Source organism: Chitinophaga sp. YIM B06452 (assembly GCF_039655965.1).
Lineage (GTDB): Bacteria > Bacteroidota > Bacteroidia > Chitinophagales > Chitinophagaceae > Chitinophaga.
Map to the genome: position 1 here is coordinate 230,687 of NZ_JAWLKY010000004.1, position 57,671 is coordinate 288,357.

The following is a 57,671-nucleotide window of genomic DNA, read 5'->3' on the forward strand; positions in this document are numbered from 1 at the left end:
GCAGTCATCACATGTGTAACCGTATCCACTGCCAACGCACAGCAAAAATTATTACGTTTCGGTATTAAAGGTGGCGCCAACCTTGGTAAAATAGACGGGACCGGTTATGACGATGCATTTAAACTGGGCTATCACTTAGGCGCATTTGCCCAGATCAACCTGATGAAAGGTTTCGGCATACAACCTGAATTGATCTTTTCATCTACCAAAACAGAAGTGACCTCCGATTTTGATGATGTTTATGACATCGACCAGCTGAAGGAAGACAAACCGAAACTCAACTACCTCAGCATTCCCGTTCTCGCGAATATAGACCTGGGCTCTCCCCGTTTCAAATTACAGGTGGGCCCGCAGTTCGGCATTATGACCAGCAAAAAGACGAGCGTGTTCGAAGAAGGGAAATCCGCCTTCAAATCCGGTGAGTTTTCCGCGGTAGGCGGCCTGTGGCTGCAATTGCCGATAGTGAACATCAGCGCCCGTTACGTGATCGGTATTTCCGACGTGAACGACGTTACTTTCGAAAACACCACTTCCCCCGAAAAATGGAGGAACCAATCTATTCAATTGGGCGTAGGTATTACATTATAAAAAGTATACCTACAACTGATAAAGACCGCACCCGCAAGGGGCGGTCTTTTTTGTTATCTTCATCATGGCACCAAAGTTGACTATATAGGTATACTCTTTAATTGGGGGCATTTTGGGGAGTTAGACTGACAATATGTCCCGGTACTTAAAACTGACAGATGAACACATTCTTTTTAGGCAATACAGAAGAGGAAATGGAGTTTATGCCCATTATTCCTTTGAATGAAGACGGCGAAGGGCAGGAGGAGGACAGGATCCCGGAAGAACTGGCGCTGCTGCCCCTGCGCAATACCGTGCTGTTCCCGGGCGTGGTGCTGCCCATTACCGTGGGGAGAGACAAGAGCATCAAGGCGGTAAATGATGCGTACAAGACTGACAAAATGATTGGCGTGGTAGCGCAAAAAGACAGTAATATCGAAGAACCCGGCATTACCGATCTTTCCGACGTGGGTACCGTGGCCAAGATCGTGAAGCTGATCAAAATGCCGGACGGCGGCACTACCATCATCATCCAGGGGCGCAAGCGCTTTAAAATAAAAAGCATCCTCACCGAAGACCCCTATTTCAAAGCCAGCTACGAGCTGATGCCCGACGAAGTAGAGGAAAACGATTCCGAATTCGATGCGTATGTGTCTTCCATCAAAGACCTTGCGGCGCAGATCATACAGCTGTCGCCCAACATTCCTTCGGAAGCCAGCATTATTCTCAAGAACATTGAGAACGCGCCTTTCCTGATCCACTTCGTGAGCAGCAACCTGAACAGCGATGTGAAGGACAAACAGCAATTGCTGGAGATCAATAACCTGCGTGTGCGCGCGGAATTGCTGATGAAGCTGTTGCAGGTGGAATTACAGCTCGCGGAACTAAAGAACAAGATCAACAACAAGACCAAGGCCGACCTCGATAAACAGCAACGGGAATACTTCCTGCAGCAGCAGATGAAAAGCATCAAGGAAGAGCTGGGCGGCGACTCCAACGACCGCGAGGTGAAGGAAATGCAGCGCAAGGCCGAGCTGAAACAATGGCCCGATGCGGCGAAAGAGCTTTTCAACAAAGGCATCGAAAAGCTGGAGCGCATGCATCCCAGCACCCCGGATTATTCCGTGGTATACAACCACCTGGACCTGATGCTGGACCTGCCCTGGAACGAATTCACCAAAGACAGCTACGACCTGAAAAAGGCTAAGAAAGTGCTGGACAATGACCATTACGGCATGGACCGCATCAAAGAGCGCATCCTCGAATACCTGGCCGTGCTGAAGCTGAAAGGCGATATGAAATCGCCTATCCTGTGTTTTGTTGGTCCCCCGGGTATCGGTAAAACCTCGCTGGGCCGCTCCATCGCCAACGCGATCGGCAGGAAATACGCCAGGCTGAGCCTCGGCGGGCTGCACGACGAAAGCGAGATCCGCGGTCACCGTAAAACATACATCGGCGCCATGGCCGGCCGCATCCTGCAAACCATCCGCAAGGTGAAATCCGGCAACCCCGTGATGATCCTGGACGAGATAGACAAGATCGGCAACGACTTCCGCGGAGACCCCGCCAGCGCCCTGCTGGAAGTGCTGGATCCTGAACAGAACAGCACCTTCTACGACAACTACCTGGAGCTGGAATATGACCTCAGCAAAGTGCTGTTCATTGCCACGGCTAACAATATCAACGCTATTCCCATCGCGCTGCGCGACAGGCTGGAGATCATCGACCTGAGCGGTTATTCCATCGAAGAAAAAGTGGAGATCGCCAAAAGGCACCTGATACCCAAACAAAAAAGCGCGCACGGGCTGGAAGAATACAAATTCACTTTTGCTAACAAAGTGATCGAAAAAGTGATCGCTGATTACACGCGCGAAAGCGGCGTGCGGGAGCTGGACAGGCAATTCGCCGCCATCATGCGTTCCCTGGCCAAAGACGTAGCGCTGGGCACTAAACTGAAAGACGCCATTTCCGAAGAAAGGGTGATCAAAGCGCTGGGCAAACAGAAATACAGCAACGAAATATACAAGACCGGCAACCCCAGCGGCGTAGCCGTGGGCCTCGCATGGACGTACGTAGGGGGCGACATCCTCTTCATCGAATCCAGCCTCAGCGAAGGCAAGGGAGAGCTGAAGCTCACCGGCAACCTGGGCAATGTGATGAAAGAATCAGCCGTGACCGCGCTCAGCTATTTACAGGCGAATGCGGCTGCGTATAAGATCGATCCGAAAATGTTCCGCGACAAGACCATCCACGTGCACGTGCCGGAAGGCGCTGTGCCGAAAGACGGTCCCAGCGCGGGCGTTACCATGCTCACGGCGCTCACTTCAGCCTACACCGGCCGCCGCGTGAAACCTTACCTGGCCATGACCGGGGAGATCACCCTGCGCGGGCAGGTGCTGCCCGTGGGCGGCATCAAAGAAAAGATACTGGCCGCCAAACGCGCCGGTATCAAGGAAGTGGTGCTGTGCTGGCAGAATGAAAAAGACATACAGGACATCAATCCCGATTACATCAAAGGGCTGAAGTTCCATTATGTGAAAGAAATGAACCAAGTGCTGGAAACTGCGTTATTAAAGAGATAGGAAGCAGGGCACGGCCACTCCTGGCCTGCCATGCAACCCAAAAGTTCACTTTCAGTGCAAAGTGAGCGCATGTTGATTGTTTAAGGGTTTGAATAAAGCCGTCCATCCGGGCGGCTTTATTCTTTTTGATACTGTTTTCACCGCCCTTTTTACCCATTAGCCTCAGGCCATCATTATGCTTCGCATATCCGATAAAATAGCATGCATTTGTCGTACCTTACCGTTCGCAAAACAGAACCTTGAGGTACCGCTACGTTTTCATACTGCTGTTATTATCCGCCTATGCCAGGGCCCAGGTGCTGGGAGGGAGGAAAACCTTCGCTTTCCTGGACCTGCCGCCGTCTCCGCAGATCACGGCGCTGGGTGGCATGACCGTCAGCCAGCAGGGAAAAGACCTGAGCCTTGGGCTGATGAACCCCGCGCTGCTGCGCCCCGCCACACATACGCAACTGCAGGCGGATTATTCAGGTTACGTGGGCGGGGTGAAATATTCCAATTTTGCGTTTGCGTACCATGTGCCTTCCATTGCCACTACTTTCGCCACCAGCATCCAGTATACCGGTTATGGTGAAATAACGCATACGGACGCGGCCGGGAATGTGCTCGGCAGTTTCAGGCCGGTGGATTTCTACTGGCAACTGAGCGCATCCCGCAGGTACCTGGAAAAATGGTATTACGGCATCAGCATCAAATACATCCGTTCCCGCTACCTGGATTTCAGGGCCACCGGCATCGGCACCGACGTGGGCATTGCCTTCAGGGACACGGTCAGCGGCTGGCAGGCCGGGCTGCTGGCGAAGAATATGGGCACGCAGTTTACGAAGTATACCACAGGCGAACGCGAAGGTCTTCCCTTCGACCTGCAGGCGGGTGTGAGCAAACGACTGAAACATGTGCCGCTGCAACTGTCCGCCACCCTTCACCACATTTACCAGTTCGACGTGCGGTATGCCGACCCGGCTGATGAAGAGAACATCATCATCGAAAACGGCGATACCATTCGCAGGAACGGCGGCACAATGGACAACATCTTCCGGCATTTTGTGCTGGCCGCGCAGTTCGAGATCGGGAAGTACGTGGAAGTAACGGCCGGCTACAACCACCTGCGCAGGCGGGAGCTTGCATTGCCCAACCAGGGCGGGTTGAGCGGTTTTTCCTTCGGCCTCGGCGTGATCGTGCAGAAAATACAGCTGCGGTACGCCCGCAGCTGGTACCAGCGTTCCATCGCATTTAATCACATCGGCCTCAGCATACCGCTCAATCAATGGACGGGATTCGGTAAATTCGGGGATCGCATCGGCTGGAAGCCCGGTGAGGCCTATACTTTATAACAACGGAAAACATCAGATATGCAGCCTATTATTTCAATCAGGAATCTCAGGAAACACTACGGCGAAAAAGAAGTGCTGAAAGGCATCAATCTCGAGATATTTCCCGGCCAGATCATCGGGTACATCGGCCCCAACGGCGCCGGCAAATCCACCACGGTGAAAGTGCTCATCGGCCTCCTCAGCGATTTTGAAGGAGATGTGAGCATCCTGGGCAAAGACCTCCGGCAGGATACCATGAGTATCAAAAGTCTCATCGGCTACGTGCCTGAGAATGCAGAGATCTACGAAGTGCTCACGCCGATGGAGTACCTTTCTTTCGTGGGCAAACTCTACGGGCTGGAAGATGAAGTGATCGAAGAGCGCGCTGCGCGCATGCTCCAGGCCTTTGGCCTGCTGGAAAACAAAGACCAGCGGATGGACACTTTTTCCAAAGGCATGCGCCAGAAAGTGCTCATTACTTCCGGCCTGCTGCACAACCCGCAGATCGTGATCCTGGACGAGCCGCTGTCTGGCCTGGACGCCAACGCGGTGATCATCGTGAAAGAGATCATGACCCTGCTGAAAAAAGAGAACAAGACCATTTTTTACTGCTCGCATATGATGGACGTGGTGGAAAAAGTATCGGATAGGATCGTGCTGATAGACGAAGGCAGCATTGTGGCTGACGGGACTTTCAGCTCCCTCAAATCGTCTGACGACGAAACGCTGGAGCGGATCTTTGCGCGCCTCACCGGCAAGCAGCAGCTTAGCACCAATGCCGACGCTTTCATCAACGCCCTTGGCCAATAAACAGACACGACGATGAACAAATTTTTCCTCGCCATCATTTCCCTTTTCAACCCGCTTTGGAAAAGGATAGGCGTAAACGTTGCGCAGCTGCGCGCCATATTGGACGTAAAGCTGAAGATGGACGACCGCCGGCCCAATGCCTACACCGGTATGCGCCAGCAGCAGCAGAACAAGCCCCGCAAGAACGGTTCCTGGGCCATTGTGCTGGTATCGCTGCTGATGGGGTTCTTCTACCTTTTTATTTTTATGCTTGGCACCAACCTGTTGCTGCAGTTCTTTTTGTGGTTCAGCATTTTTATGGTGATGATGAGCATCACGCTGATCTCGGATTTTACCAGCGTGCTGATAGACGTAAAAGATAATTACGTGATACTGCCCCGGCCTGTGAATGATAAGACTGTGGTGGTAAGCAGGCTGCTGCACATCATGATCCATATTTCGAAGATCGTGGGCCCGCTGGCCGCGCCGGCTTTCGTGTATGTAACGATCCGTTACGGCATCGGTGCAGGTTGCTGGTTTGGCGTGCTGGTATTGCTGCTGAGCGTTTTCTGCATCTTCCTGATCAACGCGGTATACCTGGTGGCGCTGAAACTAACCACCCCGCAGCGTTTCAAGGAAATGCTCAATTACCTGCAGATCGCGTTTTCCATCATCGTATTTGCTACTTATTACCTGGCGCCGCGGCTGGTGAAAAGCACAGACCTGGCGCAGCTGAACCTGGCGGATTATCCCTGGGTGAACATTGTGCCTACATACTGGTTTGCCCGCGCGCACCTGGGCGTTTCCGGCCTGGACTTCAGCGGGTGGAACCTGTTATACACCGCATTGGCCATTTTAGTGCCTTTCCTGAGCCTCTGGCTGGTGGTGAAGGTATTTGCCCCGAGCTTCAACCGCAAGCTGGCTATGCTCAGCGGAAGCGAGCCTGAGCCGGTTAAAAAAGAAGTGAAGGTGAGCACTGGCAAAAGACCGCTGTATAAAACGCTCGCCCGCCTGGCAAGCAAAAACCGGCTGGAGCGCCTTTCTTTCGAGCTGGTATGGATGATCACCGGCCGCAGCCGGGAGTTCAAATTGAAGGTATATCCTTCCCTCGCTTATGTGATCGTGTATTTCGTGTATTTCCTTTTCAGCGGCAAGCAGGGAACACCCGGACAGGCGTGGGCCAGCCTCCCGGAAACGAATATGTTCATTTTACTGATCTATATCAGCAGCTTCGTATTCATCACCGCCATCAGCAATATCGTGTACTCGGATAAATTCAAAGCCGCATGGGTGTATTACGCCGCGCCGGTGGAAAGGCCGGGAGAACTGCTGATGGGCGCTTTCAAAGCCACGCTGGTCAAGTTTTTCCTGCCGTTCTATATTTTCATCGCTTTGTTTTCGCTGGGTGTGTGGGGATTGAGGATACTGCCAGACCTGTTGCTGGGTTTTGTGAACGTGGTGCTGATCAATCTCCTGTTTGCGTCGATCTTCCTGCGCAAGCTGCCTTTTTCTTCCGAGCTGAATATAAAACAGGGAGCGGGCACTTTCCTGAGAGGCCTGCTGATCCTGGCCATTCCCGGCCTGATCGGGTTTGCGCATTACGGTCTCCGGTTTGTAGGGAAGGATATCAGCTGGGCTTATTTAGTGATGGTGATCATTTTCGGATTGATCTCTTCGGCAGTGCTGTACCTGATGTATATGCGGTATAAAGAAACGGCCTGGGAGAAGCTGGAAGTTTCGTGAAAAACCCGTCATTGCGAGAAGCAGCAGAGCCAATGTGGGAGGGGCGACGAAGCAATCTCAAACGTTGAATTGGCGTACTTCAAGCTAAGGAAGAGATTGCTTCGTCGCGGCTCCTGCACAGCCCCCCACTGCTTCTCGCAATGACGGGTTTTTCTCGCGATGACGGGTCTTTTCCCGCAAAGACGTTTTCTAATCCTGCAACTGCCTTTTATACAGCTGGATGGTATTTTCCAGCCCGAAATAGATAGCGTCGCACACGAGGGCGTGGCCGATGGATACTTCTTTGAGCTGGGGGATGTGCAGCTTGAAGAACCGGAGATTATCCAGGTTCAGGTCATGCCCTGCGTTCAGTTCCAGGCCAATGGCGGAGGCTTCTTTGGCGGTGTTCTTATAATCGTTGAACAGCCTGAAGTTCTGCGGCTGGGTGCGCGCTTTCGTATATTCTTCAGCGTAAGGGCCGGTGTAAAGCTCAATGCGGTCTGCACCGGCTGATTTTGCGCCTGCCACTTTATCTACTTCAGGGTTGAGGAAGATAGACACGCGGATGCCGGCGGCTTTAAGGGTGGAGATGATATCTTTCAGGAAAGACTGGTAATGCACGGTATCCCAGCCGTTGTTGGACGTGAGCACGCCCGGGGGATCAGGTACCAGGGTGGCCTGGTGGGGTTTCACGTCCAATACCAGGTCCATAAAATCTTTGGAAGGATAACCTTCGATGTTGAACTCCGTGGTAACGACCGGTTTCAGGTCCCGCACGTCCTGGTAACGGATATGCCGTTCGTCTGGCCGGGGGTGTACCGTAATGCCGTCTGCCCCGAAGCGTTCACAGTCTTTCGCTACCTGTATGATGTCTGGCAGGTTGCCGCCGCGGGCATTCCTCAGCGTGGCAAACTTGTTGATATTTACACTCAGCTTGGTCATGCCGCAAAATTACAATTATTGCAGCAGGAACATCACAACGGAGCCGATAAAAATAGAGGTGGAGAAGCTCATGAGCGTGCCGATGAGCACATATTCCGTTTCGCGCCGGTTGTCGCTTTCCTTGAGGTCGTTGAAGCGGAGGATGGATTTGGCCGCGATCAGGAAACCGATGCCTTCGTAATGGTTGGTAATGATGAAAGTAAGCACCAGCGCCCTTTCGAATATCCCGATCCATTTGCCGGCTTCGCTGAGGGAGCCTTTGCCATTGCTCAGGCGTGCATCCGTCACCTGGTCGCGCCAGCGTTTGGTGGCGAAGCCGAGCAGGAAAGCGGCGGGCCATATTACGGCGGCATAACCGAGGGCTACGGCCCAGAAGGTCGTATTCTGCCAGAGGCCGCGCAGCCAGGGAGTTACGTCGTTCCAGCCATGGGTTACCTGCAGCCAGAGCAGGAGCAATACGAGCAGGTGCAGGCCCTGGTCTATAAGAAAATTCTTCGCATTGTCTTTCCTGTACAGTTTCCAGAGATCAATGAAAAAGTGGGTAACGGCAATGGCTACCGGCGCCAGCCACTGCGTCCATGCGGCGGTAAAAAGATAGATGAGCAGGCCATGGATGAGGCAATGCAGGTAAAGATACCCGGAACCGGCTTTGCGGCGGCGTTTGTGCTGGACGATGCGGTTGGTCTGCAATGCAAAATCTCCCAGGAGATGGGCGCACAGCCATTTGATGAGCAATAACATAAGATATGGTTTAAACAGGCATTGCGCCTGTTGTTTTGGTTAACGGCATAGTTATAATAGCGACAACGCCTGCTGTTCGAACCGCCGGAGTATCAGGCTGATGGTTTGCCACCCGGCGCCCTGCAGCCGTTGCTGAACGGCGGGCTGGCGGATGTTCAGTTTTTCGGCGGTCTGCACCTGGGTGAGGCCGTTCAGCTGTTCCAGCACTGCTTCCGCCTGGAGGGCGCTCCACCGTTCGATGATGAAGGAAAGCGTCTGGCAGTGGATCTCCCATTCCTGGTTGACGTCTGCGGAGGGAGTGACCACGGAAATGAGCCCGTTCTTTTTCTTCAGTTCATCCAGGTACGGACCTGAATTGCGGAAGGCCTCCCCGTCTGAAATAACTATTTTTTTCGCATTAAAGGAAATCTCACCGGTGCCGATGGCCAGCCGTACCTTAAAATCTTCCTTCCACAACATGGCCAGCAGTACCAGGCTGCTGTGCAGGGCCGTTTCGGGGTGTTTGGCGATAACGGCCTGGAAGCTGTCTCCCCGGTATTGCTCCGCCCTGAAGCTCTTCTCTTTTTTCCTGACAGCCGCAAACGCGTTATCCAACGCCTTTTGTAGGCGCACGCGCGCCTGGGGGGCGAGCTGGGAGGACTGGATAACATCCCCGGTTATGACGGCTGCATTCGTTTTCATGATGTACGTACTGCAAATATAAGGCTATAGCCTTATAATACCTAATTATAAGCCTGTAGACTTATAATGACCCAATATAAGGCTGTAGCCTTATAAAACAAAAAAAGGCAGCGACCATAGCGGGCGCTGCCTTCCGGTATGATTTACCGCCGGATTAGTAACGGTAGTATTCGGGTTTGAAGGGACCTTCCACGGGAATACCGAGGTAGGAAGACTGTGCAGGAGTGAGTGTATCCAGCTCCACGCCGATCTTCTTCAGGTGCAGGCGGGCAACTTTTTCGTCCAGGTGCTTGGGCAGCACATATACCTTGTTCTCGTAGCTGGCGGAGTTGGTCCACAGTTCAAGCTGGGCAAGGGTCTGGTTGGTGAAAGAGTTACTCATTACAAATGAAGGGTGGCCGGTAGCGCAGCCCAGGTTCACGAGGCGGCCTTCAGCCAGCAGGATGATATCTTTCCCGTCGATGGTGTATTTGTCCACCTGGGGTTTGATCTCCACTTTGCTATGACCGTAGTTGGTGTTCAGCCAGGCCACGTCGATCTCGATATCAAAGTGACCGATGTTGCACACGATCGCTTTGTCTTTCATGGTCTTGAAGTGTTCGCCGGTGATGATGTCGCGGCAACCGGTGGTGGTCACGATGATGTCCGCTTCTTTTACGGCATCGGCCATCTTTTTCACTTCGTAACCTTCCATAGCAGCCTGCAGGGCGCAGATCGGGTCGATCTCGGTAACGATCACGCGGGCGCCTGCGCCGGCGAGAGACTCAGCGGAACCTTTGCCCACATCGCCAAAACCAGCTACTACCGCTACTTTACCGGCGATCATTACGTCGGTTGCGCGGCGGATAGCGTCCACACAGGATTCGCGGCAGCCGTATTTGTTATCGAATTTGGATTTGGTAACGGAGTCGTTGATATTGATGGCGGGCATCGGGAGGGTGCCGTTCTTCATTCTTTCGTACAGGCGGTGAACACCGGTAGTGGTTTCTTCGCTGAGGCCTTTGATATGCTGGATCAGCTCAGGGTATACGTCAAACACCATGTTGGTGAGGTCGCCACCGTCGTCCAGGATCATGTTCAGCGGGCGGTCTGTGCTGCCAAAGAAAAGCGTCTGTTCGATGCACCAGTTGAATTCTTCCTCGTTCAGGCCTTTCCAGGCATATACCGGGATGCCGGCAGCAGCGATAGCGGCAGCGGCATGGTCCTGCGTGGAGAAGATGTTGCAGGAGCTCCATTGTACTTCGGCGCCGAGGGCAACCAGGGTTTCTATCAGTACGGCAGTCTGGATGGTCATGTGCAGGCAGCCGGCAATGCGGGCACCTTTCAGGGGCTGGGATTTACCGTATTCCTCGCGCAGTGCCATAAGGCCCGGCATTTCGGCTTCCGCCAGCTGAATTTCCTTGCGACCCCATTCAGCCAAAGACATGTCTTTTACTTTGTACTTGAGGTTCAAATCAATTTTGGACTTAGCAATTGTTGACATTCCGAATAAATTTTTGCAAATCTACCTTTATTTTAACTTTCCACATAATGCTAATTAGGGAACGTATCCCCATCATTCTGAACGCCTCCCCAAACTCTGCCTTAAATTATATATAGAGAAATAAATACAATTATTTTTTGCTTTAATATTATAAATAATATACATTTGCTAATTGGTGAGGTATATTACCAGTTTATTACGTATTACTTTTTGGAGTCATTGGTAATGTAATAGCGCCCCTGGCGGGCTTTTGAGAGAGAAAAAGGCATTCCACGCCCGTGCATCATAACAAAGCCAGGGCCTTCCTCACCCCGGAAAATCCGAAGTATAACGTCACTATCCCGATATCTAGTGTGTATGTAAAGAAATTTTAATGTTACTATGTTAGTCCTATCCTATCCTAAGAAAGACAGCGCCCTGTTTGCCGGCATGAGAAAATTCCGCTTCCCTGCCATGGGTATGTTGCTGGTTCTCATCCTTTTGAGCGGTATGGTCAGCGCCCAGGCGCCTTCCCAGGTCATTAACCCTACAGGGGGCGAATCGGGGGGAGACCTCAAGATCACGATCACGGATTCCAGCGTAATGGTGCGCCGCAACGGCGTGGACCAGTTCAGCCTGGACCCCAGCCAGCCCCAATACGATAAAGGAGGGCTCCGTACCTACGTCGTGTTTGAAAGGAAGCTGGGAGGCACCCTCGAAAACCAGGTGCCCAAATACCTGCAGGCCTGTAATATTTCCGAGGTGATGGGAGACGGCAGCACAGGCAATCCCTGGAGGGTAGTGACGCAGACAAAATTCAGGAACGCCAATAACGCAGATTACCATCTTTCTACCGAATACGTGTACACGGCCGGGAAATCTTATTACCTGGTCAATTATTATTTAAGCTCCAATGAAGGATTGCCCAGCGGCTCCGCGGGCGGGCCTTACTGGGTGCATTTTTATCTTTCCGAAGCCGGATGGATGAACGGGGCAACCTGCGGAAAAGGGTTTAAAAGCCTGGAGGTAGACAATGTGACCAATGCTTACCTGGAAGAGAATAACGTTACCGGCTATACGCCAAGGATGGTAGGTATTACCAAAAGCGGGGCCGATTGTCCTGACGGGCAGAGCGGCGCGCACGTCTTCAAAACAACAGACGGCGGGTTCATTTCTTATTTCGCCGGGCCTGTGGCAGACCGTGACCTGAAAACCGGCAATGGTTACCGTTTTTCCAATACGATCAAAACAGTGCCTGATAACAGCGGGGTTGCTGTGCATACTGCACTGGAAATGTTTTCCACCAATAACCCGGGCGAGCTGAAACATGCCACCCGGCAGATCGCGGTGGGTTATGATACAACAGAAGTGAAGAGCCTGTTCCTGATGGATCCCAACCTCGAAGTGACCTGGCCCATCATGCCGATGGAAATAGCCGACCTCAGCCTCACGCCCGCCCCGACCCCCCAGGGGCTGGAAGGCAACGCGGCACATCCCATCACCGGCCTTTCCCTCAATGTGGCCAACGCTTCCTTCAACCTGCCGCAGGTGCTGGAAATACAGGTAACGCCCTCAGGCACGCATCCCGCGGTGCCGAACGTGGATTACAGGGTGTTATACAACAAGCTCATTATCCAGCCCGGCACCTACATAAATGACCAGGTGCCCCTGCCGATCGAAATTATCGGCAACACCACGCAATCGACCTTCGACAAAACATTTACCGTTACGCTGGTAGCGCCCGCCTGCGCGCCGCACCTGCAGCTGGCTGCCAGTAATACTTCCCTGGAATACACGATCGTGGACGATGACGAGAATAAAATATTTATAGAACCGGAGAAAACCACTATCAAAGAAGGGGAGAAAACAAAAGTGAAAGTGAGGATGACCGGCGTGGCGCTGACTTCCCCGCTCACCGTAAATCTTAGCAGGCTGGGCACTTCCACCGCTGAAACCACCGATTATTCCGGCATGCCCGCGCAGGTGACCATTCCTGCCAACCAGCTGGAAACAGAATTTGAGCTTACCGCTACAGGCGACCTGGTGCTGGAAACGAACGAGCTGCTTGAAATAGAAGCCACTGCCAATATCGGCGGCGATCCGAAAGCACATACCGCCGGCATTACGATTACTGATACAACCAACCTGAACCCCGATAACCGGATCATTACCTTCACCGTACCGCAGGGCACGGAAGGCGCTATGGTCACCATGACTGCCAGCCTGCCCGCCGGTGTGACCACGGAAGAACCTTTGCTGATCAGCATCAACGAGGTGAACCCCGCCAATACTGCGACCCAGGATGACCTGGCTACCTTGTTCCCCGTTTCGCTCACTATCCCTGCCAACGGTCATGATATAACTTACGATATCGATCTCTGGGATGATGGCCTGCTCGAAGACCAGGAATACTGGTACTTCGATGCAACCGTTTCCGACAGCTATGGCGCATTGACCGTGGTACCGTCCAACCTGGATATTCTTGACAACCCGGCAGGAAGGGAATTTACCATCACATTCTCGGTTCCCGCCATCGATGAGGCTACCGGCGCCAAACCGATAGACGGTACGATCTCGCTGCCATCGGGTCTTAGCTTCAGTTCCGACTTTACGCTGAACCTTGTGCTGGATGCAAGTTCTACCGCGGATCAGAATGATTTCAATACTATCCTGCCGCTGTCGGTTACATTCCCGGCGGGCGCTAATTCCGTTCCGTTCTCCATTCAGCTGAAAGGAGATGGCGTGATATTGGAAACCAACGAAACGCTGGTGCTGACCGGCAATGTGAGCGGCTTCACTTTTGTGAACGGAAGTATTATTATTAATGATTTTACATCCAAGACGGCATCCAATAAACAGGTTGTGCTGGAACCGCCAACGTCGGCCAACATTACAGAAGGACAAACCACGCAGATGCGGGTGAGGCTGAGGACTACCGCCCTCCGTACCCAGGAACCCATAGTGGTAACACTCGCTGCGGGTGGAGGTTCAAGCGCCACTACCGGTGATTACATCCTGCCGGCAACGGTCACCATCCCCGCCGGGCAGAACGGTGTGCTCTTTGATGTGGAGGCAGTGACGGATGCCCTTACTGAACCCTCCGAAACACTGGAGATCACAGCTTCTTCCAACATTCTCGGCACCGCGTATACCACGCCGGCCCAGGTGGTGAACATTGCTGACGCGGCCAGCACCAAAATAATATTTACAGTAGGCGACCTGGTGATGCTGGAAGGCCAGCCTGCGAGAACCGTAACCGCCACGCTGGAATCAGGCAATGCCACGGCGGATATTAACATTGCGTTGCAGACAGGAAGCGGTTCCACCGCGGGAGATGATGATTACGTGGTAACCCCGTCTTCTGTTACCATACTGAACGGCACGCCTTCCGTTACCTTTACGATCGCTGCAACAGACGACGGTTTGCTGGAAAGAACAGAAACCCTCATCCTGGAAGGTAACGCTACCGGCTATACGGTAGATGGGCTTACATTTACTATCAATGATGTGACCGGCACCATCCCGGCCAACAAACAGATCAGCGTAGTGCCGGATGCAACGAGCGTGAACGAGGGAAGCAGCCTGAGAGTATGGGTGCGCCTTCCTGCGGGAATCAAAACTTCAGAAGAAATTACTATTACCCTTGGCCAGGGCGGCGGCAGCGATGCAGGCGTGCAGGCTTCGGATTATGAATATGCTTTACCGGTGAAGATCCCGGTGGGCGTAAGCGAGATAGATTTTATGCTCCAGGCTAAAACGGACAATGTGCTGGAGCCGACCGAGAAACTTGAAATATCCGCCAGCGCTACGGTATTTGATGATCCGGTAACAACTACCGGGACGGTAAATATTATTGACCAGTCGAAAACGCCTGCTAATACTGCGTTATTGGTTACCGGCCCTGCCAGCGTGGCCGAAGGAGCCAGCGTGAAATGGCGGATTGCTTTGCCATCAGGCGTTACTACTGACATACCGGTTAATATATCATTGTCTGTAACAACCGGCACCACTACGCTCGACGGAGATTTTAACGGCGGTCATCCTTTGTCGGCGGTGATCAATCCCGGGGCGACTTCCGTGGATGTGACCTTTGATGCGAAGGCGGATGCGGTCGTGGAAGGGCAGGAGCATGTGCAGATGTTGCTGCAGGCAACGGATTTCACTTTCTCGCAGGAAATTTCGCTGGATGTGGTGAATACCAACCCTGCTGGTTTGTTGATTCAGCTGAATGCTAATCCGTTGTCGGTAACGGAAGGGGTTGCTACGGAGATCACTGCGTCTTTGCAGGGTTTCACTTCCACTTCAGATATTGATGTGGTGCTGAGCAGCGGAGGTACTTCCACTGCGGGCGCCAGCGATCATGGCGCTTTGGGTACGATCCATATTGCTGCCGGTCAGTCTTCTGCGAAGGTGAATATCCTTGCTGCGACCGACAATATTTTAGAGGCGAATGAATTGCTGGAACTGCGTGGCAGCGCTACTGGCTATACAGTGCAGGGAACGGATATTACCATTACGGATGCCACCGGTACCAACGCCAATAAAACGATTATTCTCACACCGGCTGCTGCTACCGTGGCGGAAGGCGGCATAGTGAAGATAAAGGTGAGCCTGCCTTCAGGCATCACGGCCAGCCAGGCCATTACCGTAAATCTCAGCAAAGCCGCCGGTTCTTCTGCTACGCTTGATGTAACGGACGTAACCTTCCCATCCACCGTAACAATCCCGGTTGGTGCAGGGGAAATAGAATTTGATGTAACAGCAGGAACGGACAACCTGATAGAACCGTCTGAGTTGCTGAAGCTGGCTTCCAGCGCTACCGTATTTGGTTATACTTCAACAGATGAAGCAGATATCACGATCACCGATGTATCAAACAAAACGATCACTGTTGCCGGCCCGGCTACGATTGCAGAAGGCGCTACCGGCATTTATCGGTTTAGCCTGCCCACAGGCGTAACGTCCACTTCAGCCATCGCCATCACGCTCACCCGTGATGCTGCTTCAACAGCGGCTCTGGCTGATCTGCAAAGCCTGCCTGCTGTAGTGATACCGGCCGGAGACGGGTTTGTAGATGTGAACTTTGTTCCGGCTGATGATAATGTAATTGAAGCAACTGAGAAACTGATCCTGGCACCATCCGCTACTGGCTTTACATTCAACCAGCCGGTAGATTTTAATATTACTGACCAGGACCTGGCAGGAGCAACGATCACATTATCTGCCGCACCGGCCAGTGTAGCAGAAGGCGCCAGCGCTGTGATCACTGCTACCCTGAATGGCGGTGTAACCTCAGCCGGCAACATCACCATTACCTTAAGCAAAGATGCGGGTTCCACTGCCGGCGCTACCGAGCATGGCGCGTTAGGAACCATCACTATCACTGCAGGCCAAACGACCGGTACCTTCACGCTGACCACCAATACTGACCAATTATTGGAAGCGGGTGAAACGGTGGTTATAAATGGAGCGAACCCCTTGAGCATTCCTGTATCCGGCACTACCGTTACCATTACAGATGCTTCCGGTCCTGCGGATATTACATTATCTCCGGCTGCGGCTACTGTAGCGGAAGGGGGCATAGTGAAGATAAAAGCCAGCCTGCCTGTTGGTGTTACATCCAGCCAGGCTATTACCGTAAACCTCAGCAAAGCCGCAGGGTCCTCTGCCACACTTGATGTATCGGAAGTGAGCTTCCCGGCAACCGTAACAATTCCGGTTGGTGCAGGAGAAATTGAATTTGACGTAACTGCAGGAACGGATAATCTCATAGAATCGTCCGAGTTATTGAAACTGTCCTCCAATGCCACCGTATTCGGTTACACTTCAACAGATGACGCAGATATCACGATCACGGATATATCAAATAAAACGATCACCGTTACCGGTCCGGCTACGATTGCGGAGGGTGCTACCGGCACCTACCGCTTTAGCCTGCCTGCAGGGGTGACGTCCACTTCAGCCATCACCGTCACGCTCACACGCGATGCTGCTTCAACCGTAGTTTTAGCTGATCTTCAAAGTCTGCCTGCTGTGGTAATCCCTGCAGGTGACGGTTTTGTGGATGTGAATTTTGTACCGGCAGATGATAATGTAATTGAAACGACCGAAAAACTGATCCTGATACCATCCGCCACTGGCTTTACATTCAATCAGCCGGTAGATTTTAATATTTCCGACCAGGACCTGGCAGGAGCAACGATTGCGCTATCCAATTCGCCGGCCAGCGTAGCAGAGGGCGCCAGCACTGTGATCACCGCTACGTTGAATGGCGGTGTAACATCGGCCAGTAACATCACCATCAACTTAAGCAAAGATGCCAGTTCCACTGCGGGCGGTGCTGAGCACGGAGCATTGGGTGTAATTACAATTACTGCCGGCCAGACAACCGGCACTTTCACACTAACCACTGCTGCAGATCAATTATTGGAAACAAGTGAAACGGTGGTGGTTAATGGAACAAATGTTTTGAGTATCCCTGTATCCAGTGCTACTGTTACTATTACTGATGCTTCTGGTCCCGCGGATATCACGTTGTCTCCGGTTACCGCCACTATAGCGGAAGGCGGTTTGATAAAAGTCAAAGCAAGCCTGCCTGCCGGCGTTTCATCCAGCCAGGCTATTACCGTAAATCTCAGCAAGGCTGCAGGTTCTTCTGCAACACTGGATGTAACGGATGTGACCTTCCCATCAACTGTAACAATCCCGGTTGGAGCAGGGGAAATTGAATTTGATGTAACCGCGGGAACAGACAACCTGATAGAACCGTCTGAATTGCTGAAACTGGCTTCCAGCGCTACTGTATTTGGTTATAGTTCAACAGATGAAGCGGATATCACGATCACCGATGTATCAAACAAAATGATCACTGTTACCGGCCCGGCTGCGATTGCAGAAGGCGCTACAGGCACTTATCGGTTTAGCCTGCCCACAGGTGTAACGTCCACTTCGGCCATCACCATCACGCTCGCCCGTGATGCTGCTTCAACAGCGGCCCTGGCTGACCTGCAAAGTTTACCGGTTGTGATAATTCCAGCCGGAGACGGATTTGTTGATGTGAACTTTATCCCGGCTGATGATAATGTAATTGAAGCAACGGAGAAGCTGATCCTGACACCAACCGCTACAGGCTTTACATTCAACCAGCCAGTGGATTTTAACATCACCGACCAGGACCTGGCAGGCGCTACGATCACATTATCTGCCGCACCGGCCAGTGTAGCAGAAGGCGCCAGCGCTGTGATCACTGCTACCCTGAATGGCGGCGTAACATCAGCCACTAACCTGACGGTGACTTTAAGTAAAAACGCCAGCTCCACTGCCGGCTCTGCCGATCATGGAACATTGGGTGTTATCACGATCAATTCGGGCCAAACTACCGGCGCTTTCACATTGACAACTAACACAGACCAGGTATTGGAAGCTAATGAAACTATAGTGATCGATGGCGCTAACGCCCAAGGCATTGCAGTAGCAGGAACTACCGTCACCATTACAGATGCAACCGGCTCCAACGCCAATAAAACAATTACGCTTACACCCGCCACCGCTACCATAGCGGAAGGCGGCATAGTAAAAATAAAAGCCAGCCTGCCTGCTGGTATCACCACCAGCCAGGCAATTATTATAAATCTCAACAAAGCGGCGGGTTCTTCATCTACACTCGATGCAACGGATGCAACCTTCCCATCAACCGTAACGATCCCGGTTGGCGCGGGAGAAATAGAATTTGATGTAACAGCGGGAACGGACAACCTGATAGAACCGTCCGAATTGCTGAAACTGGCTTCCATCGCTACAGTGTTTGGTTACGCTTCAACAGATGAGGCTGATGTGACTATTACTGATGCCACCAATAAAACCATCACAGTTACCGGGCCGGCTGCGATTGCAGAAGGAGCTACAGGCACCTATCGCTTCAGTCTGCCCGCAGGGGTGACATCTACCTCAGCTATTACCATCACACTCACCCGTGATGCTGCTTCAACGGCGGCCCTGGCTGATCTGCAAAGCCTGCCGGCTGTGGCGATACCTGCGGGTAGTGGATTTGTAGATGCAAACTTTGTTCCGGCAGATGATAATGTGATTGAAGCAACAGAAAAACTGATCCTGACGCCAATTGCTACTGGCTTTACATTCAACCAGCCGGTAGATTTTAACATTACCGACCAGGACCTGGCAGGCGCTACGATCACATTATCTGCCGCACCGGCCAGTGTAGCAGAAGGCAGCAGCGCTGTGATCACCGCTACCCTGAATGGCGGCATAACATCAGCCACCAACCTGACAATCACTTTAAGCAAAAACGCCAGCTCCACTGCCGGCTCTGCTGATCATGGAACATTGGGTGTTATCACGATCACCGCCGGTCAAACCACCGGAACTTTCACCCTGACAACTAACGCCGACCAGGTATTAGAGGCCAATGAAACTGTAGTGATCGATGGCGCTAACGCCCAAGGTATTGCCGTGGCAGGAACTACCGTCACCATCACAGATGCGACCGGCACCAATGCTGCTAAAACAATTACGCTCACGCCAGCCACTGCTACTGTGGCTGAAGGCGGCGCAGTGAAGGTGAAAGCCAGCCTGCCCGCTGGTATCAGCAGCAGCCAGCCTGTCATCGTTACTCTTGCCAGAGCGGCGGGTTCTTCTGCTGCTGCAACAGACGCGACTTTCCCGGCAACCGTAACGATCCCGGTTGGAGCAAGCGAAATTGAATTTGATGTAACTGCCGGGACGGATAACCTGGTAGAACCGTCTGAGCTGCTGAAACTGGCTTCCAGCGCCACCGTATTCGGCTATACTTCAACAGATGAAACTGATATCACGGTCACGGATGTATCCAATAAAACGATCACCGTTACCGGTCCGGCTACGATTGCAGAAGGAGCTACCGGCACGTTCCGGTTCAGCCTGTCCACAGGCGTAACATCCGCTTCAGCCATCAACATCACCCTCACCCGTGACGCCGCTTCAACAGCTGACCTGGCCGACCTGGAAAGTCTGCCTGCCGTGGTAATCCCGGCCGGAACCACATTTGTGGATGTTGATCTTAAACCTAAAAATGACCACCTGCTGGAAGCACTGGAAAAACTGGTACTGACACCTGCCGCAACAGGCTTTACCTTCAGCCAGCCTGCCAGTTTCGATATCATCGACCAGGACCTTGCAGGCGCAACGATCACCTTGTCTGCCGCACCGGCCAGCGTAACCGAAGGCACGGCTACTGTGATCACTGCTACGCTGAACGGAGGCATCACTTCTGTGAACAACCTCACCATCACTCTTAGCAGGAATATCAGCTCGACCGCCGGGAATAGTGAACATGGCGCACTGGGGACCATCACTATCAACGCAGGCCAGGCAACCGGCACCTTCACGCTTTCCACCAATGCAGATCAACTGCTTGAAGCTGATGAAACCATCGTCATAGACGGCGCCAATGCACAAGGCATCGCTGTTACCGGCACAACGGTAACTATTACTGATGGCACCGGCCCGGCAGACATTGCCTTAACGCCCGCCACCGCTACTGTTGCGGAAGGTGGAACCATAAAACTGAAAGCCAGTCTGCCCGCCGGTATCACATCCACCGAGGCTATCACCGTTGCACTCAGCAAAGGCAGCGGTTCATCCGCTACGCTTGGCGTTATTGAAGTAAATTTCCCTGCGTCTGTTACAATCCCGGCCGGTGCAACGGAAATAGAATTTGACGTGACCGCCGCTGCAGATAATGTGATTGAACCTACTGAGTTACTGAAACTGGCTGCCAGCGCAACGGTATCTGGTCATGCCTCTGCCGCCACTGCAGATGTGAGCATCACGGATGTATCCAATAAAACGATCACTATCAGCGGTCCGGCTACCGTAACCGAAGGCAACCTGGCCGTATATACGTTCGCGTTACCAACCGGTGTAACCGCCGCCGGCGACCTCGTGATCCAGCTGGCGCAGGGCGCAGCAACGCCCGCTGTGAACGCGGCAGACATTGCGGGAGGAATACCCGTCACGGCAACTATCCCCGCGGGCAGCTCTTCCGGCACACTGACGCTCAATATCAGTACAGACGTGGTGATAGAGCCGGTTGAAAAACTCGTCCTTAATGCGTCCTTAACAGGCTATACCTTCAGCGGCGCTGTTTTACTGGACGTGCAGGACGCAAACTTCGGCGGCGTCATCTCCTTCACCAGCAGCAATGCTACCATCCGCGAAGGAAGCGGAACAGCCACCATCACTGTGAGCCTGCCCGGCGTACTGACCGCCACTGCGGACATCCAGGTGGATATTATCAAAGATGCGCTTTCCACCGCTGCCAATTCAGACCACATCGCCCTGCCCGCATCCGTGACCATCGCAGGCGGGCAGCACAGCGCTACATTCAACATCACGGCGCCAACGGATAATATCCTGGAACTGCTGGAAACCCTGCAATTGAGCGGCAGCGCACCCGGGTTCAGCGTAAATGGAACCACCATTTCCATTGAAGATGCCACCAGCCTCGATCCGCTCAACACCGTGATCTCCCTGGTGCCTGATGGCAGCAGTATCGCAGAGGATGCTACCGGCAAGCTCAGGGTGAAACTTCCGGATGGCATCGTGTCCGGCATGCCCATCACCGTAACAATGTCCAAGACCGCCGCCGCTTCCACTGCCGCGGATACCGATCATACCCAGATACCAGTGAGCATCACTATCCCGGCGATGGCCAACAGCAGCGCAGATTTCGACATCTCCGCGGTGAAAGACGGCATCATTGAGCCCATAGAAACCATACGGGTAGACGGCACTGCCGCGGGATTTACTTTCTCCGGCGCCAACATCCAGGTAACCGACCTGACCGGCCTCAATCCCGCCAACAGGCAGATCTCCATTACCATCGACTCAACAACGCTGCATGAAGGCAACACCAGCAAAGTAATATTGTCACTGCCGGCAGGTATCACCACGGCGCTGCCGATTGCCATCAACCTGGCGGCAGACGCGGCGTTCAGCGCGGTCAATGCAGACTTCGCCGTAGCGCCAGCTGCCGTGATCGCTAAAGATCAGCAGAAGGTAACGATCATCCTCACTGCCGTACAGGATAATCTCACTGAAGCAAACGAAATCCTCCGCCTCACCGGCATCGCGACCGGCTTTACCCTGACGCCATCCGCTCAGGTAAACATTCCCGGCGATCCTGCACCGTCGCTGAATGTAACAGTGGTAAAAATGACTGATGCCGCAGAACCTGCTGCCAGCGGACTCTTCAGCATCCAATTGACCGGAGGGGTTATTGCGCCGTATGATGTGACCGTGAATTACACCGTTAGCGGAGCAGCAGCTCCGGGACAGGATTTCGCCCCGCTTTCCGGCATTGCCGTGATCAAAGCAGGCACGTCATCCACAGCCATACCGGTAATTGTAATAGACGACCATGTAGTAGAGACCACTGAAACCATACAGATACAGCTTACTTCCGGCAGCTTCGTATACTTCGGCAACACCGTGAGCACCACGCTGGACGCCGTGAAATCTGCCACAATAAATATCATCGACGACGAGGCCACCGCAGACCGCAGCATTCTTATCGAAAAGATCGCCGACGCCACTGAGCCCTCCTCGGCAGGCCGCGTGCGGGTTCGTTTCGCTAATACATCGCTCACCGCGGCAGTGCCGGTAACCGTTACCTACACTATGAGCGGCACAGCCACAGCAGGAACGGATTACAACGCCCTGCCCGGCACCGTCACCATCCCGGCCAGCGCAAAAGAAGCGCTGATCAACATCACGCCGAAAGACGACATCCTGCTGGAAGGCACGGAAACCGTGAACATCCGCCTCACTGCTGCCAGCTCGTCGCTGCCCGCCACCACATGGCCGGTGAGCGCCACACAGCATACTGCGGGTGTGAACCTTTACGATAACGACGTGATCACCGTAGAAATATTCACCACCGCACAGGTGAATGAAGGCACGGGCCTCAACGTAACGCTTAAGGCATCGCAGGCGCCGTCTGCCAACATGCCGGTAACCGTAAGCCTGCAGCACGACGCTTTGCGCAGCGTAACCACCACCGTACCGCAAACAGGCGCGAACCTGACTGTTACCATTCCTGCCGGCCAGACCGAAGTCAGCTTCACGCTTAACCTGGCAGACAATGATACCAACGACGATGACGGCTTTGTGAATCTTGCCATCCAGCCGCATAGCGGCCCGGGGCAAGCATATGGTAAAGGCTCCAGCAGTAATACCGCCACGGCCATCGCTGATAATGACGCGCTGGAGATCAGTTTCAGTGAAGACACCGCGAGGGTGCAGGAAGGGAATACCAGCGTAGAGATCATGCCGTTCAAAGTAACGCTGAGCCGCCAGAGCACAAGGATCATCGTGCTGGAATACGAGTTTGCCGACGCCTTCGAAGGCGCGGGAGCAGACAAGGATCCGCAGCGCGCAAGGGCAGGGGAGGATTTCCAGGATCATGTCAAACAAATCATCATCCCGGCCCTGGCCACAGAAGCGGAAATTGAAGTGCCCGTGATCGGCGACATCGTGCATGAATCCGACGAATACTTTGTTGTGAAGCTGAAAGCCGCCACCGTGGCTTCCGGCCAGCAGCCGCCTGTACTGGGCACTGCGCGCACTGCCGTTGGCGCCATCCTGAACGACGACCAGAAACCTGACTTCGAGATCAGGGTGCATAAAGGCCTGTCGCCCAATGGGGATGGCAAAAACGATGTGCTGATCATTGAAAATATTGAAAAATACAGCCGGAACGAGATCGTGATCGTAAACCGCTGGGGCGGAACGATCTATTCCACCAGCAATTACCATAACCAGTCCAACAACTTCAACGGCCAGTCCAACAAGGGCAGCGGCGCGGGCAAGTTGCTGCCTGACGGCTCGTACTTCTACGTGCTGCACGTTTGGGATGCTGATGGTAACATGACGCGGCACACCGGTTATATCGTATTAAAATCTGCCCAATAATTAAAAATATTATTATGCAAAAGAGCCTCAGAAAGCTGTTCGCAGTCGCCCTCATCAGCTGTATGGCCCGGGAAGCCGCAGCACAGCAGCATCCGATGTACGCGCAATACCTGTATAACGGGATGGTGATCAACCCCGGTTACCCGTCTATGGACGAGTTCAGCAGTATGACCGTGGTGGTCCGCAACCAATGGGTGGGTATGGAGGGCGCGCCGAAAACGGCTACGTTCTCCTTTTATTCGCCGATCAGGGCAACCAGCACCAGCGTTGGTTTCATGGCGATGAAAGATGAGATCACCATTTATTCCCAGACCGGTTATTATTTCAACATTTCACAGAAAGTGAAGCTGGACGATAAGCTGTACCTGGCCATGGGCCTGAAGGGCGGGATGGAGCAGTTCAAGGAGAACAACGACCACCTGGGGACGGACGATCCCGTTTTTGCGGGAAACCAGAGCTACTGGAAAACCGATATCGGTTTTGGTTTCGTGCTGTATAATGAGAAATTCTTTGTTGGCTTTTCCGCACCTTCATTCCATAATTTTGACATCGGCGGCACCCTGAATAAGGTGGAGTTCAAACGGCATATGTACCTCCACGGCGCATACCTGGCGAATGTGAACAAGATACTCAAATTCAGGCCAGGGATGGTTTTACGCCAGGTGGCAGGAGCGGGGGTGCAGATGGATCTCAATGCAACATTCATCTTGAAGGACATACTGTGGGCAGGCGCCACGTGGAGAACTGAGAAGTCTGCCAGCGCCATGGTGCAGGTGCAGGCAACGAAGAATTTTTCCCTGGGTTATTCCTACGATTTTGCGTCGGCCACCCATTTGAAAGGCATGCAATCCGGCAGCCATGAACTGATGCTCAACTACCGTTTTTCCCTGGTAAAAGGTAAAACGCTGACGCCCAGATTTCTGTAACAAATAGCATATTACACATTATAAAAATAAAAATCCGGGTTCATGAATCCGGATTTTATTTTTATACGTATGTACTCCCGTAGTAGGATACACGCTGAAATTTCTTCCCTTTCAATTCCGCCATTTTACAAGCATGAGAAATTTAGTTAATTGTTAGTTATCCTAACGTGAAATATTTGTTTGTTCATTTTTTTCATATAGATTTGATTAAACGATGTGATACGCAAATCGTGCCATCATCAAAGTTCTTTTAAAACAGATCCTTACTTTTTCACCATAAGATATTTGCAGGTGACAAACCTGGCTAAAGATTTTGTCTTAAGCTAAATTGGAGAAAAAATCGAGCCTGATGGTCGTGTCGGGCTCTCTTTTTTTTACTTTGTTTGTCTCCTTGCTGAACGCATTTTAAAGAGTCTATTTATTAGGGAATAAGGGATTTTTGTCTTAAGCTAAATTGGAGAAAAACGAGCCTGATTGTCTTATCGGGCTCTTTCTTTTGAAACTCAGCCTGTTCTCACCTAACTCATTGCTGCCCGGAGGTATCCGGGCTTTTCTATTAGCCGGATCGCCTGCCAGGAAATTAGTATTCCTAACATAATAATATTTTTTTTGTAGCTTTGAAACCGAAGACGAGGGCTTTGTGCGAATATCCGATCGATAATTATCATCCTGATATACATCTTTTATCCACTTTGCATTACTAGTTAATTTGGAGGATGGGCCTGATTGTCAAGTCGGGCTCTTTTTTTCTCCCTGATCCCGCACCTGCTTTTCCCCTAAAATTTGTAGATTTAAGCAACGTAAGTGTTTAACGATCATGTTCGACCAGGAAATATGGCTCACATTGCTGTTTATGCTGCACATCTGGATTGTAGTGAGGTTTGTGGTGCAGCATACTTTTAAACAGAACAGCAACCGCCGGCCCCGCCCGTATCACCTGAAGTGGCTCGTGCTCGTGTTTTTCTTTCCTTTCGTAGGGTATGCCCTGTACCTGTGGCTCACCCGCAATTATTCCTCTTCTTCCCGCTGATCATCATACCATCTTGAAGAAAGCTCCCGGTGCTGGCGGATCGCCTTGACAGACAGCCGTATGCCTATAAATAAACAAAACAGCGATGCCCCCACGAGGAACAGGCTGCTGCCAATGAAGAGGAAAAAATCGAAGGCGCCGTGGAAAGCTGTGGCCCAGAAGAGGCCGGTGAACAGCAAAGTGCCCCTATGCTGCGGGATGAATTTCGCGAGACCCGCATAATATCCCATCAGTACCGCAAATGCCGCATGGGCGGGCACTGAAATAAACATCCGCACCCAGCCGGTGCCGATGCCGAACTGCATGACATAGCTGATATTTTCCGCCGTGGCAAAGCCCATCCCGATCATCACGGAATATACGATACCGTCGAAAGGCTCATCGAAGGAAGGTTTGCGGAAAGCGTAGTAACGCAGTACGAGAAATTTTCCCAGCTCTTCGCTCAGCCCCACCACGCCGAATGCAAAAATGGCTTTGTTCAGGAGTCCCGGTACACCGGCATTCCAGCCGTAAGACGCGGCCAGCGTTTGTATGGTAAGCGGGAATATCACGCTGAGCACGCCCAGCAGGAAGCAGCGGATGAGCAGGCGCACCGGCTCACGGTCCCGCGCATCCAGCATATAGATCAGCAGCGAGATGGCAATGCCCGGAGCTACGGCGATGGCCAGTGCGTGGAGGAACATTATAATCCTTTTTTGAGTTTACGGGCTTCCAGGAAAGCCTCCAGTTCGGCGCGGCTGAAGCTGCTCAGGTTCTTTTCCCTGGTAAGACCGCCTTTTTGCGCGGCCAGCGTGCCGTAGTGAATGTCCTTATATCCTTCAATGGCATGCGCATCCGGGTCTATGGAAAGCAGCGCGCCTTTTTCCAGCGCGTAGGGGATCCATTCCCAGTCTATGTCCAGCCGGCGCGGATGCGCATTCAGTTCTATCACCACATCGTTTGCCACGCAGGCTTCCACCACTGCTTTATGATCTACGGGGTAGCCGTTGCGGCTCAGCAGCAGTCTGCCGGTCATATGCCCGAGGATGGTGGTGTACGGATTGGAGATCGCTTTCAGCAGGCGCGCCATGGCTTTTTCTTCCGGCATTTTCAGGTTGGTGTGCACGGAAGCAATTACCAGGTCAAAGGTTTTCAGTACTTCATCTGGGTAATCAAGACTGCCGTCGTTGAGAATATCCGCTTCAATGCTTTTGAAGATGCGGAAGGGTGCCAGTTGTTTATTCAGCTGTTCGATCTGTTCATGCTGCGCCACAATGCGCTCCACGTGCAGGCCGTTGGCATAGAAGGCAGAACGGGAGTGGTCGCTGATCACGAGGTATTCAAAACCCTGGTCCCTGGCAGCTTTGGCCATGTCTTCCAGGCTGGCCACGCCATCGCTCCACTGGCTGTGGGAGTGGATAATGCCTTTGATGTCCGTTGATTGTATCAGCGCTGGCAACGCGCCGTTTGCCGCGGATTGCACGATAGCGGCTGTTTCCCGCAGCGCGGGCGGTATGAAGGGAAGGCCGGCGGTGCTGAAGATCGCTTTTTCCGTGGTTTCCTGTCCGCCGGAACTTTTGCCTGTATGACTGAAGAACGCGTCCAGGAAGGCTTCTGTGCCGGTGGTGGTGAACAGCTTGGTTGCGAAGTTTTCCTCTTCCACGCCGTAGATCTTTATTTTGATATGCTCTTTGTATTGCAGGAGGATGGCGTCGTCTGTATTGTCCAGCCGGTTGAAATCCGCTATGGACTTAAATTTCTCCGCCACTTCATCTATCGCCATCCCGATCACGAATTCCAGCTCGTCTATGATCGGCTGCTGGCGCCTGAAAGCGCCGGTAACGGCTACTTTGGCGGAGCTGAACAGGCGGGAGAAGAGCGCATCCAGTTCCGTGGCGAAGCTTTCCACTTCTGCGTAAAGGAACCTTTCGCGGTTGGACAGGAAAAATTCTATGCTCTGGCGGATGCTTTCCTGCGTTTTTTGCCCGAAGCCCTTGAGCAGGGTGAGACGGTTTTCGTTGCAGGCGTAGAGCAGTTCGCCGAGGGTTTCGATCTCCAGTTCTTTCCAGATGGTGGCGATCTTTTTGGGGCCGATGCCTTTGATGCGCATCATGTCGAGGATGCCGGGGGGCGTTTTGCGCAGGTAATCTTCCAGGAGGAGGAAGTGGCCTGTTTCCAGCATTTCGATCACGCATTTGCCGGTGGATTCCCCGATGCCTTTGATGCGGAATATCGCGTCGCGCGGGGTATCCTGGAGAGGCACGGTGAGTTTTTCTATCTGGAAAGCGGCATTGGCGAATGATTTGGCTTTGAAGGGATTATCGCCGTGGATATCCATCAGTTTGGCCAGCAGGGAGAGGTTATCGGAGATGATGTAGTTGTCCATAGAGGCCCTAAGTTAGGCAAAAAAAAAGAACCTCGATTTGCATCGAGGTTCTTTATGCTACAGTTTGTAATTCCGATCTTACATGGCCGGAGCTGCAGGTGCAGAAGGAGCAGCTTTTTTCTTGGGAGCGGCTTTCTTCTTAGGAGCAGCTTTTTTAGCAGCGGCTTTCTTTTTAGGAGCAGCAGCTTTTTTCTTAGGAGCAGCTTTCTTAGCAGCGGCTTTCTTTTTAGGAGCAGCTTTCTTAGCAGCGGCTTTCTTTTTAGGAGCGGCTTTCTTAGCAGCGGCTTTCTTTTTAGGAGCAGCTTTCTTAGCAGCAGCTTTTTTAGGAGCGGCTTTCTTAGCAGCAGCTTTCTTTTTAGGAGCGGCTTTCTTAGCAGCAGCTTTTTTCTTAGGAGCGGCTTTTTTTGCAGCAGCTTTCTTAATTGTTGCCATTGTTTTTTGAATTTTGGGTTAGTAATTAAAATTGGGTATTAAAAAAACTTTATGGCAAACACTACCTTAAGCTTCCGCCTGGGCAGTGGTGTCAAATGATTTAACGGAAACGAAAGTTCTGTTCTCACGACCTTTTCTGAATTCCACAACACCATCTGTAAGAGCGTAGATGGTAAAATCTTTACCAATACCTACGTTAGAACCTGCGTGATATACGGTGCCTCTCTGGCGGATAATGATATTACCAGCCACTGCCACCTGACCGCCGAAGATCTTTACTCCAAGCCTTTTGCTTTGTGAGTCGCGGCCGTTCTTAACACTACCTTCACCTTTTTTATGTGCCATTGTATTGTTACTTTATAACTTTAGTCAATATGAATTTAAGCAATTTCGTTGATCTTGATCTTGGTGAAATGGGTACGGTGACCTACTTTCTTCCTGAAGCCTTTTCTGCGCTTCATCTTGAAAGCAATCACCTTATCACCCTGCACATGGCTCAGGATCTCGGCTTTAATCACTGATTTTACATCAGTACCTACGGTAATTTTACCGTCGTTGTCGGTCAGCAAAACTTCTGCAAATTCTACTTTATCTCCAACATTACCAGCCAATTGGTGTACGAAGATCTCCTGATCTTTCTGTACCTTGAATTGCTGACCTGCGATTTTTACAACTGCGAACATAGTATTCCAAAAATAATTTCCTGCAAAGGTATTACTTTGTTTTTTAATCAACAAAGAATTTAATACTTTTTTACAGGAACTCGTACCCCGCATACAGGGCACTGTATTGAAAAATAGCTTTTTACATATCAAAGATACGGAGTTTTTACAATTTTAGTTTTTTTTAACAATTGTTTAGCACCCCTCCGGTACCGGTATTTTACCCCTTATGCCCGTTTTTTGCCCTGCAATGCCCGCCTGTGGCTGTTTCTAAAAACGCATATAGTTGTACACAATTTTTATACATTTGTTTTTTACGTTGATCATTAAAAATATCGGGGCATGAAGTTTAAATCACTGCTGGCCAAACCATTTGCTTCCATCATTGCCGGAAAGGTCAAGAAGGAAATGCTGAGGGCGGTGGAAGATCAGGAGTCGATCCTTCAGGATCTGCTGAAGACAGGCAAAAAGACAGAATTCGGGAAAGACCATAAATTCGAAAGCATCACCACCTATGAAAACTATAAACAGGCAGTGCCCATCCGCGATTACGAGCAGTTTAAGCCGTATATCGAGAAAATAAAAGAAGGAAAACACAACATCCTCTGGAAAGGCCAGCCCATCTACTTTGCCAAAACCTCCGGCACTACCAGCGGAGTGAAATATATTCCCATCACCAAGGAATCGGTGGACCATCACTTCAACACCTCCCGCAACGCGGTGTTCTGCAACGTGACCGAACTGGGCGATGCCACCGCGTTTGACGGCAAGCTCATTTTCCTTTCCGGCTCGCCGGAACTGGAAAGGGTGGGAGGCATACCCACCGGGCGTCTCAGCGGCATTGCCAACCACCAGATACCGCGCTACCTGCGTACTAACCAACTGCCCAGCTACGAAACCAACTGCATCGAAGATTGGGAAACCAAGCTGGGTAAGATCGTGGACGAGACCATCAGCCAGGACATGCGTCTCATCAGCGGCATTCCGCCATGGATGCAGATGTACTTCGACCAGCTGATCGCGCGCAGCGGCAAGCCGGTAGGGGAGCTGTTCCCCAACTTCAACCTGCTGGTGCACGGCGGGGTGAACTTTGAGCCCTATAAAGCCAAACTGTTCGATTCCATTGGCCGGAAAGTGGCTGCGATAGAGACTTTCCCGGCTTCGGAAGGTTTTTTCGCCTACCAGGACAGCCAGCAGCACGAAGGCCTGCTGCTGAACACCAATGCCGGCATCTTCTTTGAATTCGTGCCCGCCACCGAGATATTCTCCGAAAATCCCACCCGCATTACCCTTAAAGACGTGGAAGTGGGCGTGAATTATGCGCTGATAGTGAGTACCAACGCGGGTCTGTGGGCTTATAACATAGGCGACACCGTGAAGTTTGTGAGCACCAACCCATACCGCATCGTGGTGACGGGGCGTACGAAACACTTCATTTCCGCCTTCGGCGAGCACGTGATCGGCGAGGAAGTGGAGCAGAGCCTGATGGGTGTGGCGGCGGCCGGCAACATCCGCATCACGGAATTCACCGTGGCCCCGCGCATACAGGTGAACGGGGAACTGCCCTACCATGAATGGTTCGTGGAGTTTGAAGAGATACCGGGCAACCTGGAAGGTTTTGCCCTGGAAGTGGACCATGTGCTGCGGAAAAAGAACATTTATTATGATGACCTGTTAACCGGTAATATATTACAGCCTCTCAAGATAAGGCCCGTGCGCAAGAACGGCTTTATCGACTATATGAAGTCCATCGGCAAACTGGGCGGCCAGAACAAGGTGCCTCGCCTGAGCAATGACCGCAAGATCGCGGAAGAAATGGAAAAGTACCTGCAGGCGCGCTGATGCGGCCTTGCAGTTGTCATCGCTTCCTGCTGCGCAGCGAAGCAGGTTTCCGCACGCATAATAGAAAAAACCTTTAAATTTAAGCACAGGAGACATTCCTGTTTGATCATGAGTAAGAAACGTATAGGAATTTTCGGATCCACCGGGTCCATTGGCCGCCAGGCGTTGGAAGTAATTGCCGCGCATCCTGAAAGATTTGAAGTGGAAGTGCTGACCGCGCAGCAGAACGCCGCGCTGCTGATAGAGCAGGCGCTGCTGTTCAAGCCCAATGCCGTGGTGATCGGGGACGAATCGAAGTATACAGAAGTAAAAGACGTGCTGTTCGATAAAGGCATCAAGGTGTTTGCCGGCGCTTCCGCCATGGTGGAAGTGGCTGCCTGGGATTCCATAGACCTGATGCTGGCCGCCATTGTAGGCTTTGCCGGCCTGGCGCCCACGCTCAGCGCGCTGGAGCAGGGCACACCCGTTGCCCTGGCGAATAAAGAAACGCTGGTAGTGGCGGGAGACATCGTGATGGCGACCGCCCGGCGCAAGAATGTGCCCATCATCCCCGTGGATTCAGAACATTCCGCCATTTTCCAATGCCTGCTCGGGGAACCCATGGCCAGGGTGGACAAAGTGATCCTGACCGCTTCCGGCGGGCCTTTCCTGGGTAAAAAAACAAACTTCCTGATCAATGTAAAAAAAGATCACGCCCTGCAGCACCCGAACTGGAGCATGGGCGCCAAGATCAGCATAGATTCCGCCACCCTGATGAACAAAGGGCTTGAGATGATCGAAGCCAAATGGCTCTTTGGGCTTGAGGCGGAGCAGATAGACGTGGTGATACATCCGCAGTCCATCATCCATTCCATGGTGCAGTTTACAGACGGCTCCCTGAAAGCGCAGATGGGCCTGCCGGACATGAAGCTGCCCATCCAGTATGCGATGGGGTACCCGGACCGTTTGTCCAACGATTTTCCGCGTTTTTCTTTCAAGAATTACCCCTCCCTTACATTTGAGCAGCCGGATACCAAAACTTTCCGTAACCTTGCCATCGCAACAGAGGTGTTGAAGAAGGGCGGAAACGCAGCCTGCGTCATGAATGCAGCCAACGAAGAAGTGGTGCTGGCCTTCCTGAAGAACAGGATTGGGTTCCTGCAAATGACGGAAGTGATCGAGGAAACCCTGGTGAAGATACCTTTCGTGGAAAAGCCGACTTTACAGCATTATTACCAGGCAGATAACGCTGCCCGCGAACATGCCGCAGAATTAATCCACAGTCTCACCTGATTTATTACCTTCGCAAATCAGATTATCATCCAAGCAATACATGGAAACATCGGAAATATTAGTCAAAGCAGGCCAGTTGATTTTGTCGCTGTCGATCCTGGTGGTCCTGCATGAAATGGGGCATTTTATCCCGGCCAAATTGTTTAAGACCAAAGTGGAGAAGTTCTATCTTTTCTTCGATCCCTGGTTTTCCCTTTTTAAGTTCAAGAAGGGCGATACCGAGTATGGTGTTGGCTGGCTGCCGTTGGGCGGTTACGTGAAGATCTCCGGGATGATAGACGAGAGCATGGACAAGGAGCAGATGAACAAACCTCCCCAGCCCTGGGAATTCCGTTCCAAGCCGGCCTGGCAGCGCCTGATCATTATGATCGGCGGGGTGACGGTGAATCTTATCCTTGGTTTCCTGATCTACACTATGATACTCTGGCACTGGGGCGACGATTACCTGCCTATCCGCAATGCCAAATATGGCATCTACGCGGATTCACTGGCCCGCAGCATCGGTCTCCGTGATGGCGACCATATCATTGCAATAGATAGTGTGAAAAAGGAAAAGTTTGAAGACATTACGGGAGACGTGATACTGAACGAGGCTAAAACCATCCAGGTGGAGCGCGATGGGAAAGAGATGAGTATTGTTATACCGAAAGGCTTCGTCAATAAAACGATCAACAAAAAAGCACCGATTGCCGTGCCCAGGATGCTATCCGTGCTGGATACACTGTCCCGCGAAGGGGTTGGTTTTAAAGCCGGCATGAGAGATGGAGACCGTGTGCTCAGCGTGAATGATACCGCCGTTACCTACTTTATGGATATGGCGAAGATGATCCGCAGGGATACCGGCAAGGCAGTAAAGATCAGGGTACTGCGCGGTGCGGATACGCTGACGTTTAATCCTGTAGTGCCGAAGGAAGGCATCGGGGCATCTTATATTGCAGATAAGCAGCTGGAATTTGTGCATTTGAGCTATAGCTTCGGGGAAGCGATCCCCGCAGGTTTCAAAAAAGCGATGAGCACGCTGGTGAAATACGTACAGCAGTTAAGATTAATATTCGTTTCCCCTGAAGTAAAAGCCAGCGAATCGTTGGGCGGCTTCATGACCATCGGCAGCCTGTTCCCCTCTGTTTGGGACTGGCAGAGCTTCTGGACGCTGACAGCCTTGCTGAGCATCATCCTGGCATTCATGAACATTTTGCCGATCCCCGCGCTGGACGGGGGGCATGTGCTGTTCCTGATCTACGAGATCATCACCGGCCGCAAGCCCAGCGAGAAGTTCATGGAATACGCGCAGATCGTGGGGATGGTGATACTGTTCGGCTTACTGCTGTATGCGAACGGCCTGGATGTGTGGAGATGGATCTCTTCCAAATTCTAGTGAAAATTCCGTATCTTTGCGGGGCAAAATAACCGGGGCTGACCGGTTTTGACAGCATAGGTCTTTGAAAGTGTAAGCATGCCGTGCGTTGGATAATTAGCACGTAAATCTGAATACCCAAACTTCAAATGGCGAATCTAACTACGCCATGGCTGCCTAATTGAATTAGGTACCCATTATAGCCGCTTGAGCTTGTCGCCCTATGCGACTCTTGCCGCCGAATCAAAACCACATTGGGATAGGTACACATGGTTTCTGTGAGTGTGTAATGAAAATCTAAACGGATAAGAACGAGGTTGGTTTGTTCCGCCCCTGCCGAGTTCCGACAAACCAATGCGGAAATAAGCATGTAGAAAGCTTTTGGAGGATATGTTTGGACGCGGGTTCGACTCCCGCCAGCTCCACTTTTACGATACGGGTTCATTTCCCGCATTTTAAGTTTTTGTAAGCCGCTGAATTTTCAGCGGCTTTTTGCTTTATACTGCTTTGTTTTATTACAGGAGCTCCGCATGGAGTTTTCGCGAAAAGCGTAATTTTGGAAAAACCAACCCATCCGTTATCCATAGATACGCAACATACATGGACATTCAGTTGCTGGCACGCCTGCAGCAGGACGACACCCTGGCCTTTGCCGAGTTATACAGCCGGTATCGCCATGAAGTATATGCCTACGCCATGTCCCTGGTGAAATTACCTGATGTGGCAGAAGACCTGTTGCAGGATGTGTTCGTGCGCATTTGGGACGCCCGGCATAAAATCGCGATCAAAAAAGATTTTCGTCCTTACCTGTTTCGGGTATGCCATAACCGGGCCTACGATGTGCACCTGGAAATGGCCAGGGATGAAAAGCTTAAAGACCGGCTGCTGCATCATTACCAGGTGACCGCCGCCCCGGTGGACCCGTTTGCGGAGCAGGACTCCCCTTACATCCAGCTCATGGAACAGGCCCTGGCCACGCTGTCGCCCCAGCGCCGCCGCATCTATGAAATGTGCAAGCGGGAAGGCAAAAGCTACGAGGAAGTGGCCGGCGAGCTCGGCCTCTCCATCAATACTGTCCGCAATCACATGGTCCAGGCGATCGCGCTGCTGCGCAGCTATTTGCAGCAATATGGCAAGCTGGCAGTCCTGCTCCTGTTGCTCGGCCCGGATTTTTATTAAAAAGTCCGGATTCCATTAGTCTTTTTCCTGCCTCTCACAGTCTGTATATAGAATATGGATCATCCAACGTCATATTACAAGGATTTACTGGCCGGTTTTATCCGGGATGAACTCACCGCTGAGCAGGCCGAAGCGTTGTTGTCATTCATCCGGCAGTATCCGGATGTATATAAAGAAATGCTGGATGATCCGGCAATACAGGAATTATCGGTCCGGCAGGCGCAAGCTTCCGGGCTGACATTATCTGCACAGGCCGATACCCGGATCAAGGGGCAGATATTGGCACATGCGGGCCAGGAAACAGGCGCAGGAAAAGTATCCCTGTTACGCAGGTGGATCTGGGCCGCGGCTGCTGCGGTCTTGCTGATCGGGGCAACGACCGTACTTACCATGCTGCGCAACCGCACTCATAATCCCGCCACGACAGCCCGGGCCGCCAGCGATATAACTGCGCCGCAGGTATCGAAGGCCAGGGTGACGTTGGCCGGTGGGCAGGTCGTGGCCCTGGACAGCCTCTCCAGTGGCTTGTTGGCCCAACAGGGAAGTACCAGGCTCATGAAGCTGGCCGGCGGTCGGATCGCTTACCAGGCGGCTAAGGGGGAAACCTTTCATGAAATGCAGTACAACACCCTTACCAACCCGCGTGGCAGTAAGGTAGTGGACATACAACTCTCCGATGGCTCGCATATATGGCTCAATGCCGGTTCCTCGATTACTTACCCTGTAGCCTTTGTGGGCGATGAGCGGAAAGTGGAGTTGAAAGGAGAGGGATATTTCGAAGTGACCAAAGATGCGGCCCGGCAATTTATAGTGGCGGCAAACGGTGTAAATACCGTTGTATTGGGCACGCATTTTAATGTCCATGCCTATGAGCAGCAAACGAATGTCACACTCCTGGAAGGTCGCGTAAAAGTAGCCCGGCAAGGACAAGTTGATAACGGTATCGCCATCCGCCTCGGCCAGCAAGCGCAGGCCAGCGGTACCGGGAAATTACAGGTCGCCGGTAATATCGATCTTGCTGCCGTCATGGCATGGAAAAATGGTGTGTTTAATTTTGACGGGATGGAAGTAAGGCAGGCGATGGCAGAATTGGAGCGTTGGTATGATATAGATGTGACGTATGAAGAAGGCGTGCAGAACGTGAAAGTATTCGGGGAGATCGACCGAAATCTGGCCCTGGGAGACGTGTTGGAAATCCTGGGCAACGCCGGGTTCCACTACCGCCTGGAAGCGGGTAGAAAATTGGTGCTAATGAAATGACATGAGTAATCATTATAAATAGGGGGCAAAAAACCGGTAGTGTTGAGACCACCACCGGTAAGTATTTGTTGTCTTCAAAAAGGCGTATCAACCAATTTATTAACAAGCAAACGACTGCAATTTATGCAAAAAAACTGTTTATCCCGCGCCAGGCGGGATGACCGGATCATCCTGTCCATCACCGCATCCCGGACCAAAATCGGAAGGATCATGAGATTAACTGCACTTTTACTGACTTTCGCATTGCTACAGGTCCGGGCTTCTACCTCGGCCCAGACGGTTACCCTTACCGGCAAGGACCTTACCTTGAAAGAAATCTTTTCCGCCATCAAAGAGCAGACCGGTTACCTGGTCTTTGGCAAGCAGGAGCTGCTGGAAAGCGGCAGGCCGGTAACGATCACAGCCAGGAACATGGCGTTGACGAAGTTCCTGGACCAGGTGATGAAAAATCAACCAATAATTTACAAGATCACCGGGAAGTCCATCGCTTTATCTGCCAAACCAGCCGCTGTGTTCGAACCGGTGATGCCTTCTTCCGCAAAAGATACCACGATCACCGGAAAGGTAGTTGCTGCAGACGGTACACCTATACCCGGCGCAACAGTTAAGCTGAAGAATTCCAATATTGGAGTGACTACGGATGCGGAAGGGAATTTTATACTTCCGAAGCAAGGTGGCAATGAAATGTTACTGATCAGTTTTGTCGGCTATCAAACCAGGGAAATGCCTTTCCTTGGTAAAAGTATCCTTGCAGTAATGAGCATAGATGTTCAAAACCTGGATGAGGTTGCAGTAGTTACTACCGGGTATCAAAAAATACCGGCAGAACGCGCTACCGGTTCTTTCGGTACCATCAGTAAAGCACAGTTAAACAAACCTTCCATCAATATATCGCAACGCCTTATCGGCGCGGTAGCCGGGGTGCAGGCCCGCTCCATGGATGCGGATGGCACACCTTCGTTCGAAATACGCGGGCAGACCAGCCTGTACGGCAACGCCAGGCCGCTCGTGGTAGTGGACGGATTTGCCGTACAGGGTGATTTCAACAGTATCAACCCGAACGATGTGGAAAGTATCACTGTGTTGAAAGATGCCGCCGCCGCGTCTATCTGGGGCGCCCGTGCTGCCAATGGCGTTATTGTCATTACCACCAAAAGTGCCAAAAAGGGCACGCCGCTGAAAGTGGAATTCTCTGCCTTTGCCAGGGTAGGGAAGAAGATGGACCTGGATTATGTGCGTCCCCTGGCCTCATCGGCCGAAACAGTGGATTATGAAATGAAGGCTTTCAACAACTGGAGTGCCCTGCTTAATTCCGGCGCATTGAACAGTAATGTATACAAGGTGTGGTCGCCGGCTACCGTAGCCCTGAGCGAACAGTTCCTGGGTTATATCACGCCGGCGCAAAGAGACTCTATCCTGAACCGGTTAAGAGCACAGGATAACAGGCAGCAGATCAAAGACAACCTGCTGGCCAATCCTGTAAACCAGCAATACAATCTTACGTTGTATAGCTCTTCCGGTAAAATGAGCAATGCCTTGTCGTTGCTGTTTGAAAAGAACCAATCTGACTTCAGGGAAACCGGCAACGAGCGCTATATGCTTAATTACCGCACCACGGCCGCTATTGCCAAATGGCTGGATGTGAACCTGAGTGCGATGCTACAACACACACGCAACCGCTACGATGGTGTTACATTAACGGACATTAACAGTTTTTCCCCTTATGAAATGCTGTTGAATCCCGATGGGTCCTACACCAACATCAGCCAGTATTATACGCCCATCCTGCAGCGGTTTGTACCAATGGATAAATTCCCGTATAGCGATTGGGGCTACAATCCCATACAGGAAATCCACAGCCGGGACAGCATCGTTTCGCAGATCAATGCAAGGCTCCAGGCCGGGCTTACTTTCAAATTGATCAAAGGGCTTACCATCAATAGCCGCATACAATACGAGACCTTCAACAGCAACAACCGCTACCTGCGCGATGAAAATAGTTTTTATGTAAGAAAGACAGTGAATGAAGCAACTAGCTGGGACCAGGGTACCAATACACTTACACCCAACCTGCCTAAAGGAAGTATACTCAACCAGTGGAGGAACAAAGTAGAATCATGGAACTTCCGGAACCAGTTGAACTACAGCCGCGAGTTTGGAAGCAAACACGAAATAAACCTGGCTGCGGGCGCCGAGGTGAACAGCACGGTAGCAGAACTGTACGGGTATCCCACTACCTATGGTTACAACGATGAAACCCTTACTGTGGGTACTTTCCCGAACGGACCGGGCGGTATTTTTTCGCCTATAACAGATTGGCTGGGCAACAACCAGACCTTCTCATACACCGGCTCATTCAATTATGCCGCTGAACGTTACTACTCTTCTTATGTCAACCTGGCCTATACCTACGACAGGCGCTATACCATTTCGGGAAGCTATCGGACAGATGCATCCAACCTTATTACCGACGATCCGAAATACCGCTATGCGCCCTTCTGGAGTATCGGCGGCCTGTGGGACCTCTCCCGCGAAAAATTCCTGAACGGCACTACCTGGCTCAATCACCTGAGGTTGCGCGCTACCTATGGCTACAACGGCAACGTGGATAAATTTACAGCCTTTATGCCATTGATCGCCACTGCTGCTACTCCCAATACCTGGACCAACGACTATACCGCTACCATCAGCAGTTATGGCAATCCCACATTGCGTTGGGAAAAAACAGGCACCTGGAACCTGGGCCTCGACTACAGCCTGTTCAATGGCCGCCTGTCCGGTAAGATCGATGTGTACAATAAAGCAGGACGGGACCTGATTGCGCAGTTGTCGATTCCCGCCGTAAATGGGACCACTTCGCAAAAGCTGAACAACGCCAAAATGACCAACAAAGGCATCGAGCTGGAACTGGGAACGGTATTGCCTATCCGAAACGATGACATTGTATGGCGTGGCAATTTGAGTTTCTCTTATAACAGGAACCGCATCACCGACCTCTTCCTGGCCAACTATGCATCACCTGATCTGTTGAATGGCGGCTTCGGCGCCTATGTGGTGGGCCTCGATGCCAATACCTTATGGCGTTTTGAATATTCCGGTGTGCAGAACGGACAACCGACCGTGTTAGGACCCGGCAAGACGCCGGTAACTTTCTCCTCCGGTGTACCGGGTGACGCGCGTACTTATTTGTTGAACATGGGTACTACCGTTGCTCCTTACACACTGGGTTTCATCAACTCGTTTAAAGTATATGATTTTGACTTCTCCTTTATCATTACCGGAAAATTCGGTCATGTATTCCGGCGTAAAGGGTTTAACTACCCGCCAAACAGGACGCGCAGGGTACTGCCCAATAATAAGCTCAGCGAAGTAGTAAACGGTGATCCCGGCAAAATAGTACCGTTGCCGCTGACCCCCATTGAGCCGCTTTATTACTTCTGGCCCAGCTTTCACCAGTACGTTAGTTACCTGACGGAGAGTGCCTCGCACGTACGCCTGCAGGAAGTGAGCCTGGCGTATACCATCCCGCAGCCATTGCTGAAAAAAATGCAGCTCAATAACCTGCAATTCTATGCGCAGGCCAACGATCTGTATACCTGGTATAAGAACGATGCCAAAGAAGATCCGGAATACCCCCTGGGTACGCTGAAACCAATGCCTAAACTAACACTGGGGCTCCGGCTCGATTTCTAATCTTTTAACGAACTATTGAATGAAGACTATCATAAAAAACTGTATTGCATTAGCGCTCACCGCCGGCCTGCTACAGGGTTGCGACAAGTTCCTGGACGAGCGGCCGTCCAAAACGTCATCCCTGGTGGTGACTACCACCAGCCAGTTGAATGCGTTGCTCAACGACTATGAACAGTTTTACGCCGAGAATAATAATACTGCCACGCTCAGTACAGACGATTACGGCCTGACGACTTCCATCTATAATGCCAGGCCGGGCATATTTTCACCCATTACCGTTCAGTATAACACGTGGGATACGGCGTACCTCATGGATGACCCCGGACAATCCTTTTGGAGCAGCGAATACCGCAAGATCTTTACTGCCAACATGGTGTTGCAGTATGCCGACCGGGTGACCGGTTCCGATGAGGACAAAGCCAATCTGAAAGCCGATGCGCACTTTATAAGGGCCTACAGTTATTTTCAATTGGCCAATACCTTCACCCTGCCTTATTCGGGCGGTAAAGGGGAAGAGTTGGGCTTACCGCTTAAACTGACCATTGCCTTCGACGAGCCCGTTGCACGGGCGCCTTTGTCGAAAGTATACGAGCAGATAGAGGCAGACCTGGCAGAAGCAATGAAGGTCAAAATGCCGCTGATGCAAAACGGCAGGGCTCGTCATTGGCGCGCCAACACGGCCGCAGTAAATGGTTTTGCCGCCCGCTACTACCTAGCGGTGAACAAATATATTGACGCATTGAAGTATGCCAATCAGGCCCTGCAGGAGTACAGTACGCTGGTTGATTACAACACGCAAATGCGTTATGGCCGCGACCAGGTGCTGACCATCAATCCCGGCCCGAACGCGCAAGCCGTTACGCTGAAATATCCCTACACGCACGACAACCAGGAAGACTTTACCGATATGATCGGCTGGCCTGAGTTCCTGTATTTCAGAATGCTGAACTACGGTACGTGGTGGTACATGCCCAGCGCCGGGTTGATGAACCTGTACGACCAGGCGCATGACCTGCGTTACCAGTATCATTACGTGGAAGGCTACTCATACGACCGTGGTATCATCAACCCGGCTTACAATTATCCGGGTTACGTCTTCTTCTATAAAGACAGGATCCCATCTGGTCCCACCACCGCGGAAATGTTGCTGATAAAGGCCGAAGCGCAGGCGCGCACCGGCGACTTCGGTGGCGCAATGACGACGCTGAACAGCCTGCGTGCAAAGCGTATGACGCCTGGCCCCTGGGTGAACCTGACGGCTACCGGTAAAGACGATGCGGTCAAAAAAGTGCTGGAAGAAAGAAGAAGGGAAATGCCGTTCGTACATCGCTGGTATGATGTACGCCGCTATAACAATAACGATGACCCAAATGATGATGTGGAGATGTCGAAAACCTTTTACCCGTATACGTTATCATCGGTATTGTCTACCCAGCCTGTAAAGACCTACTCGCTGCCTAAGCACTCGCGCCGTTTTGCAGCGCCGCTGCCAAGAACGGAAATAATCTCCAGCAATGGGGCCATTCAGCAGAATACGTATTGATTACAAATCGAAAGATATATGAGAAAACTAATAGCGGTAGCGGTGTTGTTATACAGTGCGCCTCAATATATGCAGGCACAGGTACCATTCCAACTCACAGGTAAGATAGGAACTTTGAATGCGCCGGCTAAAATAGTGTTGAGTTATGTAGACAGCAGCGAGAATATAATAACGGATTCGGCTATTCTCAGGAACGGCAGGTTTGAATTCTCAGGCCATGTAGCGTATCCTACCAGGGCTTCGCTGGAACTGTATCACCAGGGCGGGCGTTCTGCAAATGGGCAACCGGATATCTTAACGGTATATCTCGATAGCGAGCCTGTTAAAGTGACCAGTAAGGATTCTGTAAAGAACGCCATCGTCAAGGGGTCCGGACTGAATGGGAAGTACACCGGTCTGCAGGCAGCTTTAAAGCCGTTTAACAAGCAGTTTGCGGCATTAAGTGAAGCCAATGCCAGATACGCCGCAGAAAAAAGCGATAAAGAAGCGGTAATGCCCGGAATGAAGGAACGGTGGGCAGCGGTGGCCAACAAGAAAAAAGCAGTGGTGAGGCAATTTATTGCTGACAACCCGGGGTCGTATCTGAGTTTGGAGATGCTTCCCATGGTGCTTTCAGTACCGTACAAGCTGGAAGAGCTGGAACCTTTGTTCTATACTTTGGCGCCTGCTGTAAGGAATACGGCCGCCGGTAAAAAAATGGCCGGCCAGATAATCAAACTGAAAACAATCGGTGTCGGTTCGCTTGCGCCCGACTTCGAACAAAATGATACCAGCGGCGTACCGGTAAAATTGTCTTCGTTCAGGGGCAAATATGTGCTGGTCGATTTCTGGGCAAGCTGGTGCCATCCCTGCCGGGCCGATAACCCCTATCTTGTGAAGAGCTTCAACAAGTACAAAGACAGAAATTTCACTGTGCTGGGCGTATCGCTCGACCGCCCCAACGACAGGGAAAAATGGCTGAAGGCCATCCATGATGATGGGTTGGCCTGGACGAATGTATCGGATCTGGCATTCTGGAAAAATGCAGCTGCAAAACTATACGGAGTACATGCTATTCCACAGAACTACCTGGTTGATCCATCGGGAAAGATCATAGCCCAGGACCTGCACGGCGAAGAACTGGATAAAAAATTGAATGAATTACTTCGATAATATTAATTTATAAAAAGGCTATTTTTTGTTGTTTTTGCTTTCTTCGTTTGCAATGCGCAGGCGCAGGTAAATTCACCGGTGAAAGTGATAGAATCGTGAAAGGATAGTATCAATGCCTTGCGGGCTTACCTGGCAGTTATTGATAGATGTAGAAGGTATACCTTTCTAAAGCAAAAGTGCCGCCATTATCTCCAGCAGGAATCATTAACAAATCTACCCGGCCCTTAACAAAAAGAACTTCGTAAATTACGGTATGTCTACGTTTGATGTCCGGTCTGATCAGCAGCAGGCCACGAAAGTTCTCGTCAGCGCCGTACAGGAAATGTCGCTGGCACGCAACCTGGAAAGCGTTATGCGCATCGTTCGCACCGCCGCGCGGCAGCTCACAGGAGCTGATGGAGCCTCCTTTGTATTGCGCGACCAGGGCATGTGCTATTATGCTGATGAAGATGCTATTGCGCCGCTGTGGAAAGGACAGCGTTTTCCTATGGATATCTGCGTTAGCGGATGGGCCATGCTCAACAAAAAGCCGGCAGTGATCGAAGATATTTACAAAGACAAGAGGATCCCCATCGATGCCTACCGCCCCACCTTCGTCAAGAGCCTCGTGATGGTGCCCGTAAGAAGCATCGACCCCATTGCGGCGATCGGCAACTACTGGGCCAGCAAGCATTTCCCTACCGATGAAGAAGTGGAGTTACTGCAATCCCTTGCCGATATCACGGCCGTCAACATGGAGAATGTACAGGTTTACAGTGAGCTTGAACAACGGGTTAAGGAACGCACACAAGAGCTGATCGATTCCCTGGAACGGGAAAAGCAGATGAACGCCGTGAAGAGCCGCATGGTATCTATGGCATCCCATGAATTCAAAACGCCGCTGAGCGCCATACTTTCCAGCGCTTTTCTACTGGAAAAGCAAATGGGAGAAGATGCTGAAGGTAAGAAAACGAAGCATTTCGGACGGATCAAGTCCTGCGTGGACAACCTGACCGCCATGCTGAACGACTTCCTCACTGTAGATAAACTGGAACAGGGCAGAGCCCAGATGTACAGCGAACAGTTTGACCTGCGCAGTTTTACAGAAGATATTGTGGACGAGATTGCCGGCACTTTCAGAAGAGGGCAGGTGGTAAGATCCACATATGAGGGGAATATGCTGATCACGCAGGACAGGAAAATATTACGGCACATCCTGCTCAACCTTCTTTCCAATGCCAGCAAATATTCCGGCGAGCACCAGCCGATAGACCTGCACATTAAGGTCTCCGAAAACCAGGTCAGCATCTGCGTAAGAGACTATGGCATTGGTATCCCTTATGAAGACCAGCAGAAGATCTTCAGCAATTTCTTCCGCGCCGCGAATGCGCATAAAATACAAGGCACCGGGCTGGGACTGAACATCGTAAAACGTTATACAGAACTGCTGGAGGGCACAATCCGGTTTGACAGCAAACCGGGGGAAGGCACGACCTTCGAGTTAAGTTTCGCCAGTTCCGCGGAGTGATTTAAACCGCCTGCGATATCAGAACCTCCTGCATTTTTACTGCGGTTTTTCCCTGCTATTTTTCCAGCAGCGCCTGCCCTTCAAACACTATCCCCGGCCAGCCATGCTTCATAAATTGCCGGATGTTCTGATGATCCGTTCCATCCGGGTTATTTAATACCGATTGATAGTGCTCTGCAAATAAGTAAAGAGTTTCTACTTCGTCCAGGTTATTTAACTGTGCGAAAGCAAAAACCTTGGCGCTGCCCTGGTTTTGCGTTGCTTCGTTATACGCCTCGCCGTTTTTAAAAGCGCTAGGCTGATGTTGATAGTACAATTCTATAAATTCAATCACCTCTTTGAACGGGAGGGAATTGTCCTTCAGGTTTTTGATCAAAGTGACCAGTTGCTCTTTCATCCGGGATTTTATTTAACCGGCCAAAAATAGAAATTTGATGTTTGTTTTTATACTATTTTATTCAATGCATTGTTCCTCCTAATTCAACTCCCTGAACCCGCTCGGCGACTTCCCCGTTTTCGCCTTGAAAAGCTTCGCGAAATGTGAAGGATGCTCAAACCCCAGCTCATAGGCTATTTCACTGATAGACTTCTCGGTGCTCCATAATAATGATTTTGCTTTTTCCACCAGTTCGAGATGAATATGTTCCTGCGTTGTTTTGCCGGTGAATTTTTGTAAAAGATCGGATAGATAGCCGGTGGACAGGTTTAGCCGCGAAGCGAAATAGGAAACCGGGGGCAACCCTGCTTCGATCAGGGCAGGTTGATTGAAATATTCTTTCACCAGCCGTTCAAACCGCTGCACAACGTCTGCATTGACCTTGGCGCGGGTATAGAATTGCCGGTCGTAAAAGCGGTTGCAATAGTTTAATAGCAGCTCCACGTTGCTGACGATCACGCTTTGTGTATGCTTGTCGATGTGCTGGCTGTATTCCCTTTCGATCTTGTGGACGCAGTCTTTTAATATCTGTTTCTCTTCTTCCGATACATGTAAGGCTTCGTTGGTCTCATACTGGAAGAAAGTATATTCATGCATCTTAGCGCCCAGGCCGGAGCCATGCAGCAGATCGGGGTGAATGAATAACGCCCATCCCTCGTCTACCTTCACATCCGGGCCGGGGCCGATCACCTGCCAGGGAGCGGTGAACATAAGGGAGCCTTCCCTGAAGTCATACAGGCCTTTGCCGTAATGCAGCAATCCTTCAAACTGCTTGCACGAGATCGTATAAAAACCAAACCGGTAAAGGGCGTCATCCTTGGGCCGCCGTGCGTAAAAATCGGTGTGGTCGATTACGCTGATCAGCGGGTGCCGCGGCCGTGGATATTGTACCAGGTCGTGCAGGTCGCTGATGGATTCGAGGTCTGTATAAGACGGCGTTACTCTTTTCATGGATGCGGTAAAGTTACGAAATTGGAAAAGCTGCCCTGCGGGTTTGTATTCCATGCAGGGCAGGCTGCCTAAACGCCAGTCTGCGCGGCCATCATGGCTTTGAAAGCAACATCATCCGTCTGCAACCGTACCTTTAGCAATTCCACCGCATCCTGCCCGACGGGATAGCGCAGCTCCGCCGTACCGTCTGTAGCAGCGTGGTAAATGGCTTCGGCAACCTCGCCGATGTTTTCAGACATAGGCCACTGTGCCAGCTTGCCGGCAAACTCATCAAACCGACCCTGGTAATCGCTTATGCCGCCGGCTCCATAGTAATTCATAGAACGGCCGGCAAAATCGGTTTTATAACCACCCGGTTCTACCAGCTTCAACCGGATGCCCAGCGGGTTGAGCTCATACTGCAGCGATTCTGTCAGGCCCTCTACGGCAAACTTGGTGGCATGGTAGAGCGTGGAGAACGGGAAGGTAAGTCTTCCGCCCATAGAAGATACATTGATAATAACCCCCGTTCCCCGTGTGCGCATCACCGGCAATACGGCCTTTGTTACGTCGATGAGGCCGAAGACGTTGACCTCGAACTGCTGCCTGACCGCTTCATCCGGCGCCGCTTCCAGCGCACCCAATGTGCCAAAGCCCGCATTGTTGACCAGCACGTCGATCTGGCCGAATTGCTCTATGGCAGCAGCCACAGCCGCTTTGATGCTCTCTTTATCTGTTACGTCCAGCCGGGTGACCAGCACGCCGCTTAAGGCAGAGAACAGGGTGGTGGTACCAGGAGAACGCACGGTAGCCACTACGTTCCAGCCTTTTTAATGGAATAACTCAACGGCGGCTTTCCCGAAACCTGAGGAGGCGCCCGTTATCAATACTGTCTGTTTCATTTTGATCTGTATGAATTGTTCCATGCAAAGGTCCTGCGAACCGCCAGGCCCGGCTTATACATTTCAGGGTAAGACTTATACAAATCCCGGCCTAACACCCCTGGACTTCCCAGTACAATTTTTGGCCTCCTGAGGCCAGCCACCCTCTGGGAATTGACGGAATATTGCAGCTTTAATTAAAACCAAAAAGAAAAATTGTTTCTCATGACCTCAACACACAAACTGTCAACCCCAATGCCAGTGCTGATTGCACTCGTTTTTACATTTCTATTGGCATTTAATTCCTGCGCAAAATGGGACCATCCCCGCAAAGACGAGTCACCCGCCGGTTTCAAAGCGGATGTAATTGAAAAATGGACGGCCATGCAGCTCAGGCTGATGAAAAATGCGACCGGGATCCCTAACCACGCATTTTCCCGGCATTACGCGTATGCTGGCATCGCAGCCTGGGAATCCATTGCGCCCGGCGTTCGCGGGCACGAATGGGTAACTCAAAAATGGAACGGCCTCAACAGCCTGGCCGGCAAGGCACACCACCGTAAATATTACTGGCCCGCCAATGCCAACGCCGCACTCGCATCCATCAACAGGGCCATGTTCCCCAACGCCAGCGCTGCAGACAAGAGCGCGGTGGATTCCCTGGAGAACGCATTCAATGAAGAGTTCCGCCAAAAAACGGACGAGCAGACGATGACCAATTCCATCCAGTTTGGCCGGCAAACCGCCGAAGCTGTGTTTGCCTGGGCGCAGACCGACGGGGCGAAAGATGCAAGCAGCCCTTATACCCGGCCCGAAGGAGAAGGCTTATGGAAGCCCACCCCGCCTGCATTTGCGCCTGCCGCAACGCCGTACTGGGGCAAGAACCGCCCGGTGGTGGCCGGCAGCATCGCCGGCGCGCAATGCCCCGCGCCCATGGCTTACTCCGCAGCAGCCGGCTCGCCTTTTTATAAGATGGTGCTAAAGGTATGCGACTCTTCGAAGGTACTGACGGACGGCCAGAAACAAATGGCGCAGTTCTGGAGGGATGTTCCCGGCGTATCTTCCCCGGGGCATTGGGTAAGCATCCTGCACCAGGCGCTTGGCATCGCCAAACCTTCCCTGGCAAAGGGAGCGCTGGCGTACGCCCTGAGCGGAGCGGCAGTGAACGACGCGCTGATCGCGTGTTTCAAGGATAAGTATAAATACAACCTTGTACGCCCGGTTACTTACATACAGGAGATAACCGGCGATATGATCTGGGCGCCATACCTCGGTACGCCCGCCCATCCTGAATATCCTTCAGCACATTCCTCGCTTTCAGCAGGCGCAGCTACTGTGCTGCAGGAGTTGTTCGGGGAGCTGCATGTTTTTACGGATCATACTTATGATTATATGGGATTTTCTCCAAGGTCTTACCCTTCTTTTGCGGCTATCGCGCAGGAAGCAGGACTGTCAAGGTTTTACGCGGGTATTCACTATCTGCCGTCTGTAGAGGCGGGCCTGCAGCAAGGCATCAAAGTAGGGGAGAATATCCTGGAAAAGCACCCCGGTGCAGGATTCTAACGAAGGGATATAAAATTTCCGGGCGTGTATAGCGCTTTTGTTAAAAGATAACAGGCGGCTCTTATGAAGCTGCCTGTTATTGTTTTATTAAACTACATTTTTCCTACCAACGTCACTACCGATCTGCCGGGAATGACTGCCTTTCTATTGCTATGCGGGCGGCCCGGTTGCAGGCTGCTGTCTTCCGCAGTCGTATAACTGCGCAGCTGTTCCGGCTTTGCATGACTGAAATTCAGCGTTATATCAACAGCAGCGGGATCATTGTTGACGATCACAATGTTGATGGAATTATCAGTGTTCCTGTAAGCTGATACCAGCAGTCCCTGCGCACTGTCTGCGCTTGCCTGTATCCTTTTTGCGCCCGGCCTGATAAAGCGGCTGTAGTTGCCCAACACCCACAACATTTTGCTATCCTGCACCTGCCCGTCTGTTTTATTTTTATCGATATAGACGAGGCCGTCTTTGTAATTGTACGGCGAAACAGCCAGCCAGTATTGCCAGGCAGTGGCATTGGCGATGGTAAGATCATGATGGATCACCCGCGCGAGGTACAGGGCTGCTTTCATTCCCAGGTCTTTCCCTTCGCCATTGATCTCGCCGCCATTGTCGCCCAGGATGCAATATTCCGATTGCCAGAAATCAAGGCCCGGTACGGAAGCCACGCTGGCCGCCAGTTGCCGCCTCATCGCCACCGCCGGGGACGCGGGAGAGGTGGTGAAATAACTGTGGCCTGCAATGCTATGCCTGACGTTTGGCAGGCCTCCCAGGTAATTGGGAGAACCTTTGCTGAAAAAGGCTTTGATCTGTTCGCCTTTACCGGGTTTGTCGTGCGTTTCATACAGGTAATTGATCTTGCCTGCTTCCGCGACCAGGATCTTTGCATCCAGTTTTTTAGCAGTGAATGTTTCACTGAGTTTTTTGACAAGGCCGCTGATCTCGTCGTTGTTATACGGGCAGCCTTCCTGGCCGCCGTCGCTCCAGTCCCATTGCGGTTCGTTGGCGGGGCTGAAATGATCGAACATTACGCCAGACCTGCTTTGGATCACGGGGATCACTTCTGCCACATAATCAGACAAGGCTGCGTATTTACCCGGGCTGAGGTTGCAGTTCCCTTTCGTGGCAAATGCTTTCCCATTGACAGTGAGTTGCACCGGCGGACTGTTGAGGAAAGCGAGGAAGTATGGAACTCCTCTTTTCTTTGCAGCCTCCAGGAACCACAGCTGCCCTGCCTGCCGTTCCCGGCTGATGGCATCTTCATCCAGGAAAGATGCGGCGCGGCGCCATTCATCTTTGATGCCGCTGGAATCTCCCTGCTTTGCGCTTCCTGCGCCGATGTTGAAACGCCACATGGAAAGGCCTATGCCACGGGGAGCGCCTGTGGCGGTGGTGTCTGTGCTGAACAGCCAGTCTGCCATCTGGTTACGTTTTTCATCAGGCCAGTTGCCGGCGAACTGGCATGCCCATGCATCGGACGCGGCAAAGTTGTGAATGGCCTGGTACGTAACTGCCGGATCTATATGAATGGCAACGGGTTTTCGCGGCGCAGGCTGTGCTGCGGCTTGCTGTAGCGCCAGTGCGGCGCACAGCGATAGTAGTATGTTCTTCATGATCAATAGCCTGTGTTCTGTGTCAGCTTATTGTTAGATGATTGTATTTCCGATCTCGGGATCGGCAGCCAGTAATGTTTGTTGGCGAAGGAGCGGTTGCTCAGCGCCACTTTACGCGTGTAGCTGGGCACCCCGTTGCTCCTGGTCACATCTATGCCATATGCCGGCACATTCTCGGTCACATTCGCGATCTGCCAGCGGCGCACGTCATAAAAGCGGTGTTCTTCGAATGCAAGCTCGACCTGCCTTTCTTTCCGGATAGCTTCCCTCATGGCCGCCTGCGTAAGACCGGCGGGCAGTGGCGGTTGCGCGGTGCTCGCCCGTTGGCGCACCTGGTTAACGGCGTTATACACTGTGGCATCGGGACCGGCGGCTTCATTCTGCGCTTCCGCATAATTCAGCAGCACTTCCGCGTAACGCAGGTAGATCCAGGGTTGCAGCCCGGCTACGTTCCAGGGATTGTCTATCGGGTTGTTGTCGTCCATGAACTTACGAAGGTAATACCCTGTTTTGGTAGTATTCCAGTTGGAAGGGCCGTCTTTGCTGTCTTTCCCGCCTGGCGTGTAAATATCCACGGTACTGCCCCTGTAGGAAGCGCCGTTGTAGAGTATGGTAGCAGCCAGCCTGTTGTCCCTGTTGGCATAGGGCTGCTGCGGGTTGTATCCTGAAGTGGGATCGGTGATGTCTTTGCCGTTCTTCATCTGGTAAGCATCTACGAGGTTTTGCAGCGGCGTGTTGCCCGCCCAGCCGCCATAACCATTGGGACCATTTGCTATTTCCATGCAAACGTGGCGCGCGCCTACCGCAAAGTACCTTGCAAAAATGATCTCGTTGCTGCCGGAGGTAAGGAACAGTTTGCCATAATCGGCCGCCAGCGCGTACTGGTTCAGGTCCATAACTGCTTTTGCGGCGGCAGCGGCGGCCTGCCAGGTACCTGCATTGTACAACGGGCTGGCGGCATATAACATCAGCCGCGCTTTTAAAGCCAGCGCAGCGCCTTTGGTGGCCCGGCCCAGGTCCCAGGTCTTGTCTGCATTCTGCGCAGGTAAGGCCTGTGCGGCTGCATCCAGCTCGGCTATGGCGTAATCAAGGCATTCTTTTATGCTGGAGCGGGTAAACAAACCGCTTGTTGCCAGGTCTTCTTCCAGGTTGTACACTTTGTCGCCCATCAGCACCACGCCGCCGTAGTTGCGGATGAGGTCGTGGTAGCGGAAAGCGCGGATAAAGCGCAGCTCGGCCCTCAGCGTGTTCCTTTTACCATCGCTCATCTGCACGCTGTCTATTTTGCCCAGCGCGTAGTTGCATTCCCTGATGCTGCGGTAGCTTCTTCCCCAGATGGTGCCGGTGATGCCGGTGTTTTCGGGGGCCAGCTGCCCGCGCTGCACGAGCCAGGTATTATCGTCGTTGTTGTAGATGGATTCGTCTGAAAGCGAGCTCCACATAGCGTATTCGAAGCCGCGGCCAAAGCCGGGCAAAGTGCCTTCGCCCTCTTTGTCCTGCAGCCTGATGCTCATGTAGCGGTTTATCACATATATTTCAAAAAGCGCGGAATCCGCCAGCAGCGTTACTTCCGGGATACGGTCCGTGGGCACGATATCCAGGTAGTCTTTTTTACAGGAAGTAAATATCCCGGATAATATGAGCGCCGATATAATTAAGATGTTTATAGTCTTCATTGCTTTGATCTTTTCGGTTTAGAACTTAACATTTACGCCAACATTCACGATGCGCTGCTGCGGGTAGAACTGCCCGCTGGCGCTGGCGCCTTCCGGGTCGTAGTCTTTCACGGGGGTAATGGTGAAGAGGTTGAACGCGCTTGCGTACACGCGCAGCCCTGTGATCCTGATCCGGGAAAGCAGGTCTGCCTTGATGGTATAACCCAGTTCCACATTTTTTAAACGCAGGAAGGAGGCATTGTTCAGCCAGAAATTGTTCTGGTAAAGACCGCCGTTGATGGAGGCTGATGCGCGGTCGTCTGCCCGGGGATAAGTGCCGGCGGTATTGTTGGGGCTCCAGCGGTTGTCTGCCCAGCTGCTGTAAAAATTGCCCACTGTACCGGATTCCGGCAGCACGTATTGGCTCACATGCGCCTGGCCAGCGAGCACGGCAGAGAGGTCGAAGCCTTTGTAATCCGCGCCCAGCACCACGCCGTAAGTAATCTCAGGGATGTTGCCGTATTTTGTTCTCACCTGGTCGTCTGCAGTGATCTGGCCGTCGCCATTGTAGTCCCTGTAGATGAGGTCCCCTGGCTGGTTGCCGTTCAGGTGGGGGTATTTGTTAAGGTCGTCCTGGGTCCTGTAAATGCCGGTCACGTCATACAGCAGGTAGGTGTTCAGGGGCCTTCCTGTCTGCCGCTGGTAGTCCAGCGCGCCTGCTGCTTCGTCGATGAATACGATCTTGCTTTTTGCATAGGTGAAGTTGCCGCTGATGCGGTAGCCCAGCCCGCCGGGAGTGGTGTTGTTATATCCCAGCGAGGCTTCTATGCCGTTGCTGTTCACCTTGCCGATATTTTCCGCAGGCACCAGCGGATCGCTGGCATGAGGGTTCACGATACCGGAGGTCTGTGGGATGGACGCGTTACGTTGTGTAAGGATGTCTGCCCGTTTCTGCTGGAAATAGATGAATTCCAGGTTGAAATTTTTCAGGAAAATGGCATTGATGCCCACGTCCAGTTTTTTGGACCTTTCCCAGGTAATGTCAGGGTTGCGCAGTTTGGTGAGGTCTATCCCCGGGCGGATGGTGCCGCTGCTGCCCAGTACATAAAGGTTATTGAAGGAGTAGTTGTCGAAGTACTGGAACAGCCCGACGTTGTCGTTGCCCAGCGTACCGTAAGACGCGCGCAGCTTCAGGTCGTTGATGAAGGTCACCGGCTGGAACCATTCTTCTTTTGATATCCGCCATCCCGCGGATACGGAGGGGAAGAAACCGTATTGATTGCCGGGTGCAAATGTGGAGGAGCCGTCTACACGGGCCTGCACTTCCACCAGGTATTTTTCGAGGTAGTTGTAGGCCACCCTGCCGATATAACTTTTACGGGTGAAAAGGTAGCTCTTGCCAGCGTTGTTCTTATCCGCGGCGGCGGGCCCGCCCTGGGAAAGCTCTGGCGTTTGCGTGGACGGGAAGTTCAGGCGGGAGGCACTGAGACTGTCCATCACGGTTTTGCTCTGCTCATACGCTACAAATGCGTCTATATTGTGATGGCCGAACTGCCGGGTAAAATTGAGCTTGATGTTGGACACGCGCATCTCCTGGTTCTGCTGCAGCTCGGTGAGCGTTGCCGCACCGGCGGAGCCGCCTGTCACTACTTTATCATACGTGTTGGTGCCTGCGTTATAATTATACAGGATATAAGGTTTGGCGAATGACTTGCTGAAATTCCAGGATTTGTCCATGGAAAAGAACCCGTCCAGCGACAGTCCTTCAATGCCGGGTATGGCATAGCTGCCTTTCAGGATGCCGTTGAAAACCTGTGTGGGATTGCGGTTGGTGCCGGCTATGTCTGTTACCTGCATCACCGGGTTATTGTTCTCTATGCCGGTGGTGGGCAGACCGTTAGGATAAATGGCGGCCACGGTAGGGTAGGCGCGGTAGATAGACCGGAACACATCTCCCGCGCCGGTCTGCGGGAATATCCTGTCTTCCTGCCGGCCAGAAAGATAGAGGCTCACCTTTAGGCGTTTGGTCACATCCGCGTCGATGTTGGACCTGAAATTATATTGGTCATACTGGGTAACACCGTTGCGGTACAATCCATCCTGCCCGATGATGCCCAGCGAAATGAAATATTTCACGTTGTCGCTGCCGCCGTTCACGGAAAGGCTGTGCTGGTGCTGCCGGGCGGTCTTTTTTAAGGTAGCGTTCTGCCAGTCTGTGTTCGGGTAATTGAGCGGGTCGGAGCCGTCCCTGAATTTTTGCAGTTCTTCGTCTGTATAGAACTGGTTGAGCCCCCCGGCCGGGTTGTTATAATATTGTATTTCATTCATGATGGCGCCGTAAGTGGCTGCGTCTGCCATTTTGGGCAGGCGGGTAGGCGAGGAGAACCCCTGGTTGAAACTATAGCTGATGGAGGGTTTCCCGGTCTTGCCTTTTTTAGTGGTGATCAGTATCACCCCGTTGGCGGCCCTGCTGCCATACACGGCGGCGGATGCGTCTTTCAGCACTGTTACGCTTTCGATATCATTCGGGTCCAGCCTTTGCAGCCCGCCGATCTGCCCCGGCACGCCGTCTACCACCACCAGCACGTCGTTGTTGCCGGTAGTGGCCAGCCCGCGGATATACATATTGGAACCGTCGTACCCGGGCTCGCCGGACCTGTTATTGGCAATGAGGCCTGAAAACCGCCCTGCCAGGGAGTTGGACAGGTTAGGCTGCGGGCTCTTCACAATATCTGCCCCTTTCACCGTTGAAATGGAACCGGTGAGGGTGGCTTTTTTTTGCGTGCCATACCCTACCACCACTACCTCGCTCACATTCTGGCTGTTGGCCACCAGCGATATTTCCAGCGGGGAATGGTTTTTAACGGGCATTTCCAGGGCGGCGTAGGAAATATGATTGAACACCAGCGTGTCGCCAACGGCGGCCTGCAGGGTAAATTGCCCGTTCTGGTCTGTAAGCGTCCCCTGGTTGCTGTGCTTTATCCTTACGCTTACGCCCGGCACCCGGTCTGCCCCGGAGGTTACTTTCCCTGTAATGCTGGCGCGCTGTGCCTGGACGGTAAGGGTGGAGAGCAGAAGAAGGAAGGAAAGAAATGCTCCAATGCGTCCGGACGTTGGTCGAGATCTTTTCATAACTAGAATTTGGAATGAGTAATTATACAGCCTCGTGGCTTGCGGTCAATGCATGCAAATTAAGCCGTGGTTAAGCAGGGGGAGAGGGGGTAAATCGTTTAAAAAAGGGGGTAGAATCATATTTTACCCCCTTTTAAGCGGCTATTTTAAGGCGTCTGAACGGATGATATTATAATCACCATTAAACGAATGGCGGTATTTTTTGATATAGTCGGAAGGGTTCATGCCGAACAGTTTCACAAACTGCTCGCGGAAGTACCGGATATCGCCGATGCCCACTTCGAGGGCTGCCTGGTTGATCGTATAATTTTCTTTTAACATTAATACCGCCGCTTTTCTTAAACGGATGGAGCGGATAAAGGAATTGATCGTTTGGCCGGACACTGCTTTCACTTTTTTATACAGGCTGGAATGACTCATGCCGACGGCCTGGGTGAATGCTTTGATGGAAAAATCGTCGTTGTCCAGGTTTTCTTCGACGATCGCCATGCACCTGCGCAGGAAATCCTGGTATTCGGCGGGCACGCGTATGCTGCTGCTCTTTAAAGTGATCTGGTCCAGGAAATATTGCCTGAGCAGGTTCCTCGTTTTGAGGATATGCTCCACTTTGGCCAGCAGCAGGTCTTTTTCGAAGGGTTTGGTAATATAGTCGTCCGCCCCGCCTTCAATGCCCATCAGCTGCACGTCCGGGGAAGAGGCGGAGGTGAGCAGGATCACCGGTATATGGCTGAGGTGTTCGGTTTTCCGGATCTTCCCGCACAGCTCCATGCCGTCCATTCCTTCCATATGCACATCGCTGATCACCAGGTCGGGCATGCATTTGTTGACCATGGCGAAACCGGTATCGCCGTTGTCTGCCTCATAAATAATATACTTATCGGCGAAAAGCTGCTGGAGGTATTTCCTGATCTCCGCATTATCGTCGATGAGGAGGATGGACCACTTCCCCGTCACAAGGTCTTCCGCTGCCGGTTCCCGGTTTATCCAGGCCGGCTCTTCGGGCGCGGGCGGAGGACTGGTTTCCGCGGTGAGTTCTTCCAGCAGGACGGATTTCGTGGCGGCATCCCCGACAAACCATGCCGCAGGCAGGTGCCCGGCGCCTTTTTTCAGGCGGATAAAAAATGTGGTGCCTTCCTGTACGCGGCTTTCGTAGGAAACGGCGCCCCCATGGGCTTCAATGAAATGTTTTACGAGGTACAACCCAATGCCGAAGCCGGTCTGCAGGCGCTCGGGGCGGTTCCTGGCCTGCCTGAACTGTTCGAAGATAAGGTCGCCGGCCTGCCCGTCTATCCCGCAGCCGCTATCGCTGATGCTGATCAGCACTTCGTTTTCCTGCTCCTGCAATTCGAAGGTGATGGTGCCTCCTTCGGGGGTGAACTTAAATGCGTTGGATAAAATATTGAAAAGAGCTATTTCAATTTTTTCATAATCGGCATATATGCCGGATGTGATCCCTTTTTGGATGAACTCATATTGAATATGTTTGGCCTTTGCCTGCTGGGTGAAGCAGAGGTACACTTCATTGCAAAGCTCTGCAATGTCCGTCCGCGCGATCTTCAGCTGGTCCCCTCCTGCATCGGCTTTCCGGAAAAGCAGCAATTGATCCACCAGGCTCAGCAACCGGCGGGAGTTGCGGTATACCACGCCGAGGTCTGCATGGCTGATCTGCTCTTCTTTTTTGTGGATCAGCTCTTTCAGGGGATTGATGATCAGGGTGAGGGGCGTTCTGAACTCATGCGATACGTGGGTGAAGAAGGTGAATTTTCTTTCGTTATGCTCCTTTTCTTTTTCACGTTCGAGGTGCGCGAGTTTTATTTCATATTTCAGGCGCTCCTGCCGGGCGCGGTACTGTATATAAAAATAGATGGCGGCCGCCAGGCAGGTGACATATAAAAGATAGGCCCACCAGGCCCTGTACCAGGGCGGCAGCACGGTGATCTTCACGGCGCGCAGCTCCCGGCCCCATTTCCCGTCTGTATTTGTTGCTTTTATTTTGAAAGTATATTCCCCTTCCTGTAAACGCGTGTAATTCGCGGTGCGGGCATCGCCTGCGTAATTCCAGTCTTTGTCCCAGCCTTCGAGGTAATAGGCATAGCTGATCTTGTCGGGCGAAGTATATTCCAGCGCAACAAAATCCAGCGAAATGGACGCCTTCCCGTAAGGCACGCGCAGCGCGGGTATATCCCCGCTGTTGCCGGCAATGTAAGCGGTATCCTGCTCAACCGGGACATTGTTTATTTTTACGCCCGTGAGCAGCACGGAGGGTATGTCCTTCTGTTCATACACACTGTCAGGATAAAAGATATTGAACCCTTTGATGCCGCCTACCATCAGCTCACCGGAACGCAGCTTCAGTGCGGCATTGTAGGCGAACTGGTTGCTTTGCAGGCCGTCTGATTGTGAAAAATTCCGGCATGTCCTTGTTACAGGGTCGAAGCGCGACAGCCCGTTGTAAGTGCAAAGCCAGAGGTTGCCGGTATCGTCTTCCATAATGCGGAGGATGGAATTGCTGGGCAGGCCGTCCGCATCGGTGAACCGGGTGAAACCGCCGGTGGCCGCATTAAAAAGCAAAAGCCCGCCGCCGTCCGTTCCCAGCCAGTACAGGCCCCGTTTGTCTTCGTGAATGGCCCGCACGGTATGGCCGGTGTTATATACTTTATGTTTTTTATGGGCCCGGTCGATCTTTACGAGGGAAGAATAATTGCCGCCCCAGAGGTTGCCCCGGCTGTCTTCCGCCAGGCATTGGATGTTCGTGATACGTTTATCAAAAATATCGAAGCGGTTGGCAGCACGGTTGAAGGTATACAATGTGCCGTTGTTGGTAGTGCTTGCCCAGAGCGTTTTCTGGGCGTCTTCATATACCAGCCATACATTATTTTCTTCTGCTTTGGTATAGGGATTCACGCAGGTAAACCGCTCGAAGGTACCGCTGGCCGCATGGTAGCGGTTTACGCCGCCAAACCAGGTGGAAAACCAGGTATCGCCGCGGCCGTCTTTTATGATGTTGGTAATGAAGTTGCTGCTGATGCCTTTCCTGTTCCCCGGATCCCAGGTGTAATCCTTCCACGTGTTATTCGCGCGGTTCCAGTATTTCAGGCCGCCGCCATCGGTTCCTATCCAGATGTACCCGTCCTTGTCTTCACAAAATGAAAAGATGAAATTATTGGTCGGGCTAAGCGCATGGTTGTTGTTGAAGGAATGCAGCTCAAACGGCCCGGGCCTGGGCTCGATGATATTAATACCGCCGCGCAGGGTGCCGATCCATTTGCGGCCTTCCCTGTCTTCACAAATGGAAAAGACAGCGTTGCTGCTGAGCAGGTGTTTGTTGCCTGGGAAGCTCAGGGCGCTTGCTTTCGTTTCACCGGGGCGGAGAATAAATATGCCTTCCCCGTCTGTGCCTATCCAGATATCTCCATGTTTGTCTATGCAAAGGTTCACCGCTTTGCAGTTGTCTTCCAGGTAATTGCCTGAAAAAGTGCCCGTCC

General features: G+C 52.1%; 34 protein-coding genes and 1 other RNA gene (2 of these 35 running past the window's edge). 19 read left to right on the plus strand and 16 right to left on the minus strand.

Annotation, left to right across the window (positions count from 1 at the left end):
- The 5 genes from R3I13_RS20930 to R3I13_RS20950 form a co-directional block, all read left to right on the plus strand.
- Positions 1 to 588: the 3' portion of a porin family protein gene (locus tag R3I13_RS20930; RefSeq protein ID WP_346319924.1), read on the plus strand. Its footprint begins 24 nt before the window's first position; the window shows 588 of its 612 coding nt (coding positions 25–612); its start codon lies off the left edge, out of view; the stop codon is at positions 586 to 588.
- 158 nt (positions 589 to 746) lie between these two features.
- The gene (gene lon, locus R3I13_RS20935; protein ID WP_346319925.1) at positions 747 to 3,149 is read left to right on the plus strand and encodes an endopeptidase La; all 2,403 of its coding nucleotides are present in this window, start codon (positions 747 to 749) and stop codon (positions 3,147 to 3,149) included.
- Positions 3,150 to 3,388: 239 nt separating this feature from the next.
- A complete protein-coding gene (porQ, locus tag R3I13_RS20940; RefSeq protein ID WP_346319926.1) occupies positions 3,389 to 4,480 on the plus strand; it encodes a type IX secretion system protein PorQ in 1,092 nt (363 codons plus the stop codon).
- A gap of 18 nt (positions 4,481 to 4,498) precedes the next feature.
- Positions 4,499 to 5,269, plus strand: coding sequence for an ABC transporter ATP-binding protein (locus R3I13_RS20945; protein WP_346319927.1), 771 nt, complete (start codon positions 4,499 to 4,501; stop codon positions 5,267 to 5,269).
- Positions 5,270 to 5,281: 12 nt separating this feature from the next.
- A complete protein-coding gene (locus R3I13_RS20950) occupies positions 5,282 to 6,991 on the plus strand; it encodes a hypothetical protein (RefSeq protein ID WP_346319928.1) in 1,710 nt (569 codons plus the stop codon).
- A gap of 189 nt (positions 6,992 to 7,180) precedes the next feature.
- Here the strand turns inward: R3I13_RS20950 and R3I13_RS20955 are convergent, their stop codons facing one another.
- From R3I13_RS20955 to ahcY, 4 genes are all read right to left on the minus strand, one after another.
- Positions 7,181 to 7,912: a pyridoxine 5'-phosphate synthase gene (locus tag R3I13_RS20955; protein WP_346319929.1), complete on the minus strand. Its 732-nt coding sequence runs from the start codon at positions 7,910 to 7,912 to the stop codon at positions 7,181 to 7,183.
- A gap of 15 nt (positions 7,913 to 7,927) precedes the next feature.
- Positions 7,928 to 8,653: a DUF3307 domain-containing protein gene (locus tag R3I13_RS20960; RefSeq protein ID WP_346319930.1), complete on the minus strand. Its 726-nt coding sequence runs from the start codon at positions 8,651 to 8,653 to the stop codon at positions 7,928 to 7,930.
- Positions 8,654 to 8,704: 51 nt separating this feature from the next.
- Entirely contained in the window at positions 8,705 to 9,334 is a 630-nt protein-coding gene (locus R3I13_RS20965) for a SatD family protein (protein ID WP_346319931.1), read from the minus strand.
- A gap of 154 nt (positions 9,335 to 9,488) precedes the next feature.
- Positions 9,489 to 10,817: an adenosylhomocysteinase gene (gene ahcY, locus R3I13_RS20970; protein ID WP_346319932.1), complete on the minus strand. Its 1,329-nt coding sequence runs from the start codon at positions 10,815 to 10,817 to the stop codon at positions 9,489 to 9,491.
- 381 nt (positions 10,818 to 11,198) lie between these two features.
- Between ahcY and R3I13_RS20975 the strand changes: the two genes are divergently transcribed.
- From R3I13_RS20975 to R3I13_RS20985, 3 genes are all read left to right on the plus strand, one after another.
- Positions 11,199 to 23,765 (plus strand): Calx-beta domain-containing protein, encoded by a 12,567-nt coding sequence (locus tag R3I13_RS20975; protein ID WP_346319933.1) that lies wholly within the window; start codon positions 11,199 to 11,201, stop codon positions 23,763 to 23,765.
- A 14-nt stretch (positions 23,766 to 23,779) separates the two neighbouring features.
- On the plus strand, positions 23,780 to 24,691 hold the full coding sequence (locus R3I13_RS20980; RefSeq protein ID WP_346319934.1) for a type IX secretion system membrane protein PorP/SprF: 912 nt from the start codon (positions 23,780 to 23,782) through the stop codon (positions 24,689 to 24,691).
- 817 nt (positions 24,692 to 25,508) lie between these two features.
- Positions 25,509 to 25,721 carry a hypothetical protein gene (locus R3I13_RS20985; RefSeq protein WP_346319935.1) on the plus strand — a complete coding sequence of 71 codons (213 nt, stop codon included), beginning with the start codon at positions 25,509 to 25,511 and terminating at the stop codon, positions 25,719 to 25,721.
- Here the strand turns inward: R3I13_RS20985 and R3I13_RS20990 are convergent.
- The 5 genes from R3I13_RS20990 to rplU all read right to left on the minus strand — a co-directional run bounded on the left by R3I13_RS20990 (position 25,700) and on the right by rplU (position 29,201).
- Positions 25,700 to 26,404, minus strand: coding sequence for a PrsW family glutamic-type intramembrane protease (locus R3I13_RS20990; RefSeq protein ID WP_346319936.1), 705 nt, complete (start codon positions 26,402 to 26,404; stop codon positions 25,700 to 25,702). The two genes, R3I13_RS20985 and R3I13_RS20990, sit on opposite strands and share 22 nt — an antisense overlap.
- Positions 26,404 to 28,086, minus strand: a complete 1,683-nt coding sequence (locus R3I13_RS20995; protein ID WP_346319937.1) for a helix-hairpin-helix domain-containing protein — start codon at positions 28,084 to 28,086, stop codon at positions 26,404 to 26,406. Before R3I13_RS20995 ends, R3I13_RS20990 begins: the two co-directional genes overlap by 1 nt.
- Before the next feature lie 78 nt (positions 28,087 to 28,164).
- The gene (locus tag R3I13_RS21000) at positions 28,165 to 28,518 is read right to left on the minus strand and encodes a hypothetical protein (protein ID WP_346319938.1); all 354 of its coding nucleotides are present in this window, start codon (positions 28,516 to 28,518) and stop codon (positions 28,165 to 28,167) included.
- A gap of 66 nt (positions 28,519 to 28,584) precedes the next feature.
- Positions 28,585 to 28,863: a 50S ribosomal protein L27 gene (gene rpmA / locus R3I13_RS21005; RefSeq protein WP_120515559.1), complete on the minus strand. Its 279-nt coding sequence runs from the start codon at positions 28,861 to 28,863 to the stop codon at positions 28,585 to 28,587.
- 35 nt (positions 28,864 to 28,898) lie between these two features.
- Positions 28,899 to 29,201, minus strand: coding sequence for a 50S ribosomal protein L21 (rplU, locus tag R3I13_RS21010; RefSeq protein ID WP_346319939.1), 303 nt, complete (start codon positions 29,199 to 29,201; stop codon positions 28,899 to 28,901).
- A 321-nt stretch (positions 29,202 to 29,522) separates the two neighbouring features.
- On the opposite strand from rplU, the gene R3I13_RS21015 reads away from it, so the two are divergent.
- The 10 genes from R3I13_RS21015 to R3I13_RS21060 all read left to right on the plus strand — a co-directional run bounded on the left by R3I13_RS21015 (position 29,523) and on the right by R3I13_RS21060 (position 43,982).
- Entirely contained in the window at positions 29,523 to 31,022 is a 1,500-nt protein-coding gene (locus tag R3I13_RS21015; RefSeq protein ID WP_346319940.1) for a GH3 auxin-responsive promoter family protein, read from the plus strand.
- Between the two features lie 108 nt (positions 31,023 to 31,130).
- Positions 31,131 to 32,294: a 1-deoxy-D-xylulose-5-phosphate reductoisomerase gene (locus R3I13_RS21020; RefSeq protein WP_346319941.1), complete on the plus strand. Its 1,164-nt coding sequence runs from the start codon at positions 31,131 to 31,133 to the stop codon at positions 32,292 to 32,294.
- Positions 32,295 to 32,334: 40 nt separating this feature from the next.
- Positions 32,335 to 33,669, plus strand: a complete 1,335-nt coding sequence (gene rseP / locus R3I13_RS21025; RefSeq protein ID WP_346319942.1) for an RIP metalloprotease RseP — start codon at positions 32,335 to 32,337, stop codon at positions 33,667 to 33,669.
- Positions 33,670 to 33,703: 34 nt separating this feature from the next.
- Positions 33,704 to 34,076, plus strand: a transfer-messenger RNA (tmRNA) gene (gene ssrA / locus R3I13_RS21030).
- 172 nt (positions 34,077 to 34,248) lie between these two features.
- Positions 34,249 to 34,827, plus strand: coding sequence for an RNA polymerase sigma-70 factor (locus tag R3I13_RS21035; protein ID WP_346319943.1), 579 nt, complete (start codon positions 34,249 to 34,251; stop codon positions 34,825 to 34,827).
- 54 nt (positions 34,828 to 34,881) lie between these two features.
- Positions 34,882 to 36,087, plus strand: a complete 1,206-nt coding sequence (locus tag R3I13_RS21040; protein ID WP_346319944.1) for a FecR domain-containing protein — start codon at positions 34,882 to 34,884, stop codon at positions 36,085 to 36,087.
- 210 nt (positions 36,088 to 36,297) lie between these two features.
- Complete coding sequence (locus tag R3I13_RS21045; protein WP_346319945.1) at positions 36,298 to 39,780, plus strand: SusC/RagA family TonB-linked outer membrane protein; 3,483 nt, start codon at positions 36,298 to 36,300, stop codon at positions 39,778 to 39,780.
- A gap of 19 nt (positions 39,781 to 39,799) precedes the next feature.
- The gene (locus R3I13_RS21050) at positions 39,800 to 41,323 is read left to right on the plus strand and encodes a RagB/SusD family nutrient uptake outer membrane protein (RefSeq protein ID WP_346319946.1); all 1,524 of its coding nucleotides are present in this window, start codon (positions 39,800 to 39,802) and stop codon (positions 41,321 to 41,323) included.
- Positions 41,324 to 41,341: 18 nt separating this feature from the next.
- Complete coding sequence (locus tag R3I13_RS21055; RefSeq protein ID WP_346319947.1) at positions 41,342 to 42,475, plus strand: TlpA disulfide reductase family protein; 1,134 nt, start codon at positions 41,342 to 41,344, stop codon at positions 42,473 to 42,475.
- A 253-nt stretch (positions 42,476 to 42,728) separates the two neighbouring features.
- Positions 42,729 to 43,982: a GAF domain-containing sensor histidine kinase gene (locus R3I13_RS21060; protein ID WP_346319948.1), complete on the plus strand. Its 1,254-nt coding sequence runs from the start codon at positions 42,729 to 42,731 to the stop codon at positions 43,980 to 43,982.
- Between the two features lie 55 nt (positions 43,983 to 44,037).
- Here R3I13_RS21060 and R3I13_RS21065 read toward each other — a convergent pair whose 3' ends face one another.
- The 3 genes from R3I13_RS21065 to R3I13_RS21075 all read right to left on the minus strand — a co-directional run bounded on the left by R3I13_RS21065 (position 44,038) and on the right by R3I13_RS21075 (position 46,163).
- Positions 44,038 to 44,379 carry a HopJ type III effector protein gene (locus R3I13_RS21065; RefSeq protein ID WP_346319949.1) on the minus strand — a complete coding sequence of 114 codons (342 nt, stop codon included), beginning with the start codon at positions 44,377 to 44,379 and terminating at the stop codon, positions 44,038 to 44,040.
- Between the two features lie 78 nt (positions 44,380 to 44,457).
- Entirely contained in the window at positions 44,458 to 45,369 is a 912-nt protein-coding gene (locus R3I13_RS21070) for a helix-turn-helix domain-containing protein (protein WP_346319950.1), read from the minus strand.
- Between the two features lie 68 nt (positions 45,370 to 45,437).
- Positions 45,438 to 46,163 carry an SDR family NAD(P)-dependent oxidoreductase gene (locus R3I13_RS21075; RefSeq protein ID WP_346319951.1) on the minus strand — a complete coding sequence of 242 codons (726 nt, stop codon included), beginning with the start codon at positions 46,161 to 46,163 and terminating at the stop codon, positions 45,438 to 45,440.
- A 321-nt stretch (positions 46,164 to 46,484) separates the two neighbouring features.
- On the opposite strand from R3I13_RS21075, the gene R3I13_RS21080 reads away from it, so the two are divergent.
- Positions 46,485 to 47,792, plus strand: coding sequence for a vanadium-dependent haloperoxidase (locus R3I13_RS21080; protein WP_346319952.1), 1,308 nt, complete (start codon positions 46,485 to 46,487; stop codon positions 47,790 to 47,792).
- A gap of 92 nt (positions 47,793 to 47,884) precedes the next feature.
- Here the strand turns inward: R3I13_RS21080 and R3I13_RS21085 are convergent, their stop codons facing one another.
- The 4 genes from R3I13_RS21085 to R3I13_RS21100 all read right to left on the minus strand — a co-directional run.
- Positions 47,885 to 49,399, minus strand: a complete 1,515-nt coding sequence (locus R3I13_RS21085; RefSeq protein ID WP_346319953.1) for a glycoside hydrolase family 30 protein — start codon at positions 49,397 to 49,399, stop codon at positions 47,885 to 47,887.
- A gap of 2 nt (positions 49,400 to 49,401) precedes the next feature.
- Entirely contained in the window at positions 49,402 to 51,075 is a 1,674-nt protein-coding gene (locus R3I13_RS21090) for a RagB/SusD family nutrient uptake outer membrane protein (RefSeq protein WP_346319954.1), read from the minus strand.
- A gap of 18 nt (positions 51,076 to 51,093) precedes the next feature.
- Positions 51,094 to 54,186 carry a TonB-dependent receptor gene (locus R3I13_RS21095; protein WP_346319955.1) on the minus strand — a complete coding sequence of 1,031 codons (3,093 nt, stop codon included), beginning with the start codon at positions 54,184 to 54,186 and terminating at the stop codon, positions 51,094 to 51,096.
- A gap of 141 nt (positions 54,187 to 54,327) precedes the next feature.
- On the minus strand, positions 54,328 to 57,671 hold the 3' portion of the coding sequence (locus R3I13_RS21100; protein ID WP_346319956.1) for a two-component regulator propeller domain-containing protein. It continues 745 nt past the right edge of the window; 3,344 of the gene's 4,089 nt are visible here — the last part of the coding sequence; its start codon lies off the right edge, out of view — the gene reads right to left on this strand; the stop codon is at positions 54,328 to 54,330.

What these genes read in the sequence shown, in the direction of transcription:
- R3I13_RS21050 (WP_346319946.1), top strand. Translation starts at nt 39,800, where the DNA reads ATGAAGACTATCATAAAAAACTGTATTGCATTAGCGCTCACCGCCGGC.
- R3I13_RS20995 (WP_346319937.1), bottom strand. Translation starts at nt 28,086, where the DNA reads ATGGACAACTACATCATCTCCGATAACCTCTCCCTGCTGGCCAAACTG.
- R3I13_RS20965 (WP_346319931.1), bottom strand. Translation starts at nt 9,334, where the DNA reads ATGAAAACGAATGCAGCCGTCATAACCGGGGATGTTATCCAGTCCTCC.
- R3I13_RS21015 (WP_346319940.1), top strand. Translation starts at nt 29,523, where the DNA reads ATGAAGTTTAAATCACTGCTGGCCAAACCATTTGCTTCCATCATTGCC.
- R3I13_RS20975 (WP_346319933.1), top strand. Translation starts at nt 11,199, where the DNA reads ATGTTAGTCCTATCCTATCCTAAGAAAGACAGCGCCCTGTTTGCCGGC.
- R3I13_RS20985 (WP_346319935.1), top strand. Translation starts at nt 25,509, where the DNA reads ATGTTCGACCAGGAAATATGGCTCACATTGCTGTTTATGCTGCACATC.
- R3I13_RS21045 (WP_346319945.1), top strand. Translation starts at nt 36,298, where the DNA reads ATGAGATTAACTGCACTTTTACTGACTTTCGCATTGCTACAGGTCCGG.
- R3I13_RS20950 (WP_346319928.1), top strand. Translation starts at nt 5,282, where the DNA reads ATGAACAAATTTTTCCTCGCCATCATTTCCCTTTTCAACCCGCTTTGG.
- R3I13_RS21090 (WP_346319954.1), bottom strand. Translation starts at nt 51,075, where the DNA reads ATGAAGACTATAAACATCTTAATTATATCGGCGCTCATATTATCCGGG.
- R3I13_RS21020 (WP_346319941.1), top strand. Translation starts at nt 31,131, where the DNA reads ATGAGTAAGAAACGTATAGGAATTTTCGGATCCACCGGGTCCATTGGC.
- ahcY (WP_346319932.1), bottom strand. Translation starts at nt 10,817, where the DNA reads ATGTCAACAATTGCTAAGTCCAAAATTGATTTGAACCTCAAGTACAAA.
- R3I13_RS21080 (WP_346319952.1), top strand. Translation starts at nt 46,485, where the DNA reads ATGCCAGTGCTGATTGCACTCGTTTTTACATTTCTATTGGCATTTAAT.
- R3I13_RS21060 (WP_346319948.1), top strand. Translation starts at nt 42,729, where the DNA reads ATGTCTACGTTTGATGTCCGGTCTGATCAGCAGCAGGCCACGAAAGTT.
- rplU (WP_346319939.1), bottom strand. Translation starts at nt 29,201, where the DNA reads ATGTTCGCAGTTGTAAAAATCGCAGGTCAGCAATTCAAGGTACAGAAA.
- R3I13_RS21070 (WP_346319950.1), bottom strand. Translation starts at nt 45,369, where the DNA reads ATGAAAAGAGTAACGCCGTCTTATACAGACCTCGAATCCATCAGCGAC.
- rseP (WP_346319942.1), top strand. Translation starts at nt 32,335, where the DNA reads ATGGAAACATCGGAAATATTAGTCAAAGCAGGCCAGTTGATTTTGTCG.
- R3I13_RS20960 (WP_346319930.1), bottom strand. Translation starts at nt 8,653, where the DNA reads ATGTTATTGCTCATCAAATGGCTGTGCGCCCATCTCCTGGGAGATTTT.
- lon (WP_346319925.1), top strand. Translation starts at nt 747, where the DNA reads ATGAACACATTCTTTTTAGGCAATACAGAAGAGGAAATGGAGTTTATG.
- R3I13_RS20955 (WP_346319929.1), bottom strand. Translation starts at nt 7,912, where the DNA reads ATGACCAAGCTGAGTGTAAATATCAACAAGTTTGCCACGCTGAGGAAT.
- R3I13_RS21065 (WP_346319949.1), bottom strand. Translation starts at nt 44,379, where the DNA reads ATGAAAGAGCAACTGGTCACTTTGATCAAAAACCTGAAGGACAATTCC.
- R3I13_RS20990 (WP_346319936.1), bottom strand. Translation starts at nt 26,404, where the DNA reads ATGTTCCTCCACGCACTGGCCATCGCCGTAGCTCCGGGCATTGCCATC.
- R3I13_RS20980 (WP_346319934.1), top strand. Translation starts at nt 23,780, where the DNA reads ATGCAAAAGAGCCTCAGAAAGCTGTTCGCAGTCGCCCTCATCAGCTGT.
- R3I13_RS21085 (WP_346319953.1), bottom strand. Translation starts at nt 49,399, where the DNA reads ATGAAGAACATACTACTATCGCTGTGCGCCGCACTGGCGCTACAGCAA.
- R3I13_RS21040 (WP_346319944.1), top strand. Translation starts at nt 34,882, where the DNA reads ATGGATCATCCAACGTCATATTACAAGGATTTACTGGCCGGTTTTATC.
- R3I13_RS20945 (WP_346319927.1), top strand. Translation starts at nt 4,499, where the DNA reads ATGCAGCCTATTATTTCAATCAGGAATCTCAGGAAACACTACGGCGAA.
- R3I13_RS21055 (WP_346319947.1), top strand. Translation starts at nt 41,342, where the DNA reads ATGAGAAAACTAATAGCGGTAGCGGTGTTGTTATACAGTGCGCCTCAA.
- rpmA (WP_120515559.1), bottom strand. Translation starts at nt 28,863, where the DNA reads ATGGCACATAAAAAAGGTGAAGGTAGTGTTAAGAACGGCCGCGACTCA.
- R3I13_RS21035 (WP_346319943.1), top strand. Translation starts at nt 34,249, where the DNA reads ATGGACATTCAGTTGCTGGCACGCCTGCAGCAGGACGACACCCTGGCC.
- R3I13_RS21095 (WP_346319955.1), bottom strand. Translation starts at nt 54,186, where the DNA reads ATGAAAAGATCTCGACCAACGTCCGGACGCATTGGAGCATTTCTTTCC.
- R3I13_RS21000 (WP_346319938.1), bottom strand. Translation starts at nt 28,518, where the DNA reads ATGGCAACAATTAAGAAAGCTGCTGCAAAAAAAGCCGCTCCTAAGAAA.